Origin of the sequence: Pseudomonas sp. DR208 (assembly GCF_019823005.1) — a bacterium.
In the GTDB taxonomy this organism is placed as follows: domain Bacteria; phylum Pseudomonadota; class Gammaproteobacteria; order Pseudomonadales; family Pseudomonadaceae; genus Aquipseudomonas; species Aquipseudomonas extremorientalis.
Genome location: NZ_CP081944.1, coordinates 5810001 through 5866154, shown reverse-complemented (window position 1 = coordinate 5866154; position 56154 = coordinate 5810001). Strand labels below are relative to the sequence as shown.

Annotated in this window: 53 protein-coding genes and 1 tRNA gene (2 of these 54 running past the window's edge); 26 read left to right on the top strand and 28 right to left on the bottom strand. The window is 60.7% G+C overall.

The features are described 5' to 3' along the window. Positions 1-824 carry the 5' portion of a LysR family transcriptional regulator gene (locus tag K5K89_RS26600; protein WP_222540532.1) on the bottom strand. 46 nt of this gene lie to the left of the window's left edge, so the window shows 824 of its 870 coding nt (coding positions 1-824); it begins with the start codon at positions 822-824; its stop codon lies beyond the left edge, outside the window. A gap of 112 nt (positions 825-936) precedes the next feature. Between K5K89_RS26600 and K5K89_RS26595 the strand changes: the two genes are divergently transcribed. Beyond that, a complete protein-coding gene (locus K5K89_RS26595) occupies positions 937-1362 on the top strand; it encodes a VOC family protein (protein ID WP_222540531.1) in 426 nt (141 codons plus the stop codon). A 45-nt stretch (positions 1363-1407) separates the two neighbouring features. On the opposite strand, the gene K5K89_RS26590 is transcribed toward K5K89_RS26595, so the two are convergent. From K5K89_RS26590 to rpsU, 5 genes are all read right to left on the bottom strand, one after another. Continuing rightward, positions 1408-1484 (bottom strand) — tRNA-Ile (locus K5K89_RS26590). Positions 1485-1500: 16 nt separating this feature from the next. After that, on the bottom strand, positions 1501-5244 hold the full coding sequence (locus K5K89_RS26585) for an EAL domain-containing protein (protein WP_222540530.1): 3744 nt from the start codon (positions 5242-5244) through the stop codon (positions 1501-1503). A 121-nt stretch (positions 5245-5365) separates the two neighbouring features. Continuing rightward, positions 5366-7216, bottom strand: a complete 1851-nt coding sequence (gene rpoD / locus K5K89_RS26580; protein WP_071490246.1) for an RNA polymerase sigma factor RpoD — start codon at positions 7214-7216, stop codon at positions 5366-5368. 67 nt (positions 7217-7283) lie between these two features. Further along, on the bottom strand, positions 7284-9257 hold the full coding sequence (gene dnaG / locus K5K89_RS26575) for a DNA primase (RefSeq protein WP_222540529.1): 1974 nt from the start codon (positions 9255-9257) through the stop codon (positions 7284-7286). A 445-nt stretch (positions 9258-9702) separates the two neighbouring features. Then, a complete protein-coding gene (rpsU, locus tag K5K89_RS26570) occupies positions 9703-9918 on the bottom strand; it encodes a 30S ribosomal protein S21 (protein WP_002551877.1) in 216 nt (71 codons plus the stop codon). A gap of 202 nt (positions 9919-10120) precedes the next feature. On the opposite strand from rpsU, the gene tsaD reads away from it, so the two are divergent. Further along, positions 10121-11146, top strand: coding sequence for a tRNA (adenosine(37)-N6)-threonylcarbamoyltransferase complex transferase subunit TsaD (gene tsaD, locus K5K89_RS26565; RefSeq protein ID WP_071490244.1), 1026 nt, complete (start codon positions 10121-10123; stop codon positions 11144-11146). 24 nt (positions 11147-11170) lie between these two features. Here the strand turns inward: tsaD and plsY are convergent, their stop codons facing one another. Then, the gene (gene plsY / locus K5K89_RS26560; RefSeq protein ID WP_038843023.1) at positions 11171-11740 is read right to left on the bottom strand and encodes a glycerol-3-phosphate 1-O-acyltransferase PlsY; all 570 of its coding nucleotides are present in this window, start codon (positions 11738-11740) and stop codon (positions 11171-11173) included. A gap of 74 nt (positions 11741-11814) precedes the next feature. On the opposite strand from plsY, the gene folB reads away from it, so the two are divergent. Both folB and folK read left to right on the top strand, forming a co-directional pair. After that, positions 11815-12168 carry a dihydroneopterin aldolase gene (gene folB, locus K5K89_RS26555; RefSeq protein WP_071490243.1) on the top strand — a complete coding sequence of 118 codons (354 nt, stop codon included), beginning with the start codon at positions 11815-11817 and terminating at the stop codon, positions 12166-12168. Then, complete coding sequence (folK, locus tag K5K89_RS26550; protein ID WP_222540528.1) at positions 12159-12677, top strand: 2-amino-4-hydroxy-6-hydroxymethyldihydropteridine diphosphokinase; 519 nt, start codon at positions 12159-12161, stop codon at positions 12675-12677. The genes folB and folK overlap by 10 nt, the downstream gene beginning before the upstream one ends. A gap of 72 nt (positions 12678-12749) precedes the next feature. Here the strand turns inward: folK and K5K89_RS26545 are convergent, their stop codons facing one another. From K5K89_RS26545 to K5K89_RS26495, 11 genes are all read right to left on the bottom strand, one after another. Then, positions 12750-13982 (bottom strand): multifunctional CCA addition/repair protein, encoded by a 1233-nt coding sequence (locus K5K89_RS26545; RefSeq protein WP_071490241.1) that lies wholly within the window; start codon positions 13980-13982, stop codon positions 12750-12752. A gap of 63 nt (positions 13983-14045) precedes the next feature. Further along, positions 14046-15611, bottom strand: coding sequence for a SpoVR family protein (locus K5K89_RS26540; protein ID WP_092242300.1), 1566 nt, complete (start codon positions 15609-15611; stop codon positions 14046-14048). Next, positions 15608-16879, bottom strand: coding sequence for a YeaH/YhbH family protein (locus K5K89_RS26535; RefSeq protein WP_065929390.1), 1272 nt, complete (start codon positions 16877-16879; stop codon positions 15608-15610). Before K5K89_RS26535 ends, K5K89_RS26540 begins: the two co-directional genes overlap by 4 nt. Before the next feature lie 113 nt (positions 16880-16992). Continuing rightward, positions 16993-18915 (bottom strand): PrkA family serine protein kinase, encoded by a 1923-nt coding sequence (locus K5K89_RS26530; RefSeq protein WP_222540527.1) that lies wholly within the window; start codon positions 18913-18915, stop codon positions 16993-16995. Between the two features lie 285 nt (positions 18916-19200). Beyond that, positions 19201-19530: a thiosulfate sulfurtransferase GlpE gene (gene glpE / locus K5K89_RS26525; protein WP_092242303.1), complete on the bottom strand. Its 330-nt coding sequence runs from the start codon at positions 19528-19530 to the stop codon at positions 19201-19203. A 9-nt stretch (positions 19531-19539) separates the two neighbouring features. Further along, positions 19540-20391: a symmetrical bis(5'-nucleosyl)-tetraphosphatase gene (locus K5K89_RS26520; RefSeq protein ID WP_222540526.1), complete on the bottom strand. Its 852-nt coding sequence runs from the start codon at positions 20389-20391 to the stop codon at positions 19540-19542. Continuing rightward, complete coding sequence (gene apaG / locus K5K89_RS26515) at positions 20391-20771, bottom strand: Co2+/Mg2+ efflux protein ApaG (protein WP_034109652.1); 381 nt, start codon at positions 20769-20771, stop codon at positions 20391-20393. Before apaG ends, K5K89_RS26520 begins: the two co-directional genes overlap by 1 nt. A gap of 100 nt (positions 20772-20871) precedes the next feature. After that, entirely contained in the window at positions 20872-21684 is an 813-nt protein-coding gene (rsmA, locus tag K5K89_RS26510) for a 16S rRNA (adenine(1518)-N(6)/adenine(1519)-N(6))-dimethyltransferase RsmA (RefSeq protein ID WP_222540525.1), read from the bottom strand. Further along, the gene (gene pdxA, locus K5K89_RS26505; protein WP_222540524.1) at positions 21681-22670 is read right to left on the bottom strand and encodes a 4-hydroxythreonine-4-phosphate dehydrogenase PdxA; all 990 of its coding nucleotides are present in this window, start codon (positions 22668-22670) and stop codon (positions 21681-21683) included. The genes rsmA and pdxA overlap by 4 nt, the downstream gene beginning before the upstream one ends. After that, positions 22667-24004 carry a peptidylprolyl isomerase gene (locus K5K89_RS26500; protein WP_222540523.1) on the bottom strand — a complete coding sequence of 446 codons (1338 nt, stop codon included), beginning with the start codon at positions 24002-24004 and terminating at the stop codon, positions 22667-22669. The genes pdxA and K5K89_RS26500 overlap by 4 nt, the downstream gene beginning before the upstream one ends. Next, positions 23979-26792 carry an LPS-assembly protein LptD gene (locus K5K89_RS26495; protein WP_222540522.1) on the bottom strand — a complete coding sequence of 938 codons (2814 nt, stop codon included), beginning with the start codon at positions 26790-26792 and terminating at the stop codon, positions 23979-23981. Before K5K89_RS26495 ends, K5K89_RS26500 begins: the two co-directional genes overlap by 26 nt. Before the next feature lie 130 nt (positions 26793-26922). Here K5K89_RS26495 and K5K89_RS26490 point away from each other — a divergent pair, with 130 nt between their 5' ends. Genes K5K89_RS26490 through K5K89_RS26480 form a run of 3 tightly spaced genes read left to right on the top strand, consistent with a single transcriptional unit; the run spans position 26923 to position 29388 of the window. Next, the gene (locus K5K89_RS26490; protein ID WP_071490232.1) at positions 26923-27948 is read left to right on the top strand and encodes an aminoglycoside phosphotransferase family protein; all 1026 of its coding nucleotides are present in this window, start codon (positions 26923-26925) and stop codon (positions 27946-27948) included. Beyond that, a complete protein-coding gene (gene murU, locus K5K89_RS26485; protein ID WP_222540521.1) occupies positions 27945-28619 on the top strand; it encodes an N-acetylmuramate alpha-1-phosphate uridylyltransferase MurU in 675 nt (224 codons plus the stop codon). Before K5K89_RS26490 ends, murU begins: the two co-directional genes overlap by 4 nt. 1 nt (position 28620) lies before the next feature. Then, on the top strand, positions 28621-29388 hold the full coding sequence (locus K5K89_RS26480; RefSeq protein ID WP_222540520.1) for a TerB family tellurite resistance protein: 768 nt from the start codon (positions 28621-28623) through the stop codon (positions 29386-29388). 3 nt (positions 29389-29391) lie between these two features. Here K5K89_RS26480 and K5K89_RS26475 read toward each other — a convergent pair whose 3' ends face one another. Continuing rightward, positions 29392-30366, bottom strand: a complete 975-nt coding sequence (locus tag K5K89_RS26475; protein ID WP_222540519.1) for an alpha/beta hydrolase family protein — start codon at positions 30364-30366, stop codon at positions 29392-29394. 77 nt (positions 30367-30443) lie between these two features. On the opposite strand from K5K89_RS26475, the gene K5K89_RS26470 reads away from it, so the two are divergent. The 16 genes from K5K89_RS26470 to K5K89_RS26400 all read left to right on the top strand — a co-directional run bounded on the left by K5K89_RS26470 (position 30444) and on the right by K5K89_RS26400 (position 46532). Next, the gene (locus K5K89_RS26470; protein WP_222540518.1) at positions 30444-32438 is read left to right on the top strand and encodes a histidine kinase; all 1995 of its coding nucleotides are present in this window, start codon (positions 30444-30446) and stop codon (positions 32436-32438) included. 18 nt (positions 32439-32456) lie between these two features. Continuing rightward, positions 32457-33086 (top strand): response regulator transcription factor, encoded by a 630-nt coding sequence (locus K5K89_RS26465; protein ID WP_071490227.1) that lies wholly within the window; start codon positions 32457-32459, stop codon positions 33084-33086. Between the two features lie 225 nt (positions 33087-33311). Next, positions 33312-34424 (top strand): ABC transporter ATP-binding protein, encoded by a 1113-nt coding sequence (locus tag K5K89_RS26460; protein ID WP_058424775.1) that lies wholly within the window; start codon positions 33312-33314, stop codon positions 34422-34424. Positions 34425-34468: 44 nt separating this feature from the next. Continuing rightward, entirely contained in the window at positions 34469-35509 is a 1041-nt protein-coding gene (locus K5K89_RS26455) for an ABC transporter substrate-binding protein (RefSeq protein WP_071490226.1), read from the top strand. Between the two features lie 89 nt (positions 35510-35598). Then, complete coding sequence (locus K5K89_RS29105) at positions 35599-35901, top strand: transposase (protein ID WP_014717988.1); 303 nt, start codon at positions 35599-35601, stop codon at positions 35899-35901. Continuing rightward, on the top strand, positions 35898-36734 hold the full coding sequence (locus K5K89_RS26450) for an IS3 family transposase (RefSeq protein ID WP_071489093.1): 837 nt from the start codon (positions 35898-35900) through the stop codon (positions 36732-36734). Before K5K89_RS29105 ends, K5K89_RS26450 begins: the two co-directional genes overlap by 4 nt. A 90-nt stretch (positions 36735-36824) precedes the next feature. After that, a complete protein-coding gene (locus K5K89_RS26445; RefSeq protein ID WP_071490225.1) occupies positions 36825-38072 on the top strand; it encodes an ABC transporter permease in 1248 nt (415 codons plus the stop codon). Positions 38073-38084: 12 nt separating this feature from the next. Continuing rightward, positions 38085-38909 carry an ABC transporter permease gene (locus K5K89_RS26440; protein WP_015886162.1) on the top strand — a complete coding sequence of 275 codons (825 nt, stop codon included), beginning with the start codon at positions 38085-38087 and terminating at the stop codon, positions 38907-38909. A gap of 155 nt (positions 38910-39064) precedes the next feature. Next, positions 39065-40213, top strand: coding sequence for an iron-containing alcohol dehydrogenase (locus K5K89_RS26435; RefSeq protein ID WP_071490224.1), 1149 nt, complete (start codon positions 39065-39067; stop codon positions 40211-40213). A gap of 84 nt (positions 40214-40297) precedes the next feature. Further along, positions 40298-40972 (top strand): ribulose-phosphate 3-epimerase, encoded by a 675-nt coding sequence (rpe, locus tag K5K89_RS26430; protein WP_071490223.1) that lies wholly within the window; start codon positions 40298-40300, stop codon positions 40970-40972. Beyond that, positions 40969-41787 carry a phosphoglycolate phosphatase gene (locus K5K89_RS26425; RefSeq protein ID WP_222540517.1) on the top strand — a complete coding sequence of 273 codons (819 nt, stop codon included), beginning with the start codon at positions 40969-40971 and terminating at the stop codon, positions 41785-41787. Before rpe ends, K5K89_RS26425 begins: the two co-directional genes overlap by 4 nt. A 70-nt stretch (positions 41788-41857) precedes the next feature. Beyond that, positions 41858-43339: an anthranilate synthase component I gene (gene trpE, locus K5K89_RS26420; RefSeq protein WP_222540516.1), complete on the top strand. Its 1482-nt coding sequence runs from the start codon at positions 41858-41860 to the stop codon at positions 43337-43339. 9 nt (positions 43340-43348) lie between these two features. Continuing rightward, positions 43349-43942, top strand: a complete 594-nt coding sequence (locus tag K5K89_RS26415) for an aminodeoxychorismate/anthranilate synthase component II (protein ID WP_071490220.1) — start codon at positions 43349-43351, stop codon at positions 43940-43942. 9 nt (positions 43943-43951) lie between these two features. Then, entirely contained in the window at positions 43952-45001 is a 1050-nt protein-coding gene (gene trpD, locus K5K89_RS26410; RefSeq protein ID WP_071490219.1) for an anthranilate phosphoribosyltransferase, read from the top strand. Then, positions 44998-45834, top strand: a complete 837-nt coding sequence (trpC, locus tag K5K89_RS26405) for an indole-3-glycerol phosphate synthase TrpC (RefSeq protein ID WP_071490218.1) — start codon at positions 44998-45000, stop codon at positions 45832-45834. The genes trpD and trpC overlap by 4 nt, the downstream gene beginning before the upstream one ends. Further along, positions 45834-46532, top strand: a complete 699-nt coding sequence (locus K5K89_RS26400) for a biotin/lipoate A/B protein ligase family protein (protein ID WP_222540515.1) — start codon at positions 45834-45836, stop codon at positions 46530-46532. The genes trpC and K5K89_RS26400 overlap by 1 nt, the downstream gene beginning before the upstream one ends. Here the strand turns inward: K5K89_RS26400 and crp are convergent. Beyond that, positions 46529-47173 carry a cAMP-activated global transcriptional regulator CRP gene (crp, locus tag K5K89_RS26395; RefSeq protein ID WP_071490216.1) on the bottom strand — a complete coding sequence of 215 codons (645 nt, stop codon included), beginning with the start codon at positions 47171-47173 and terminating at the stop codon, positions 46529-46531. The genes K5K89_RS26400 and crp overlap by 4 nt on opposite strands. Positions 47174-47421: 248 nt before the next feature. Here crp and K5K89_RS26390 point away from each other — a divergent pair, with 248 nt between their 5' ends. After that, complete coding sequence (locus K5K89_RS26390; protein ID WP_003210947.1) at positions 47422-47844, top strand: OsmC family protein; 423 nt, start codon at positions 47422-47424, stop codon at positions 47842-47844. A 55-nt stretch (positions 47845-47899) separates the two neighbouring features. Here K5K89_RS26390 and coq7 read toward each other — a convergent pair whose 3' ends face one another. The 6 genes from coq7 to hemJ form a co-directional block, all read right to left on the bottom strand. Beyond that, positions 47900-48547 (bottom strand): 2-polyprenyl-3-methyl-6-methoxy-1,4-benzoquinone monooxygenase, encoded by a 648-nt coding sequence (gene coq7 / locus K5K89_RS26385; protein WP_015886151.1) that lies wholly within the window; start codon positions 48545-48547, stop codon positions 47900-47902. Positions 48548-48663: 116 nt separating this feature from the next. Then, positions 48664-49002 carry a histidine triad nucleotide-binding protein gene (locus tag K5K89_RS26380; protein ID WP_071490214.1) on the bottom strand — a complete coding sequence of 113 codons (339 nt, stop codon included), beginning with the start codon at positions 49000-49002 and terminating at the stop codon, positions 48664-48666. 46 nt (positions 49003-49048) lie between these two features. After that, positions 49049-49837, bottom strand: a complete 789-nt coding sequence (locus K5K89_RS26375) for an SDR family NAD(P)-dependent oxidoreductase (RefSeq protein ID WP_092242344.1) — start codon at positions 49835-49837, stop codon at positions 49049-49051. A 63-nt stretch (positions 49838-49900) separates the two neighbouring features. After that, positions 49901-50863 carry a DUF805 domain-containing protein gene (locus K5K89_RS26370; RefSeq protein WP_092242347.1) on the bottom strand — a complete coding sequence of 321 codons (963 nt, stop codon included), beginning with the start codon at positions 50861-50863 and terminating at the stop codon, positions 49901-49903. Positions 50864-50932: 69 nt separating this feature from the next. After that, the gene (locus K5K89_RS26365; protein ID WP_222540514.1) at positions 50933-51895 is read right to left on the bottom strand and encodes an NAD(P)H-dependent flavin oxidoreductase; all 963 of its coding nucleotides are present in this window, start codon (positions 51893-51895) and stop codon (positions 50933-50935) included. Positions 51896-51919: 24 nt separating this feature from the next. Continuing rightward, on the bottom strand, positions 51920-52348 hold the full coding sequence (hemJ, locus tag K5K89_RS26360; protein WP_071490210.1) for a protoporphyrinogen oxidase HemJ: 429 nt from the start codon (positions 52346-52348) through the stop codon (positions 51920-51922). A gap of 136 nt (positions 52349-52484) precedes the next feature. Here hemJ and argC point away from each other — a divergent pair, with 136 nt between their 5' ends. Then, a complete protein-coding gene (gene argC / locus K5K89_RS26355; RefSeq protein WP_222540513.1) occupies positions 52485-53519 on the top strand; it encodes an N-acetyl-gamma-glutamyl-phosphate reductase in 1035 nt (344 codons plus the stop codon). A gap of 165 nt (positions 53520-53684) precedes the next feature. Then, positions 53685-54035, top strand: coding sequence for an iron-sulfur cluster insertion protein ErpA (erpA, locus tag K5K89_RS26350; RefSeq protein WP_003176443.1), 351 nt, complete (start codon positions 53685-53687; stop codon positions 54033-54035). A gap of 67 nt (positions 54036-54102) precedes the next feature. On the opposite strand, the gene K5K89_RS26345 is transcribed toward erpA, so the two are convergent. Continuing rightward, positions 54103-55194, bottom strand: coding sequence for an anhydro-N-acetylmuramic acid kinase (locus K5K89_RS26345; protein ID WP_222540512.1), 1092 nt, complete (start codon positions 55192-55194; stop codon positions 54103-54105). A 2-nt stretch (positions 55195-55196) separates the two neighbouring features. Continuing rightward, a protein-coding gene (locus K5K89_RS26340; RefSeq protein WP_222540511.1) for a peptidoglycan DD-metalloendopeptidase family protein crosses the window boundary here: on the bottom strand, positions 55197-56154 show its 3' portion. 461 nt of this gene lie beyond the right edge of the window; the window shows 958 of its 1419 coding nt (coding positions 462-1419); its start codon lies beyond the right edge, outside the window — the gene reads right to left on this strand; its stop codon occupies positions 55197-55199.

Here is a 56154-nt window from a genome sequence, read left to right as displayed (position 1 = left end):
ACGGGCAGCTGGCGTTGACTGTAGCGGCTCAGCAGGATGATTTCGCGGTAAAAGGTCCGGCTGCCCAATGGGATGACTCGCACGTTGGGCGAGCGTTCCAGCCACAACCCGGCCTGAGGAATCAGCGATACACCCAGGCCGCACTCGACCATCTTGACGATGGCCTCCAGCTCATCCAGCTCCAATGCTACCTGCACGTCAAGTTTATGTTCCTTCAGGAATCGGCTGACCAGGCGACCGCCAAATGAAGTGCGGTCATAGCGCACATGGGGCTGCGTTGCCAGCAACTGCAACGGGTCATCACCCGCCAACGTGTGAGGCACGATCAGCGCGAACGGCTCCTTGCGCAGCACCTGCACGTGCAGCTCCTTGGGCAGGTCGAAGGGCGGGCGGATGATGATCGCCGAGTCCAGTTCACCGGCGTCCACTTGGCTCAACAGCTCCAGGGACACACCAGGTATCAGCTTGCACTCCACCGTCGGCGCCGCCTGACGCAAACGCACCAGTGCCTGGGGCAACAAACCGGTTTGTGCAGTGGTGATGGCGCCCACCTTCAACTCACCCCGGTACTCATTGGCATCCACCGGCACCGCCATGCGGTTGAAGGTCTCCAGGATCTCTCTCGCCAGTGGCAAGGCGCGCAATCCCGCCGCATTCAACGTAGCCTGGCGCCCGGTACGGTCGAACAGCGGCACACCGAGCGCCTGCTCCAACTGACGAATCTGCGCACTCACCGCCGACTGCGTCAGCCCGATATGCATACCGGCCGCCGCGAATGTGCCGTGACGGGTTACTGCGATAAAGGTCTTCAGTTCACGCAGCATGGGCGTCTCGATTGATCGAAATAATTTGAGCTCGGCGCAAAAACTATCGTCTTTTCATCGTTGGCAGCAAGGCTAAAATCGAGGCACTTAACGCCCATAGAGGTTTGACCTGATGACACTTGCACCTTTCCACCTGGCAATCCCGGTATACGACCTCGCCGCTGCGCGGAACTTCTACGGTGACGTGTTTGGCCTCGAAGAAGGACGCTCAAGCGATCATTGGGTCGACTTCAACTTCTTCGGCCACCAACTGGTGATCCACGAACACCCCAAGACCGCCTCCCAGGAATCAGCCCACACCAACGCAGTCGACGGCCACAACGTACCCGTACCGCATTTTGGCGTGGTGCTGGGTTGGGAAGACTGGCATGCCTTGGCGGAACGCTTGCAGGCGCGGCAAACCCGCTTCGTGCTGGAGCCACATATTCGGTTCAAGGGGCAGGTGGGGGAGCAGGCGACGTTGTTTCTGTTTGATCCGTGTGGGAACGCGCTGGAGTTCAAGGCGTTCAAGGATATTGGGCAGTTGTTTGCGAAGTGAGGCGGCCAGACACACGAAAGCCGCGCATCGCGCGGCTTTCTTGTTTGGTGGGCCCACACGGACTTGAACCGTGGACCAAAGGATTATGAGTCCTCTGCTCTGACCAACTGAGCTATAGGCCCTGTAACAGGTCGCGGATTATAACGATGGTTTCCCCGCTGTGCCATCCGAAAAATCCTCAATGCTTATACGAAGAAACGTAGCAGCAAAAAGCTCCGGCGGTAGCGGCAGGCTGACGATGTAGCCTTGCATCTGTTCGCAGCCTTCCGCAGCGAGGAAGGCCTGCTGTGCGGGGTTCTCCACGCCTTCGGCGATGATGGTGAATTGCATGCTGTGGCCCAGGGCGATGATGGCGCGCACGATGGCGGCGTCGTGGGGGTCGTCGGGCAGGCCGCGGACGAAGGATTGGTCGATCTTCAGGTAATCCAAGGGCAGGCGCTTGAGGTAGCTGAGGGAGGAGTAGCCGGTGCCGAAGTCATCGATTGCCAGTTGTACGCCGAGGTCTTTGAGTTGGTGCAGCACCTCCAGCGCTTCTTCGGCCTGGCTCATGATGAAGTTTTCGGTGATCTCCAGTTGCAGGCAGCCCGGGTCGAGTCGGTAGTCGCGCAATAGCTGTTCGATGCGCGCCAGCAAGCCGGGGTGACGCAGTTGGGCGCCGGCCAGGTTCACCGACAGTGGGCCGAACTCGTCGAAGGTGCCTTGCCAGGCGTGCAGTTGTCGGCAGGCCTGTTCCAGCACCCAATCACCGATTTGCAGGATCATGCCGTTCTCTTCGGCGAGGGCGATGAAGTGTTCGGGCGGTACGTCGCCAAACGTGGGGTGATGCCAGCGGATCAATGCTTCGGCACCGATCAGTTCCAGGGTGATCAGGCTCCGTTTCGGCTGGTAGTACAGGGTCAGTTCGTTGCGCTCGATGGCGCGGCGCAGTTCATGTTCCAGCGCCACGCGCTCGTTGGCCTGGGCGGTGAGGTCGCGGGTGTAGCTTTCGACCCGGTTGCGCCCCTTGGCCTTGGAGCGATACATCGCGGCGTCGGCATTCTTGACCAGGGTGGCGACATCGGTGCCGTCCTGCGGGTACAGGCTGGTGCCGATGCTGGCGCTGATAAAGAACTCGTGCTCGCCGGCCTGGAACGGCGGTGTAAAGCAGGCCAACAGCTTATTCGCCAGGTATTCGGCGTCACTCGCGTGTTGCAGGCCTGGGAGCAGGATGATGAATTCGTCGCCGCCCAAGCGTGCCACGGTGTCGATGTCGCGCAGTTGTTCCTTGAGGCGGACGGCGATGTCTTTGAGCAGCAGGTCGCCGATCGGATGGCCGAGGCTGTCGTTGATGTGTTTGAAGCGGTCCAGGTCAAGAAACAGCACGGCGCCCTGTTTGCCGGTTTCCTGGTGACCGTTGAGGGCGGCCTGCAGTCGGCTTTCGAACAGCGTGCGGTTGGGCAGGCCGGTCAATGGGTCGTGATGCGCCTGGTAGTCGAGGCGAGCCTGGGCCAGTTTGAGGCTGGAGATGTCGGCGAACACCGCGACGAAGTGCGTGATCAACTGGTCGCGGTTGCGCACGGCACTGATGGTCAGCCAACTGGGGTACAACTCGCCGTTCTTGCGACGGTTGGAAATCTCGCCTTGCCAATGCCCCTGGGCGGTCAATTGATGCCACATCGCCGCATAAAACGCGCTGTCATGCAGCCCGGAAGCGAGTAGGCGCGGGGTATTGCCGAGGGCTTCGGCCTCGCTGTAGCCGGTGATTTCACTGAAGGCACGGTTGACGGCACTGATGTTCTGCCGGGTGTCGGTGATCAACACACCTTCGGCTGTGCTCTCGAACACGGTGGCAGCTTGTTGCAGTTTTTCCTGCATCAGTTGGCGTTCGGTGATGTCTCGGGCGATGGTCAGCATGCAGTCGTCATCGCCAATCGGCAGTGGGCGGCTGGATAGCTCGCACAAGCGAATCTGACCATCGCTGCGGCGTATGTGGCAGATGAAGTCGCGCACAAAGCCATCGCGCTGCATCAGTTCGAGCATGTGTTTGCGTTCGTTGAGGTCGACCCAGATGCCCAGGTCCAAGGTGGACTGATCGACGGAGGCGGCGCTGTTGAAACCTGTGATCCGGCTGAAACCATCGTTCACTTCTATCAGCAGGCCATCGCGCTGGCGGCTCAACAGCAAGCCGTCGGGGGAGGCGTGGAAGGCCTTGGCGAATTTCTCCTCGGAGGTTTGCAACTGTTGCTGGGTTTCCTTGAGTTGGGTGATGTCGCGCACCACCACCACGATGGCCTCTGTGGTGTCGAGTTGAAACGGTTCGGCGGAAATCAGACCGGTGAAGGCCTGGCCATTGCTGCGCAGGAAGGGCATTTCCAGGTTGCGGATGCTGGTGGTCTGCAACCGCTGCAGCAGATCGGGGCCTGCGCCCTGGATGCCCCAGATGTTCAGCTCGGTAGCGGTTTTACCCACGACCTGTTCGGCTGTTAGCCCGACCTGGTCCTCGAACGCTTTGTTCACCTCCAGCAGGCAGCCGTCGGACAGCCGTGCAATCACCAGGATGTCCGGGCATTGCTGGAACACCGAGGCGAACTTCTGCTCAGACAGTTGCAGGGCCTCTTCGGTGCGCTTTGCCTCACTGATGTCGATCATCAAGCCGCGCAGCACGGGCTCATGGCCGTGCTCGATGAGGCTGACGATATCACGCACCCACAAGCAACGGTTGTCAGCGGTGATGACCCGGTAATCCACGCTGTGGTCACGGTTGGCGCGGGTTTCGCGTTGGCAGTAGGATTCGGTGCGAATCAGGTCGGCGGGGTGAATGATGTTGCGCCAGAAGCCCGGAATCAGCCAGTGGGCCCGTGGGTAACCCAACAGTTCCTCAGCGTGGGGTGATACATAGCTGTAGGTGAAGTCGGTGACGCTGGCTTCCCAGGCAATCGCGGACAAGCTCTCCACCAGGCCGCGATAGTGGTACTCGCTGCTGCGCAGTTCCTGTTCGAGGGCTACGCGGCGGGAGATTTCCGAACTGAGCCGGCGATTGATCCGGATTACCACGGCCAGTACGGTGCTCAGCAGCAACACGGCGGGCAGGCCGTAAGTCAGCAAGTCGGTCCAGAAGGTGCGATGGTCGGTAAAGCTGCCGACCCAATGTTGCTGGATCGCGTCGGTTTCCTGCGGGCCAAGGTCGGCCAGTACCTTGTCGAGGATGCCCACCAGCATTTTGTTGTCGCGTGGTACGCCCATCGCCAACTGATAGCGGTAGGGCGTTTCGCCGCTGACGTACAAACCGTCGAGCTTGAGTTGGCGCAGGCTCCAGACGCTTGAGGCGAGGTCGCCGACGACCGCATCCACTTCGTCCGTGGCCAAGGCTTGCAGCGTCGAACTCACATTCGGCATGGCCACCAGGTTGAGGTCGGGATGGTGCGTGCGCAGCAGTTCATGGGGCGCGTAGTTTTCTACCACGGCAATCTTCAGCCCGTAGAGATCCTTCAGGTTGCGCGGTTTGGCCCCGCCTTCGTGGGCCAGGATGACGATGGGGAAGTCCAGGTACGGGCGAGTGAACGCCATGTAGCCTTGGCGTTCGGGTGTGGACATGATGCCGGGCAGCAGGTCGAGCTGGTTGTTGCGGGCCAGCTCCAGCACCGCGCTCCAGTTCACCGGTTCGATCAGCTTGACCCGTATGCCCAGGCGATCCTGGATCAGGCGCACGTAATCCGCCGCCAAACCTTGGTAGCGACCTTCTTCGTCACGGTACTCAAAGGGTGGCCATGACGCGTCCACCCCCAGGCGCAGCTCCTGATGGTCCGCCAACCAGCCACGCTCATCATCAGTGAGAGTCAACGCGCCAGCCGTTGCGGTCCAGGTCAGCAGCGACAGCAGTAACACAGTCGGCAATCTGGGCATAACGGTCTCGTTATGGCACGGGGAATGTTTCGAGTGTAGACGGGCATTGCGGGGGAGGGGCGTTGCGAGGGATTTTATCTATACAAAACAAAACCCCCGGCCTGGGCCGGGGGTTCTGGTGTCACTCGTCGAGGAAGGAGCGCAGATGCTCGCTTCGCGTCGGGTGGCGCAACTTGCGCAGCGCCTTGGCTTCGATCTGACGGATCCGCTCGCGGGTCACGTCAAACTGCTTACCGACTTCCTCAAGGGTGTGGTCGGTATTCATGTCGATGCCGAAACGCATGCGCAGTACCTTGGCTTCACGGGCAGTGAGGCCGGACAGTACGTCGCGAGTCGCTTCTTTAAGACTCTCAACGGTGGCGACATCGATTGGCGACTGCATGGTCGAGTCTTCGATGAAGTCACCCAAGTGGGAGTCTTCGTCATCACCGATCGGGGTTTCCATGGAGATCGGCTCTTTAGCGATCTTCAATACCTTACGGATTTTATCCTCAGGCATTTCCATGCGTTCGCCCAGCTCTTCCGGGGTCGGTTCGCGACCCATTTCCTGCAACATCTGCCGGGAAATACGGTTGAGCTTGTTGATCGTCTCGATCATGTGCACCGGAATACGGATGGTGCGGGCCTGGTCGGCGATCGAGCGAGTGATCGCCTGACGGATCCACCAGGTGGCATAAGTCGAGAACTTGTAGCCGCGACGGTATTCGAACTTGTCCACAGCCTTCATCAAGCCGATGTTGCCTTCCTGGATCAGGTCGAGGAATTGCAGGCCACGGTTGGTGTACTTCTTCGCGATGGAGATCACCAGACGCAGGTTGGCTTCAACCATCTCTTTCTTCGCGCGGCGGGCCTTGGCCTCGCCGATCGACATGCGACGGTTGATGTCCTTGATCTCGGCTATCGTCAGACCGGTTTCGGTCTCAAGTGCAGTCAGCTTCTGCTGGCAACGGATGATGTCCGGCTGCAGGCGACCGATGGCTTCAGCGTATTTCGCCTTGCCTTTGGCCAGTGCGTCGGTCCAGCTTTCGTCTACTTCGTTGCCCGGGAACTGGCGCAGGAAGTCGGCACGCGGCATGCGGGCATCACGCACGCACAGTTGCATGATTGCGCGCTCTTGGGCACGCAGACGCTCCAGGGCACTTCGAACACGCTCAACCAGGCCTTCGAATTGCTTCGGCACCAGCTTGATCGGCATGAACAGCTCTGCCAGGGCCACCAGCTCGGCAATTGCCTGCTTGTTGGCGCGACCGTGCTTTTTCAGGGCCTTGCGGGTGATTTCCATTTGATCGGAAACCGCACCGAAACGCTGGGCAGCGATGATCGGGTCCGGACCGCTTTCGACTTCGTCTTCATCGTCGCCGCTGGCTTCAGCGTCGTCGTCTTCGGAATCGTCGTCCGCTTTCGCAGCCTTGGCATCGACAGGCGGCGGTACTTCGGCGGCAGGCGGCGCAATGCCGTCATCCGGGTCGATATAACCGCTCAGGACGTCGGACAGGCGACCACCTTCGGTGGTGACGCGGGTGTACTCGGAGAGAATGTGGTCAACCGTGCCTGGGAAGTGCGCGATTGCGCCCATCACTTCACGGATACCCTCTTCGATACGCTTGGCGATTTCGATTTCGCCTTCGCGTGTCAGCAGCTCGACGGTACCCATTTCACGCATATACATGCGCACAGGGTCGGTGGTACGACCGATATCGGTCTCCACAGCAGCCAGCGCGGCAGCCGCTTCTTCTGCGGCTGCCTCGTCGGTATCGGCGTCCGCCAGCATAAGGGAATCCTTATCTGGCGCAGCTTCGAATACGTTGATCCCCATGTCGTTAATCATGCGGATGATGTCTTCCACCTGCTCTGGATCTGAAATATCCTCAGGCAGGTGGTCGTTGACCTCCGCGTAAGTCAGGTAACCCTGCTCACGACCGAGAACGATCAACTCTTTGATACGTGACTGCTGTTGCGCTTTTCCGGACATAACACCCTATCCACTGAAGGTCTTGGCGGGCAAAAAACAAGCCGAGGATTATACCCGAGCTATGACCTCACACGCCAGCTGAGGTCGGGTTTGATGCGGAAACATTCTGTTTTAAGAGGTCGCGCATCTGTTTTGCTATCTGAATTTGCTCTTCAGCCGACAATCCCGGCTGCCTTGCTCTCTTGATGAGTTCATCGAGGGTCTGCGTGTGCTGACCCGCAGATAACCTAGTAATGGTGTCTAAAAACTGTTGTTCAAGGTTGTCACCGTCAATTAGCCACTCCTTTTCCGCGAGCGCTTTGAGCAAGCGGCCTTGTTCGGTGCCATGCCAGCGAGCCATCAATTGAATTGAGTTTAGCTTAGGATTTTTCTGTACCGCCTCGATCAGGGCGATCAGTACCTGGGCGTAGGTGTTGCTCTCGTTGGCAAAGTGATCGGCGCTCTCGACCTTCTCCGCCAGATGCGGGTGGTGGATGAGCGTGCGCAGGGCAATCAACGTCGGCGCTTCCACGGCAACCGGGGTGCGCGGGGCGTAGGCCCCATCGCCGTCACCGCGCTTGCCGTTCTTGCTCCAGGGTTTCTTGTCCCATTTCTTGCCGCCGGCACCGGGTTTCTTCGGCGTCCATTCCTGTTGGGGCGCGTAGGCCTCCTGGGGTTGGTGGAAGTCGGAGTAGTCCGGCATGGCGTCGTAATCCATGCCTGGGTCGTAGGCCGGTGGCGCTGCGTCATGCGGTGCGTTATGCACCAGCTGGCTGACGGCTTCGCCACTGAGCCCAGTGATTTCCAGCAGGCGCATGCGCATCAGGGACTTCAGGTTGGCGCCTGGGACCTTATCAATCAACGGTGCCGCGAGGGTAGCCATGTGGGCCTTGCCTTCGAGGGAGCGTGGATCTGCTTCTTCGGTCAGTTGCTGGAAGAAGTAGTCGGCCAACGGCTGCGCATGTTGATTGATGCGCGCGCGAAATGCGTCGGTGCCTTCGGAGCGCACCAGGGTGTCCGGGTCTTCGCCTTCGGGCAGGAACAGGAAGCGCGCACGGCGTCCATCCTGCAGGCTCGACAGCGTGGCTTCGAGCGCGCGCCATGCGGCATTGCGGCCAGCCTGGTCGCCGTCGAAGCAGAACAGCACGCTGGGCACCACGCGAAACAGGCGTTTCATGTGTTCTTCGCTGGTGGCGGTGCCCAGGGTGGCGACCGCGTTGCGCAAGCCTTGTTGGGCGAGCGCAATCACGTCCATATAGCCTTCAACCACGATGATCTCGTCGAGGTTGCGGTTGTTCTTGCGCGCCTCGAACAGGCCGTAGAGTTCCTGGCCTTTGTGGAACACCGGGGTTTCCGGGGAGTTCAGGTACTTGGGCTTGTCGTCTCCCAGCACCCGGCCACCAAAGGCGATGATGCGGCCGCGGCTGTCGCGGATCGGGAACATCACGCGGTCGCGGAAGCGGTCATAGCGTTTGCCGGTCTCGGCGTTCTCCACCAGCAGGCCGGCGTCGATCATGGCTTTTTGCTGGAGGGTGTCACTGCTCAGGTGCTTGTACAGGTTGTCCCAGCCGGGCGGGGCGAACCCCAGGCCGAAGTCGCGGGCGATTTCGCCGGTGAGGCCGCGTCCCTTGAGGTAGTCGACGGCGGCCTTGCGCTGCGGATGGCTTTTAAGCGCCTGACGGTAGAAGTCGGCAGCGGCGGTCAGCAGCGGGTACAGCGGCGAATCGGTGGGTTGCCGCGGTTTGTGCGGGCGGCCGCTTTCTTCGCGAGGGATTTCCATGCCGGCGGCTTTTGCCAGTTCCTCGACGGCCTGGGGGAAGTCCAGGTTGTCGTGGTCCATGATGAAGCCGAGGGCATTGCCGCCCGCGCCGCAGCCAAAGCAGTAGTAGAACTGCTTGTCCGGGCTGACGCTGAACGACGGAGTCTTTTCCTTATGGAACGGGCAGCAAGCGGTGTAGTTCTTGCCGGCCTTCTTCATTTGCACGCGCGAGCTGACCACATCGACGATGTCGGTGCGGTTCAGAAGGTCGTCAATAAAGCTCTGGGGAATCAGCCCGGCCATGGCGTTCTCGTCATCACTGCGTGTAAATGAGGGCCCGTGAGGTGTTCAAGCGCACGTATCGAGTGCTCGAGCATCCAGCGACTGCATGGGGTGTACGGAAGTGTATCTGCCGAATATTCACTGACGTTAGTTTCTGATCAGTCTTCGGTGTGGAAATGTTGCCCCGGCGCCCGGTCTTGGCCGGTGACGGGCCTCGGAAACGCCTCGTTGGGCGCAGTCGACACGGTTGGTCGGCTGTTTACAGAATGAGTGTGCTCGTCAGTAGCCTTGATAGGCTCGTCAGAAGAGACGTGCACCGCTGGCAAAAGAGCCAGTCCTGACGTGTGAAGCAGTTGTCTCGGTCGCATGTGCGGCGTCAACGGTGAAGCATCAAGCGATATCCGCAAATGCCATTAGCCCGGCTGAGGGCCGGGCTTGGCAGAAGCTTGCTACGAACGTCTGTGTATTAGTACAGACGAACGGCGCGGCGCTGTTCGCGCTGAACTTTCTTGGCGTGACGCTTAACAGCGGCTGCTGCTTTACGCTTACGCTCAGAAGTTGGCTTCTCGTAAAATTCGCGGCTACGAACTTCAGCCAGTACACCGGCTTTTTCGCAGGAGCGCTTGAAACGACGCAGAGCTACGTCGAAGGGTTCGTTCTCTTTAACTTTGACGGCTGGCATCCAGAGCTACCTTCTTTCATTACCGGGATCAACGTTCTCGTCGCAAAAAATTCGCGGCTGAGGTCGTCGGTTTTTAAGGGTTGCGGATGTTAACCCCTCATTGCCCGGAATGCAAAGCCTCTGATCGAAAACCGCTAGTCGGGAGGGGGAGTGGCGACTATTATGCGCGCCTTCGAATTCAGCCTCTACAAGGCGCAAACCCATGCTAGTACTGGGACTTGAAACCTCCTGCGACGAAACCGGTGTCGCACTTTACGACAGTGAACGCGGGCTCCTGGCCGATGCGCTGTTCAGCCAGATCGACCTGCACCGTGCCTATGGCGGCGTGGTGCCGGAGCTGGCCAGCCGTGATCACGTCAAGCGCATGCTGCCCCTGATCCGCCAGGTGCTGGACGAGGCCGGCTGCGTGCCGACCGAGATCGACGCTATCGCCTACACGGCCGGCCCCGGATTGGTCGGGGCCCTGCTGGTTGGGGCCTCTTGCGCCCAGGCGCTGGCGTTTGCCTGGGGCATTCCGGCGCTCGGCGTGCACCATATGGAAGGCCATTTGTTGGCTCCGATGCTGGAGAAAACCCCGCCACAGTTCCCGTTCGTCGCTTTGTTGGTTTCGGGCGGCCATACGCAGTTGGTTCAGGTGGATGGCATTGGCCAATACACCCTTTTGGGTGAATCCCTGGATGACGCCGCCGGTGAGGCGTTCGACAAGACCGCGAAGATGATGGGCCTCAATTATCCGGGTGGCCCGGAAATCGCACGCCTCGCTGAAAAAGGCGTGGCCGGCCGTTACACCTTCCCGCGCCCGATGTGTGATCGCCCAGGCCTGATGTTCAGCTTCAGCGGCTTGAAAACCTCCGCGCTGAACACCTGGCAGCAGAGCGTCAGCGCCGGGGACGACAGTGAGCAAGCCCGTTGCGACATCGCGCTGGCGTTCCAGCAGGCCGTGGTGGAGACTTTGACCATCAAGTGCAAGCGCGCCCTGAAACAGGCGGGCATGAAGCGCCTGGTGATCGCCGGCGGCGTCAGTGCCAACAAGGCTTTGCGCACTTCGCTGGAAAAAATGCTCAGCGATATGAAGGGCGATGTGTTCTACGCACGTCCGGAGTTCTGCACCGACAACGGCGCGATGATCGCCTACGCCGGTTGCCAGCGCCTGCAGGCCGGGCAGCATGAAAACCTGGCGATCAGTGTGCAGGCGCGTTGGCCGATGGAGCAGTTGTCGCCGCTGTAACACCGCAACCTGAATTGACGGTATTTAAAAATGCCGTTCGCGCCCGGCAAACAGGTCGCGTAAATTGCCACGGTGGCGCCAGACGATCAGCAGTGTCAGCACGCTCATCGGCAGCAGCGCCGCCGGTTCTTGCCAGGCCAGTAGCGGCAGGGTGAGCGGGGTGGCGATCAATGCGGCGAGTGAGCTGGTGCGGGTCAGGTAGAACGTCAACAGCCAGGCAAGTACAGCCAGTAATGCTGCCGGTGGGTAGATGCCCAGCAACATGCCGGCCGCCGTGGCGACGCCTTTGCCGCCACGAAAGCGGAAGTACAGGGGAAACAGATGGCCCAGGACCGCGCAGACGCCGATCCAGGCCTGTTGTTGCAGGGGCAGGCCGGCGAGGCTGGCGATCAGCACGGGCAACAAGCCCTTGCACAGATCGCCCAGTAGCGTCAGTACGGCGAGTTTCTTGCCGGCCAGGCGCAACATATTGGTGGCGCCGGCATTGCCTGAGCCACTCATTCGCGGATCGGGATTTCCCGTCAGGCGGCTGAGCAAAATGGCGAAGGACAGCGAGCCGAGCAGGTAGGCGAAGATCGCCAGTGACCAAAACATGCTAACTATTCCGGGCGAGGACGCCCTGATTCTAACGGGGCATCGCGCCCTTGTCGTGCTGCGGAGAAGAGTGCTTGGACAGAGTGTTTATCGAAGGCCTGGAAGTCGACACCGTCATCGGGGCCTACGACTGGGAGCGCGGAATCCGCCAATGCCTGCGCCTGGACCTGAGCTTTGCCTGGGACAACCGCCCGGCTGCGGCCGGTGACGACCTGACCCTTGCGCTGGATTACGCCAGCGTGTCCGCGCGCATCCAGGCCTTTGCCGAGCAATCCCAGTACCAACTGGTGGAAACCTTTGCCGAACGCCTCGCGCAAGTGTTGATGAATGAATTCCAGATTCCCTGGCTGCACCTCAAGCTGACCAAGCCTGGTGCCGTGCCGGCTGCCAAAGGCGTGGGCGTGGAGATCGAGCGCGGATGTCGCTAACTCAGGTTTACCTTGGCCTAGGCAGCAATATCGAGCGCGAGTCTCACCTGTGCGCCGGCTTGGATGCGCTGGCGAGTTTCTTGACCGATATGCGTTGCTCGGCGGTGTTCGAAAGCCAGCCGGTGGGCATCAAGAGTGGGCCGTTCTTCAATCTGGTGGTGTCGGCGTATACCGATCTGCCGTTGATGGAACTGGACCGCCGGTTGAAATTCATCGAGGCCGACAACGGTCGTTATGCGCCGGACCGCAAAGGGCTGCCGTTGGATATCGACGTGTTGTTGTATGGCGATCTGGTGGGCAATTTCGATGGTTTGGTTTTGCCGCGTGCGGAAATCCTGAAAAACGCCTTTGTGTTGTGGCCGCTGTCGCTGATGGCGCCGGAACGCGTGCATCCTGAGGTGGGCAAGACGCTGGCCGATTTGTGGCGCGATGCGCAGATCGACCAAGTGCTGGCGCCTGTCGCGTTTGAATGGCAGGGCCGACAACTGACGCCGGGCGCTCTCCTGTAGGAGCCGGGCTTGCTCGCGAAAAACCGGAGAGCGCTGCGTTATCGTTGACGTTCTTCGCGAACAAGCTCGCTCCTAAATGAGGGCGTGTTGTTCCTTGTAGGTTTTTAGTGCCTTGAGCCGTTCGCGCTTGAGCGCCTCACCCAGCTCCGGGCCTTTGAAGCCTTTCTCCAGCAAGGGGGCCACCGCAACCTCGCGAGCTGCTTTTGCCGCTCCGCGCAAATAATCCGCCTGTGGATAACTTCTTTGCTCCAGACCCTTGCGGCCTCGGGCGTCCATCTCGCAGGCGACCACGAACTCTTCAAAGCGCTGTGGCCGCCGGTACACGTCGAAGCTTTGCAGCAACTCCAGCAATGTCGAGGCCTTCAGCTCCAGAGCGCGATGGCCGTGGGTGTGATATTGGCCCACCAGCAGTGCTAATTCCTGGCAATCCCTCGGCACCTTGAAGCGTTCGTTGACCGCCTTGATCAGCTTCAAGCCCCGGTGTTCGTGGGCGATGTGCTGCGGCAACTTATCCACAGGCGTCGTACCCTTGCCCAAGTCGTGGAGCAGGCAGGCCCAGCGCACAGTCAGTGGCTGTTGATGCAAGGCGGCTTGTTCTAGCACGCTGAGGGTGTGCACGCCGGTGTCGATTTCCGGGTGATGGGCTTCGGGTTGTGGCACGCCGAACAGTGCATCGACTTCGGGCATCAAGGTTTTCAGGGCCTGGCAGTCACGCAGTACCTGAATAAACACCTGAGGTTGATCTTCCATCAGCGCCCGGCAGATTTCTTTCCAGCTGCGCTCCGGCGTCAGGGCTTCCAGTTCGCCGGATTCGCTGAGTTGGCGCATCAGCTCCAGTGTTTCCGGCGCGACGGTGAACCCCAGGGGCGCATAACGTGCAGCAAATCGTGCCACTCGCAGTACGCGCAGGGGATCTTCGGCGAACGCCGGGGAAACGTGACGCAGAATGCGCGCTTGAAGATCGCGTTGGCCGTGATAAGGGTCGATCAAGTTACCGTCATCGTCTTGCGCCATGGCGTTGATGGTCAGGTCGCGACGGATCAGGTCTTCTTCCAGCGTCACTTCGGGGCTCGCGTGAAACACAAAGCCGCCGTAACCCCGGCCACTCTTGCGTTCGGTGCGGGCGAGGGCGTACTCGTCGCCGTTCGTTGGATCGAGGAACACTGGGAAGTCTGCGCCCACCGGCTTATAGCCCTTGGCGAGCATCTCTTCGGCAGTCGCGCCCACCACGACGCGGTCAATATCGGTGACCGGGATGCCCAAGAGGCGATCCCGTACCGCACCGCCGACTTTATAGGTTTTCATGAAAAAGCCTCCGTTAGCGGCACAGGATACCGCCTGTGCCTGACCAATGGAGGCTTTGCTGTTTCAGAGATGAACGACAGCCAGGTCCAGGCGACCGTAGTCGTTGTCGTTGTGATCGCTGCGCGGTGGCACATGGTGGGTCTTCATCACCTGATCGCCTTGCAGGGTTTCCAGGTGAATATCGAAGCCCCACAGCCGATGCAGGTGCTTGAGTACTTCCTCGGTGGATTCTCCCAAAGGTTTGCGATCGTGCTGCTGGTGCCGCAGGGTCAGCGAGCGGTCGCCGCGCACGTCGATACTGTAGATCTGCACGTTGGGCTCGCGGTTGCCCAGGTTGTACTGCGCCGCCAGGGTTTCACGGATGGTGCGATAGCCAGGCTCGTCGTGGATGGCCGGCACCACCAGGTCATCCTTGAGGTCGTCGTCGAGGATGCTGAACAGCTTGAGGTCGCGGATCACCTGAGGTGACAGGTACTGGAGGATAAAACTCTCGTCCTTGAAGCTGCTCATGGCGAACTTGATGGTGGAGAGCCAGTCGCTGCCGGCGATTTCCGGGAACCAGCGGCGGTCTTCTTCGGTGGGGTGCTCGCACATGCGGCGGATATCGCGGTACATCGCAAAGCCCAGCGCATAAGGGTTGATGCCATTGTAGTAAGGGCTGTCGAAGCCGGGTTGGAAGACCACGCTGGTGTGGGAGGTGAGGAATTCCATCATGAAGCCGTCGGTGACCAGGCCTTCGTCGTACAGGTCATTCATCAGTGTGTAGTGCCAGAACGTTGCCCAGCCTTCGTTCATCACCTGGGTCTGGCGCTGTGGATAAAAATACTGCGCGATCTTGCGCACAATACGCACGATTTCCCGCTGCCAGGGCTCCAGCAACGGCGCGTGTTTTTCCAGGAAGTACAGGATGTTTTCCTGAGGTTCGGCGGGGAAGCGTACATTATCCTTGTCGCTGTTTTTTCCTGTCTTTTTGGGAATGGTGCGCCACAGGTCATTGATCTGCTTCTGCAGGTGTTCTTCGCGCTCCTTCTGGCGCAGGCGTTCTTCCTCGGCGGAAATCGGGTACGGGCGCTTGTAGCGGTCGACGCCGTAGTTCATCAGCGCGTGGCAGGAGTCGAGCAGGTCCTCCACCGCATCGATGCCGTGGCGCTCCTCGCACTGCATGATGTACTGCTTGGCAAACACCAGGTAATCGATGATCGAACTGGCGTCGGTCCAGGTACGGAACAGGTAATTGCCCTTGAAGAAGCTGTTATGCCCGTAGCAGGCGTGGGCCACCACCAGTGCCTGCATGCAGATGGTGTTTTCTTCCATCAGGTAGGCGATGCACGGGTCGGAGTTGATCACGATCTCGTAGGCCAGGCCCATCTGGCCGCGGGTGTAGGACTTTTCGGTGCTGAGGAAGTGCTTGCCGTAGGACCAGTGGTGATAGCCCAGCGGCATGCCCACCGAGGCGTAGGCATCCATCATCTGTTCGGCGGTAATCACTTCGATCTGGTTGGGGTAGGTGTCCAGGGCATACCCCGCGGCGATACGGCTGATTTCCCGGTCATAAGCCTGGATCAGTTCAAAGGTCCACTCTGACCCCGTGGAGATGGGTTGGCGTTTTTGCTCTTTTTTGGCGGTCATGTCACTAACCTGCGCTGGAAGAGTTCACGGAAGACCGGGTAGATATCGCCGGCCGAGACCAGTTGCTGCTGGGCGAACGTGTCGGCGAAGGCTTCGCCGATGCGCTCGTATTCGAACCACAGCGCCTGGTGCTCACGGGGGGTAATTTCGACATACGTGTAGTACTGCACGAACGGCATGATCTGGTTGATCAGGATGTCGCGGCAGATGGGCGAATCGTCGTTCCAGTTGTCACCGTCCGAGGCTTGCGCGGCGTAGATGTTCCACTCATTGGCCGGGTAGCGCTCGGCCATGATCTCCTGCATCAGCTTCAAGGCGCTGGAGACGATGGTGCCGCCGGTTTCCCGTGAATAAAAGAACTCCTCTTCGTCGACTTCCCGGGCGCTGGTGTGATGGCGGATAAATACCACGTCGATCTTGTCGTAGTTCCGCTTGAGGAACAGATACAGCAGGATGAAGAAGCGCTTGGCGATGTCCTTGGTGGCCTGGGTCATGGAGCCGGACACGTCCATCAGGCAGAACATCACGGCTTTGGAGCTGGGGTTGGGTTGCTTGACCAGCAGGTTGTATTTCAAGTCAAAGGTATCGAGGAACGGCACGCGGTGAATGCGCGCGCTGAGCTTCTCGATTTCTGCCTCTATTTGCTGGATATCGCCGAAGTTGTCCGGTTCTTCACGCTTCAAGCGCACCAACTCTTCCTTGGCCTCCTTCAGTTTGGCGCGGCTGCTGCCCGACAGTGCGATACGCCGGGCATGGGCCGAGCGCAGGGTACGGATGATGTTGATGCGCGAGGGGTTGCCCTCGTTGCTGATACCCGCGCGTACGGTCTTGAAGGTGTCGGTGCCGGTCAGGTTGCGCTTGACCAGGTTGGGCAGTTCCAGGTCCTCGAACATGAATTCGAGGAATTCTTCCTGGGTGATCTGGAACACGAACTCGTCCATGCCTTCGCCGGAGTTGCCCGCCTTGCCCGGACCTTTGCCGCCGCCACCCCCTTGGGGACGCTGGATATGCTCGCCGGTGGTGAACTCCTTGTTGCCGGGGTGCACGACGGTCTGTTTACCGCCCCGGCCGTGGTGCAGCACCGGTTCGTCAATGTCCCGTCCGGGAATGCTGATTTGTTCGCCATGCTCCATGTCCGTGATGGAGCGGCGACTGACGGCCTCTTCTACGGCCTTTTTGATGTGGTCACGGTAACGCCGCAGGAAACGCTGGCGGTTTACCGTGCTCTTGTTCTTGCCATTGAGGCGTCGGTCGATCACATAGCTCATGGGGAGCCCTCCGGGCAGCTTCACGTTACAAGCTTCAAGCGGCGAGCTGGAAGCTTAGAGACAAGCGGTCGGCTGCCAGGCCAGAAGCCCGGCAGCGCACGCCTGTCGCTGCCTTACTGCGATTTGCGCACCCGCAGGTACCACTCGGACAGCAGCCGTACCTGTTTGTCGGTGTAGCCGCGCTCGACCATTCGTGTGACGAAGTCGTTGTGTTTTTGCTGATCCTCCTTGCTGGCCTTGGCGTTGAAGCTGATGACCGGCAGCAAGTCCTCGGTGTTGGAGAACATTTTCTTCTCGATGACCACCCGCAGCTTCTCGTAGCTGAGCCAGGTCGGGTTCTTGCCATTGTTGTTGGCGCGGGCGCGCAGCACGAAGTTGACGATTTCGTTGCGGAAATCCTTCGGATTGCTGATGCCGGCGGGTTTTTCGATCTTTTCCAGTTCTTCGTTGAGGGCGACGCGGTTGAGGATCTCGCCGGTTTCCGGGTCGCGGTATTCCTGGTCCTGGATCCAGAAGTCGGCGTACAGCACGTAGCGGTCGAAGATGTTCTGGCCGTACTCGCTATAGGACTCCAGGTACGCAGTCTGGATTTCCTTGCCGATGAACTCGATGTAGCGCGGCGCCAGGTATTCCTTGAGGAACCGCAGATAGCGTTCGCGGGTTTCCGCCTGGAATTGCTCCTGTTCGATCTGCTGTTCCAGCACATAGAGCAAGTGCACTGGGTTGGCGGCAATTTCGTGGGGGTCGAAGTTGAAGACCTTGGACAGGATCTTGAACGCAAAGCGCGTCGACAGGCCGTTCATGCCCTCATCCACACCGGCCGTGTCGCGATACTCCTGTATCGACTTGGCCTTGGGGTCGGTGTCCTTGAGGTTTTCGCCGTCGTACACGCGCATCTTCGAGTAAATATTCGAGTTTTCTGGCTCCTTGAGTCGTGACAGCACGGTGAACTGGGCAAGCATCTTCAAGGTGTCGGGTGCGCAATGCGCCTTGGACAGGGAACTGTTGAACAGCAGCTTGTCGTAGATCTTGATTTCATCGCTGACCCGCAGGCAGTAAGGCACCTTGACGATATAGATCCGGTCGATGAAGGCTTCGTTGTTCTTGTTGTTGCGGAAGGTGTGCCACTCCGATTCGTTGGAGTGGGCCAGCAGGATCCCGGTAAACGGAATCGCCCCGAGGCCTTCGGTACTGTTGTAGTTGCCTTCCTGGGTGGCGGTAAGCAGTGGGTGCAGCACCTTGATCGGTGCCTTGAACATCTCCACGAACTCCATCAGGCCCTGGTTGGCCCGGCACAGTGCGCCAGAATAGCTGTAGGCATCGGCGTCGTTCTGCGGGAATTCCTCGAGTTTGCGGATATCGACCTTACCCACGAGGGCCGAGATGTCCTGGTTGTTCTCATCGCCCGGTTCGGTCTTGGCCACGCCGATCTGATTGAGGATGGACGGGTAGAGCTTGACCACGCGGAACTGGCTGATGTCACCGCCGAACTCGGCCAGGCGCTTGGTGGCCCAGGGCGACATGATGGTGTTGAGGTAGCGGCGCGGGATGCCGAAGTCTTCTTCGAGGATCGCGCCATCTTCCGTGGCGTTGAACAGGCCCAGGGGCGACTCGAAGACCGGCGAGCCCTTGATGGCGTAGAAGGGCACCTTCTCGATCAGTTGTTTGAGCTTCTCGGCCAGGGACGACTTGCCGCCGCCGACGGGGCCGAGCAAGTAGAGGATCTGTTTCTTCTCTTCCAGGCCTTGGGCGGCATGGCGGAAGTAGGAGACGATCTGGTCGATGCATTCTTCCATCCCATGGAAGTCTTCAAAGGCCGGGTAGCGACGGATCACCTTGTTGGAGAATATTCGCGACAGCCGCGAATTGTTCGAGGTGTCTATCAGTTGCGGATCGCCTATCGCCAGCAGCAAACGTTCGGCGGCAGACGCATAGGTGCTGCGATCCTGTTTGCACAGCTCGAGATACTCTTGCAGCGTGAGTTCTTCCTGCTGTGTGGATTCGAAGCGGTTTTTGAAGTGGCTAAAAATACTCATGACGTCGTCACCTCGCTCGATACGTGGAGCCGACGCCGGATCAATCAGTCGATGCTGGCAGACATTGGCAGACGCCAATGGCTGTTTTCCCCCCAGAACACCCTGAAACGCTACCGATGACCCGCACGCCGGTGTACCGGCTCTCCCCTGATTCGGATGGCCTGCGCTTAAGGATAGTTCGGAATCGGAGAGGTCAAGGCGCGATGCGCAATTAGTTTGGCTGCGCCGTTCGTCAGAAACGGCGCAAGCCCAAGCGTCACGCGGGGTAGCGGGGTGTGAAAAAAATTATTGCGAATCGCCCGAGGAAATTTCCGCAGGATAGGTCGTACGCCACAGCTCAAAGCCGCCGTCCAGGCTGTAGACGTCGGAGAAGCCCTGGCTGATCAGGTAGGCCGCCGCGCTCTGGCTGGAGTTGCCGTGGTAGCAGGCCACGATTACCGGTGCGTCAAGGTCGGCGGCGCGGATGAAGTCGGCGATGTTGACGTTGTCCAGGTGCCTGGCACCGGTGATGTGCGCGGCGTTGTAGGTCGGCTGGTCGCGGATATCGACCACCACGGCACCTTGCTCGCGCAGGGCCTGGGCTTGTTCGGGAGGGATACGTTTGAATTCGCTCATGGATGGCTCCTAGGGCCTGGCGGTAGCCGGCAATGTAACGGGCGGGGGGGATTCGCACTGGCAGCTATAACGCTCGCCGGTGTCGACGTTCATCAGCGTCATGGCGCCGCCCCACACGCAACCGGTGTCGAGGGCGAATACGCCAGGCTCATCGCACTTGCCTTCAAGTGCAGCCCAGTGACCGAAAATGATCCTGGTGTCACGGGTCTTGCGTTCTTTGTGGGCGAACCAAGGCTTATAGCCGGGAAGCGCGGTGTCGGCGCCTTCCTTGCTCTTGAGGTCCAGCTTGCCCTCGGCGGTGCAGAAGCGCATGCGCGTGAAGTAGTTGGTGATAACTCGCAGGCGTGCGACGCCGGTCAGGTCGTTGTCCCACTTCACCGGCTCGTTGCCGTACATCCCGTCGAGGTAGGCGGTGTACAGATTGTCATCGGCCAGGGCGCTCTCGACTTCAGCGGCGCACTTGAGTGCTTTCTTCAATGACCATTGGGGCGGGATGCCTGCATGGACCAGGGCTACGTTACGGCCTTCGTCGTAATGCATGATTTTCTGGCGGCGCAACCAGTCGAGCAACGCGGCGCGATCGGGCGCTTCGAGGATTTCCCGCAAGGTATCGCCCTTTTTCAGGCGCTCGATGTTGTTGCCGGCCGCCAGCAGGTGCAGGTCGTGGTTGCCCAATACGCACACCAGGGAATCGCGCAGGCTATATAAGTAGCGCAGCGTCTCCAGGGACTGCGGGCCGCGATTGACCAGGTCACCGACCAACCACAGGCGGTCACTTGCCGGATCGAAGGCTACGCGCTCAAGCAGGCACTTGAGCGGCTCCAGGCAACCTTGCAGGTCGCCGACCGCATACGTCGTCATCAGTGCAGGGCTCCCGGCACGGCAAGACGGAACGGCGCGATGATGGCGTCGAACAGTTGGCCGTCGGTGGCCTTCATTTGATACGAGCCTTGCATGGTGCCGACCTTGGAGGTCATCACCGTGCCGCTGCTGTAGGTGTGGCTGGCGCCGCTTTCGATCAGTGGCTGCTGGCCGACCACGCCTGCGCCGCGCACTTCTTCGACCTGGCCGTCACCGTCGGTGATCACCCAGTGGCGTGACAGCAACTTGGCAGGTACCAGCCCGTTGTTTTTCACCGTGATGGTGTAGGCAAAGGCGAAGCGGTTCTGTTCAGGTTGCGATTGGTCCGCCAGGAAGCGGGTTACGACGCTGACGTCGATCTGGTAGCGAGGATCGGACATGCAAGAGGCCTTAAAAGCAGAGGACAGCAGATGCGGGTCAGTCTAGGCCAAGAGGTGGGCACTAGGCCAGACATGCTGTCTGGCCTATCCCCGGGATGCTCTATTGCGCTGCGGGCGCAGGCTGGATGGCCAACTGGTCGGCCAGGCGTACGAACGCGGCCAGGTCCAGTTGCTCGGGACGCAGGCTGCCATCGACGCCGGCAGCTTCGATCTCGGCATTGCTCAGCAAGGCCTTGAGCGTGTTGCGCAGGGTCTTGCGGCGCTGGTTGAAGGCTTCGCGTACGACGCGTTCCAGCAGGCGATGGTCCTTGGCCGGGTGCGGCAGTACCGCGTGGGGCACCAGGCGCACAATCGCCGAATCGACCTTCGGCGGCGGGTTGAACGCCCCCGGACCGACGTTGAACAGGTGTTCGACGCGGCAGTGGTACTGAACCATGATCGACAGGCGACCCCAATCACCACCGCCAGGGCCTGCCGCGAGTCGTTCGACCACTTCCTTTTGCAGCATGAAGTGCATGTCGCGGATGATCCCGGCGTTGTTCAGCAGGTGGAAAATCAGCGGCGTGGAGATGTTGTACGGCAGGTTACCCACCACGCGCAGGCTGTTGGGCGCGGCATTGAGGGTGTTGAAGTCGAACTTCAGCGCATCACCCTGATGCAGGTTGAAGTTGGGCTTGCCGGCGAACTGTTGGTTGAGAATCGGGATCAGGTCCTTGTCCAGCTCCACCACATCCAGTTGGCTGCCGCTGGCCAGCAGGCCTTGGGTCAGCGCGCCCTGGCCCGGGCCGATTTCCAGCAGACGGTCTTCGGGCTTGGCATGGATGGAGCGCAGGATGCGGTCGATCACGCCAGCGTCGTGCAGGAAGTTTTGCCCGAAGCGCTTGCGCGCCCGGTGTTGGTAATGCTCAGTCATATACGGGTCTCGGCCATCTGATAGGCGGTTTCCAGGGCCACGTGCAGGCTACCGGTATCGATCCTGCCGCTGCCCGCCAGGTCCAGGGCGGTGCCATGGTCGACGGAGGTGCGGATGATCGGCAAGCCCAATGTCACGTTGACGGCGGCGCCGAAGCCTTTGTATTTAAGCACCGGCAGTCCCTGGTCGTGGTACATCGCCAGCACTGCATCGCAGTGCTCCAGATATTTGGGGGTAAACAGAGTGTCCGCAGGCAGCGGGCCGTGCAGGTCCATGCCTTCTTGGCGCAGACGCTCCAGAGTGGGTTCGATGATGTCGATTTCTTCGTGGCCCAAGTGACCGCCTTCACCGGCGTGGGGGTTAAGCCCACAGACCAGGATGCGCGGTTGGGCGATGCCGAACTTCTGTTGCAGGTCGGCGTGCAGGATGCGTGTCACGCGCTCCAGTCGCTCGACGGTGATGGCATCGGCAATGTCGCGCAGTGGCAGGTGCGTGGTCACCAGGGCGACCCGCAGGCCGCGCGTGGCCAGCATCATCACCACTTGCTCAGTGTGGGTCAGTTCGGCAAGGAATTCGGTGTGGCCGGAAAAGGCGATGCCGGATTCGTTGATCACGCCCTTGTGCACGGGGGCGGTGATCATGCCGGCGAAGTCGCCGTCGATGCAGCCTTGCCCGGCGCGGGTCAGGGTTTCGAGTACGAACACTGCGTTGGCCTTGTCCAGTTGCCCGGCGACGACTTTGGCCTGCAGTGGGGTGTCCCACACATACAGGCTGCCGGCGGGGGAGGGCAGGTCCGGCCAGTTGCCCGGTGCCACGTCAAGCAAAGTGACTGCCACACCCAGTTGCGCGGCCCGCTCAAGGAGCAGGTCACGGCTGGTAATGGCGATCAGGGGGTGTGGCTGGGGTTGCGAGGCGAGCAGCAGGCACAGGTCAGGACCAATGCCGGCCGGCTCGCCGGGTGTCACCGCGAAACGCTGGGGTTTCACTGCACTGCCTGGTCGGTGCCTGCCGGGGCGCCTGGTAGCTTGATTTCAACGTAGGCTTCGTCACGGATCTGACGCAGCCAGGTCTGCAGTTCTTCATCGTATTTGCGGTTACGCAGTACGTTCAGCGCTTGTTGCTCGCGGGCCTGGCTGGTGTTGTCGGTGGCGCGACGGCCAAGGACTTCCAGCACATGCCAGCCATATTGGGTCTTGAACGGCTTGGACAACACGCCCTGCGGCGTATCGGCCATCACCTGCTGGAACTCCGGCACCAGGGCTTTCGGGTCGATCCAGTTCAGGTCGCCGCCGTTGAGGGCTGAGCCCGGGTCTTCCGAGAAACTCTTGGCCAGGGTGGCGAAGTCTTCACCGCTTTCGATGCGGTCGTAGATCTTCTGGGCCAGTTCCTTGGTTTGCGCTTCGGTGCGGATTTCGCTTGGTTTGACCAGGATATGACGAACATGCACTTCGTCTTTAAGCGAGGTCTCGCCACCGCGACGCTCCAGCAACTTCAGGATGATGAAACCACCTGGGGTGCGGGCTGGTTTGGTGATATCACCCACGGCCATGGCGCTCAGTTCACGGTCGAACGGAGGTGGCAACTGAGCGGCTTTACGCCAGCCCATGTCACCGCCCTCGAGGGCGTTGTCGCTACCGGATTGGGCAATGGCCATCTGGGCGAAATCAGCACCGGCCTTGAGGCGATCATAGATAGCCTGGGTCTTGGCGGCGGCTGCGTTGAGCTGCTCGGAGTTGGCGCTGTCCGGTGTCGGGATCAGGATATTGGCCAAGTGCAGTTCTTCGGAGAGCTGCATCTTGCCAAGGTCCGACGCCAGGAAGTTCTTCACTTCCTGCTCGGACACCTGGACCCGCTCGGCAACACGGCGCTGACGCACACGGCTGATGATCATTTCACGACGGATCTGGTCACGGGCGTCTTCATACGAAAGGCCATCGTGGGCCAGCGCCGCGCGGAATTGATCGATACTCATGTTGTTGCGCTGGGCAATGGTGCCAACGGCCTGGTTCAGTTCTTCGTCCGAAATACGGATGCCGGAACGATCGCCGATCTGCAGTTGCAGGTTCTCGACGATCAGGCGTTCCAGTACCTGCTGGTCCAGGACACTGGTCGGCGGCACACCACCGCCACGCTTGGCGATGGTTTGCTGGACTTCCTTGACGCGCTGGTCCAGTTGGCTCTGCATGATCACGTCATTATCGACGATGGCCACGACCTTATCCAGTTCTTGAACCGCAGCGTGCACCGATGCGGCGCCCAGGAACAGCGCGCCCAGCACTAGCGGGCGCAGACAATCAGAAAGCTTGGTCTTCACGTTCACGATAACCTTCAATGCCTTTGTCGAGGAAGCTCTCTACCTTGGCGCCGGTCAGGCCGCCGAGTCCTTTGAGGACGATCTGGAAGAAGAGCCCGTGGTCACCCTTTTCGTTAAGCGGGGCGATCTGGCTGTATTCGTCGTTGGAAACCCAGTAACGGTTGATGACGCGCAGTTTCCAGCAGCAGTTGTCGTACTCGAAACCACCGAAGGCTTCCAGGGTACGGTTGCGGGCATAGTCGTACTGCCAGCGAGTGATCAGGTTCCATTGTGGAATGATCGGCCACATCATCGAGAAGTCGTGTTGCTGGATCTTGTAGTAATCCTTCACGAAGTTCGGATCACCTGGCTGCCCGTAGTCGCCACCGAACTGCCATTTGCCGGTCAGCTGGTTGTAGACGACCTGGTCATTGCGATAGCGATAACCGACGTTGATGATCTTGTTCGGGTTGTCTTCCGGCTGGTAGTGCAGCATCGCGCTACCGGAACGAGGGCTGTGTTCCTCGGTGTCCCAGTTGTAGTCGGCAGTGGCGCGCCAGTCACGGTTGAAGCGGAACTCGTAGTCCAGGGCAACCGGCGAAACGTCGGACTGTGCGTCGGCACGGTCCGCCGCCAGGATACCTGGAAGTTGAACTTCACGGTCCTTGAAGTACACGGCCTGGCCGATGGATACGCGCTGACGCTCGAAGCCGTTCTCTTCGATCCAGCGGCTGGTCAAGCCCAGGGACAGCTTGTTTTCGTCGCCGATGCGGTCGGTGCCGCTGAAGCGGTTATCGCGGAACAGCGACGCGTAGCTGAACGAGTACTCGCTGGTGTCGAAGACCGGGATATCAGCCTGGTCCTTGTTCGGTACGTACAGGTAGAACGCACGCGGCTCAAGGGTCTGGCGATACTCTTTGCCGAACCAGTTGGTGTTGCGGTCGAAATACAGGCCGCTGTCGACGCTGGCAATCGGAACCGCACGGTCCTGGGAGCTTTTGAACGTACCACCGGCGTACTGGGTACCGTTCCTGGCTGCTGCGGCCTGGTCGGCAATGATCTGGTTCTTGCCGATGTTGTCTAGGTCCAAGTCATACTTGGTGTACACGTACTTGAGCTTCGGCGTGATGAAGCCGTAGGTCCAGTTCATCGGGTATTCGACGGCTGGGGCTACGTTCAGGCGCGTGCCGTTGGCACGGGTCAGGCCGCGGACGTAGGTGTCCAGGCGGGCTTCTGAGTCACCGTTCTCATTGATAAAGTTGCCGTTCTCCAGATCGCGATCGAAACGCACGGCTTCGGTCTCGTAGCTGAAGTTAAGGCCACCTGGATGGTACGGCAGCGTGCCGTTGAAGGTGATCTGCGGCAGGCGGTCATACGGAGTGACCTGCGAAATCGTTGCCAACTGGTAGGCCTGCAGGTTCAAGCGAGCCTGGAAGCTGTCGCCGCGATATGTCACCGAACCCTGCTGGTTGATGTAGTCGCGGCTCTCAACGCCTTCCTGATAGGACTTGAGGTCCTGGAAGTAGTAAGGGTCGCTGATCTTGGTGTAGTCGACCTGGGTCAGTACACGCGAGTCCAGCCCGCCCTTGTGTTGCCAGTTGAGCATGTAGCGGGTTTTTTCGTAATCGGTCTGCTTTTTCCGCTCGTCGCTGTCGTCGTTCAGGTACGCCCCGCCGAACTGGCCTTCGCTGGACTTGGTGAGGTAGCGGAATTCGCCTTCCATCAACAGGCCACGCTTGGTCATGTACTGCGGGTACAACGTGGCGTCATAGTTCGGCGCCAGGTTGAAGTAGTACGGCGTAACTAGGGTAAAGCCAGTCTCGCTGCCAGTGCTGAAGCTTGGCGGCAGGAAGCCGGATTGACGACGATCGTCGATCGGGAAATAGATATAAGGGGTGTACAGGATCGGGATGTTCTTGATCCGCAACGTCGCGTTGGTGGCCGTACCGAAACCGGTGGCCGGGTTCAACGTGATGTTGTTGCCCTTGAGCTGCCAGGCGTTGCTGTCTGGCTCGCAGGTGGTGTACGTACCGTCCTTGAGACGGATGATCGCGTTCTCGGCACGCTTGGCGTACAGCGCGTTACCGCGGATACGCGATTTGTGCATCACATATTCGGCGTTGTCGATCTGGGCGGCGCCAGTGTCCAGCTGGACTTCGGCGTGATCGCCGACGATCAATGCGCCGTTGTCGCGTAAACGAACGTTGCCGTTCAGCTCGCCACGGTTCTCGGCCTGGTACAGGCTGGCTTCCTCGGATTCCAGTTGCATGCTGCCCTGGCGCATGACGACGTCACCGGCCAGTGTCGCCACCTGTTGTTCCTGCTCGTAACGAGAGGCCTTGGCACCGATGAAGGTGGGCGCATCGCTCTTGTTCGTCTTGTCGTTCATGCCAGGACGCGTCGGCTCGATGTACGCACCGCCGCAGTAAGGGCCGGTTTCGGCCAACTGTGCTGCGGTCAGCTTGTCGCGGGGCACCCAGTCCAGGTGGCTGTAGTCGGCGCTGCGCGAACGCAGGCCACGGCCCTTGGCCTCGGTGACCAGAGCGGTCTTGGGCTCGGCCTCAGCGTTGCCGCCAGCATCGGCCTGCGCCGTGCTGTTGGCGGAGCTGACGGCTGCACCGTCATGCACCGGGCGTGGTGGTAGTGGGGTTGCGGCGGTTTTTGGCGCGCAATCCCAGGCACCCGAAGCAGAGACTGAGCAGTCATACTGTTCCGCGGCGACCACGAATGAAGTGGCGAAGGGTTGCAGGGCCAGCAGACTGCCGGTTACCAGCAACGGAAATTTTCTACGAAACGCGGGGGATTTCAATGCCATCTTATTAGTCCGGGCTTCCTGCGTGCCATCTGCCCGCGGTTTGGGCCGCACGCCTCTCGATGGTCTGAAAAAGATGCGTGATAATAAAGCATGCCCCGCTTGACGGCTAGCGCCGTCGGAGACCCTTGTAATGCCCGAGCAAGATCTACGTTTACAACAGCTGGAAGCCTGGCTGGAAGAGCAGTTGCCGATCCTTTTCAACACTCAAGGCTGGGGCGCCGTCCCCCCGGCCACATTGACCGCGGCCAGCAGCGACGCGAGTTTCAGGCGCTACTTCCGTTGGGAAGGGGGGGGCCGGACCTTTGTCGTAATGGACGCTCCACCCCCCCAGGAAAACTGCAAACCTTTCGTCGATATCGCTCATTTGCTGGCGAAGTCGGGCATAAATGTTCCAAAAATTTATGCAGAAGATTTGCCCCGAGGCTTTCTTTTGCTCAATGACCTGGGCAAAAAAACCTACCTGGACGTGATTGACGACAAAAATGCCGATCACTTGTTTGCCGATGCCATCGACGCCTTGCTGGCTTTCCAGCAGTTGCCGATGGACGCGCCGCTGCCCAGCTATGACGTCGCCTTGCTGCGCCGCGAGCTTGAATTGTTTCCCGAGTGGTACGTCCGCCGGCACCTGGGTATCGAGTTGGATACACAGCAACAAGCGCTTTGGCAGCGCGTCAGTGACCACCTGATCGACAGCGCCCTGGCGCAGCCGAACGTGCTGGTGCACCGCGACTACATGCCGCGCAACCTGATGATCAGCGAGCCGAACCCGGGCGTGCTGGATTTCCAGGATGCGGTCTACGGGCCGGTCACCTATGACATCACGTGCCTGTTCAAGGACGCGTTCCTCAGTTGGCCCAAGGCCCGCGTGCGGGACTGGCAGCGCGGCTATTGGGAGCGTGCCGCGAAACTGGGCATCCCGGTGCAGGCGGACTTCGAAGACTTCCTGCGTGCCAGCGACCTGATGGGCGTGCAGCGCCACCTCAAGGTCATCGGCATCTTCGCGCGGATCTGCCATCGCGATGGCAAGCCACGTTACCTGGCCGATGTGCCGCGCTTCTTTGCGTATATAGAAGCGGTGCTCGCCGACCGCCCGGAGCTGAGCGAACTGGGTGAATTGCTCGCCAGCCTGCGCCAGCCCGCCGAGGCAAGCGTATGAAGGCGATGATCCTGGCGGCCGGCAAAGGTGAGCGGATGCGGCCGCTCACCTTGCATACGCCCAAGCCGCTGGTGCAGGCCGGTGGCAAGCGCCTGATCGAGTATCACCTGGAGGCTCTGGCCAAGGCGGGCTTCACCGATATCGTGATCAATCACGCCTGGCTCGGCCAACAGATCGAGAGTTACCTTGGGGACGGTGCACAGTTTGGCGTGCGCATCCGTTACTCAGCCGAAGGCGAACCGCTGGAAACCGGCGGCGGTATTTTCCAGGCGCTGCCGTTGCTGGGCGACGAACCGTTCCTGGTGGTCAACGGCGACATCTGGACCGATTACGACTTCACCCGGCTCAAGCAACCGCTCAAGGGCCTGGCCCATTTGGTGATGGTCGATAACCCGGCGCATCACCCTTCGGGTGGCGATTTCTACCTGGATCAGGGTTTGCTTCATGATGCGGCGGCCGGTGCCGATAACCTGACCTTCAGTGGCATTTCCGTGCTCGACCCCAAGCTGTTCGCGGGGTGCAGCGCGGGTGCCTTCAAGCTGGCGCCGCTGTTGCGGGCAGCCATGGCCAAAGGTCTGGTAACGGGGGAACACATGGCGGGACGCTGGATTGATGTCGGCACGCTGGAGCGCCTGGCGCAGGTCGAAACCCTGCTGGCAGCGGGGCAGTAGCATGCTGTGGCCAGGGACGCTGATCGGCGCGGGGGCTGGCTTTGCCATTGCCAGTATTCCGGGGGCCATGTTGGGTGCACTGTTGGGGCAGGCGCTGGACCGCCGCCTGCAACTGCACAGTTGGGCCCAATTGCGCGAGCGCCTGGGCGGGCGCCCGGCGTTGCGCAATGACGAGTTGTTGTTTGTGTTGCTGGGGCGCCTGGCCAAGAGCAATGGGCGCGTGGTGGATGGACATATCCAGCAGGCGCGCCAGGAGATGCGTTCGCTGGACATGACCGAGTCGGCCCAGCGCCGTGCGATAGCGGCGTTCAATCGCGGCAAGTCCGGCGCTGACCGGATGCGCAGCTACCTGCGTGTGCTCAAGGCCCAGCCCCACGCCGCCGAAGGTGTCTTGCGCGCGTGCTGGCGTATGGCGTGGGCCGATGGCAAGGCGGATGACGCCGAACGCGACCTGATCGACCTGTGGGGCAAATGGCTGGGCTGGACGCCACAACAGCTCCAGGCATTGGCCGCTGACTTCAAGCCTGAGCACAGGCCATTGGTCAGTCGCGGCGTCACTTATCAGGAGGCGTTGCGCTTGCTGGGGGTGACGGCCACCACCGAGCCATCGGCAATCAAGCGTGCTTATCGCCGCCTGCTCAGTCGCCATCACCCGGACAAGATTGCCGGCACGGGTGCCAGCCCCGCGCAGGTGCGTGAGGCGACCGAGCGTACCCGTGAATTGCACAACGCCTATACGTTGATTCGCGAGCGCCGGGATTTCCGCTAGGTTTCAGTCGACACTGGCCTGCGGGCTCAACCAGCCGCGAACCCTGCGATACAACTGCTCCTGCCCGGCATCACTGTTGCCGGGCAGGGCTTTCAACGACACCTGTTTATAGCCATCATTCTTCAAACGCTTGGCCGCCTGGGCACGGGCCAGTGCGTTTTTGCGTGATTGAGCGCTGTCTTGATAGAACACATCGGCGGTCGGCAACTTCAGGCCCGGGGCCAGTTGTTGCACATCCGGGTGACGACCGGTGGGCGTCTGCGCTGCGACCATGACGAACTTCTGCACCTGGGACGGCTGCTTCTCGCTCAAATAACGTGCGGCCCACCAGGCGCCGGTGCCATGGCCGAGCAGCACCACGCTGCGTGCGCTCTGGGTCTGGGCGAAGGCCACGGCGGCGTCGATGCGCGCGAAAATGCGCGTAGCGTCGGTCTTGTCCTGTTCATCGGCGCCAGGCACCACGGCCGGGTCGGTGCCTTCGGCTTCGGCGCTGGCGGCTTGTTCGATAGGGTTGTCGGCGGTGCTCGCTTCCTTGCTGCTGGTGTCGACGGTAGCCTTGGGCGCTTCCATCACACGTGGTGGCAGCGTATCCACGCTCACATCCGGCAGCGACAGGCTGAGGGAGCCCCAATTGGCATCCGGCAATTTGTGCCGCAACGGGCTGATTGCTTGCGGCCAGTCAGCACTTTCGCCGGCGCCCGGTACGATAATCACCACACCTTCGGGCTCGGCGCTGTTGGCCGGTTTCCACAGGGCCAGGAATGAATCGCTGCCGGCCTGCAATTGTTGCTGTTCCTGTTGCGGGATTTTGCGCTCCAGTGCACTGGCTTCCTCCTGGCTACGCTCGGGTAAAGGCTGGCGCTCGACCGGTTTTTCGGCGGCAGGTGCGGGTGCGTCAGCGGCCTGCACGGAAAAGGCACTGGTAATAAGTAGCGACAGGCACAATGCTGGCAGTGCCGAACGGTGAACAAAGGGCATCGTAAATTCCCGGCCAGAAGTGATTCCGGCAGCCTAATGGGTTGGTCAGTATTTGTCAGTGATGTGAGACGTCAATCATGGTTTTTCGCTGTCTGCTGGTTATCGGCTGTTGCTGCCTTGCCTTGATCGCAAATGCCGCCCCTGCGCCCGCCACTCCCCAGGCGCAGCTCAATGTGCAGCAACGCGAGTGGCTGGCCCAGCACCCGGAACTGCGGGTGGGCCTGGTATTGCAGGCACCGTACGCGCAATACGACCGGCGTTTGCAGCGATTGTCCGGGGCGAATGTCGACTTGATGCAGTGGTTGGCCAAGGCGCTGAACATCGAGCTGACCTGGCGCAACTTCCCCAACCAGGAGCAACTGGAAGCCGCTGTGCGCGAGGGCGAGGTGGACATCGCCCCCGGCCTGCAACAAACCCCGGCCGGTTTACGCCTGTGGTTGTTCACCGACCCTTACATGCGTGTGCCGCAGCACATTGTCGGCATCCGCGAGGGCGGCGGCGCGGTGGAGTTGGAGAAACTCGATGAGCAATCCCGCGTTGCCGTGCGCATGCCCAGCGCCGTGGCGGATTACCTGCGCAGTACCTACCCCGGCCTCAACCTGCAAGGCGTGCCAATGGAGCGCCAGGCCCTGCAGCTACTGGTGAGCCAGCAGGCACGCTATGCGGTGGTGGACGAGGCGCAATTGAGTCGCTTGTCCGGCGAGGCGGAGTTCGCCGGGCTGGCGGTAGTGGGGGATATTGGCCTGCCACAGTTGTTGCGGGTGGCCACGCGCCGGGAGTGGCCGGAGCTGGCCGGCATCATGGAAAGCGCCTTGCGCGCCATCCCCGCCCGCGACCTGGACCAATTGCATAGCCACTGGCTGCAACCCAAGTATCCACGCCTGACGGAAACCCCAGGCCTGTGGCAAAACCTCAGCCTGTTGCTGGGCCTGTTTCTGCTCGCCAGCCTGGTTGTCGTGTTCTGGCAGCGCCGCCAGCAACGGGTGCTCGAGCATGGGTTATTGGCCGCCCGCGAAGAAAGCGCCGCCCGCGCTGCGGGGGCCGAAGCCTTGCGGCTGACGCAGTTTTCCATTGATCAGAGCACCGTGGGCATCTTGTGGGTCAACTGGGACAGCCATGTGCGCTACGCCAACCGTGCCGCCGAAAGCATGCTCGGCTATAGCCCCGGTGCACTGATCGAGCGGCCATTGGCTGACCTGGATCCAAGCCTGGATATGGACCGCTGGCTCAACCTGTGGAAACGCGCGCGGGCCAGCGAAGACGGCCCGCAGAACTTTGCCACCGATTGCCGACGTGCCGATGGCAGCATCCTGCCGACCAACGTGTCCTTGAGTTTTCTGCGGTTTGCCGAGGCCGAGTACCTGGTGGTCTACCTCAACGACGTCACCGAGCTGCGCCGGACGTTGGCCGCGTTGCTGCAAAGTGAAGCGCAGTTGCGCGAACTCTCTGCCCACCTGGAAACCGTGCGCGAGGAAGAAAAGGCCCGTATCGCCCGTGAAGTGCACGACGAACTCGGGCAGATGCTCACAGTGCTCAAGCTTGAAACCTCGATGTGCGAGCTGGCTTATGCGCAACTCGACCCCGGTTTGCACGAGCGCTTGAACAGCATGAAGCGCCTGATCGCCCAGTTATTCCAATTGGTACGCGATGTGGCGACCGCGCTGCGCCCGCCGATTCTGGATGCCGGCATTGCCTCGGCCATCGAATGGCAGGCGCGGCGTTTTGAGGCGCGCACGCACATCCCTTGCCTGGTCCAGGTGCCGGATAACCTGCCGACCTTGAGCGATGCCAAGGCCATCGGCCTGTTCCGCATCCTGCAGGAGGCGCTGACCAATGTGATGCGCCATGCCCAGGCGCATACTGTCGAACTGACCCTGGCAGTGGAAGGCACGCATCTGCGGCTGACCATCAGTGATGACGGCGTCGGTTTCGTCCAGGCCCAGGGCCGTCCGGTATCGTTCGGTCTGGTAGGCATGCGCGAGCGAGTGCTGATCATGGGCGGGCAATTGAGTCTGGACAGCGAGTTGGGGGAGGGCACCACCCTGAGCGTCACGGTGCCGTTGGATGCATAACACCAAGAGGAAGCCCCTGTGATCCGTGTACTGGTAGCCGAAGACCACACCATTGTTCGTGAAGGCATCAAGCAGTTGATCGGCCTGGCCAAGGACCTGCTGGTGGTGGGTGAGGCCGGCAATGGCGAGCAGTTGCTGGAGACCTTGCGTCACGTGCCTTGCGAGGTGGTGTTGCTGGACATCTCGATGCCCGGCGTCAATGGCCTGGAAGCGATTGCGCGCATCCGTGCGCTGAACAATCCGCCGGCGATCCTGGTGTTGTCGATGCACGACGAAGCGCAAATGGCCGCCCGCGCCTTGAAGGTTGGCGCCGCCGGGTATGCCACCAAGGACAGTGACCCGGCGCTGTTGCTCACGGCGATCCGCAAGGTGGCGGCCGGTGGGCGCTACATCGACCCGGACCTGGCCGACCGCATGGTCTTCGAAGTCGGCCTCACCGATACCCGGCCGCTGCATTCGTTGCTTTCCGAGCGCGAATTCTCGGTGTTCGAACGCCTGGCCCAGGGTGCCAACGTCAACGACATCGCCCAGCAACTGGCGCTGAGCAGCAAGACCATCAGCACGCACAAGGCGCGGTTGATGCAAAAGCTCAACATCACCTCACTGGCTGAACTGGTGAAGTACGCCATGGAGCACAAGCTCCTCTAGCGACGTATCTAATAACGACACCCCCAAAACACCGTCAAACCCATTCTTGCCGCTTGCAGCTCGCCCCTTGCGGCTGTGCTGTCCCGTACGCGCCATCCCTGTAGGGCAATCCCTACCCCCAACCTTCCATCCGGCCGATGCAATTCTCTCCTGGCCCCCGATTTCCGGGGGCTGGCGCCTGGACTACGCTTGTTCCACAGCAGTCCAAAACAAAAAGGTGCGGGTATGAGCGAGGTGGATTCAAATGATGTGCTGGTCAGCTTTCGTGGCGTGCAGAAGAGCTACGACGGCGAGAACCTGATCGTCAAAGACCTCAACCTGGAGATTCGCAAGGGCGAGTTCCTCACCCTGCTCGGGCCTTCCGGTTCGGGCAAGACCACCAGCCTGATGATGCTCGCCGGCTTCGAGACGCCGACCGCCGGTGAAATCCAGCTGGCCGGGCGGTCCATCAACAACGTGCCACCGCACAAGCGCGATATCGGCATGGTGTTCCAGAACTACGCCTTGTTCCCGCACATGACCGTCGCCGAGAACCTGGCGTTCCCGCTGTCGGTGCGGGGCTTGAGCAAGACCGATATCAGCGAGCGGGTCAAACGCGTGTTGAGCATGGTCCAGCTCGATGCCTTCGCCCAACGTTACCCGGCACAACTCTCCGGCGGCCAGCAGCAGCGCGTAGCGCTGGCCCGGGCGCTGGTGTTCGAACCGCAATTAGTGCTGATGGACGAACCCCTCGGCGCCCTCGACAAGCAACTGCGCGAACACATGCAGATGGAGATCAAGCACCTGCACCAACGCCTCGGCGTGACTGTGGTGTACGTGACCCATGACCAGGGCGAAGCGCTGACCATGTCTGACCGCGTGGCGGTATTCCATCAAGGCGAGATCCAGCAGATCGCCGCGCCGCGCACCTTGTACGAAGAGCCGAAGAACACCTTTGTCGCCAACTTCATCGGTGAGAACAACCGCCTCAATGGTCGCCTGCACAGCCACACCGGCGAGCGCTGCGTGGTGGAGCTGGCACGGGGCGAGAAGGTCGAGGCACTGGCGGTGAATGTCGGCCAGGTCGGTGGCCCGGTGACCCTGTCGGTGCGCCCGGAGCGCGTCAGCCTCAACGGTTCCAGCGAGAGCTGCGTCAACCGTTTCTCGGGGCGGGTGGCGGAATTCATCTATCTGGGCGACCACGTGCGCGTGCGCCTGGAAGTCTGCGGCAAGACCGATTTTTTCGTGAAACAACCGATTGCCGAGCTGGACCCAGCCCTGGCGGTCGGCGACGTGGTACCGATTGGCTGGCAAGTCGAGCACGTTCGCGCACTCGACCCACTTCTAGAGGCGAATTGATCGCCCCCCTGGCTTCACCAACCCTGCACGTGGAGAGAACAACAATGTTGAGATCCCTTAAGTATTCGGCGCTGGCCATTGGCTTGATCGGCGCAACCCAGGCCATGGCAGGCCCGGACCTGACGGTCGTGTCCTTCGGTGGCGCGAACAAGGCGGCCCAGGTCAAGGCGTTCTACGCACCTTGGGAAAGCGCGGGCAATGGCAAGATCGTCGCCGGTGAGTACAACGGTGAAATGGCCAAGGTGAAAGCCATGGTCGACACCAAGAGCGTGTCCTGGGACCTGGTGGAAGTGGAATCGCCGGAACTCTCCCGTGGCTGTGACGAAGACATGTTCGAGCCGCTGGACCCGAAACTGTTCGGCAACACCGCCGACTACGTGAAGGGCGCGATCCAGCCATGTGGCGTGGGCTTCTTCGTGTGGTCGACCGTGCTCGCCTACAACGCCGACAAACTCACCTCCGCCCCCACCAGTTGGGCAGATTTCTGGGACACCAAGAAATTCCCGGGTAAGCGCGGCCTGCGTAAAGGCGCCAAGTACACCCTGGAGTTCGCCCTGATGGCCGACGGTGTGGCGCCGAAAGACGTGTACAAAGTGCTGGCCGGCAAAGATGGCCAGGACCGTGCATTCAAGAAACTCGATGAACTCAAGCCGTCGATCCAGTGGTGGGAAGCCGGCGCACAGCCGCCGCAGTACCTCGCTTCCGGTGACGTCGTGATGAGCTCGGCCTACAACGGCCGCATCGCCGCCGTACAGAAAGAAAGCAACCTCAAAGTGGTGTGGAACGGCGGCATCTACGACTTCGACGCCTGGGCCATCCCTAAAGGCCTGGCCAAGGACCGTGCCGAAGCGGCGAAGAAATTCATCGCTTTCTCAGTACAGCCTCAGCAGCAGAAGACCTACTCGGAAAACATCGCCTACGGCCCGGCCAACACCCAAGCTGTGCCATTGCTGGCCAAGGACATCCTCAAGGACATGCCGACCACCCCGGAAAACATCGCCAACCAGGTGCAGATCGATGTGAGCTTCTGGGCGGATAACGGCGAGCAACTGGAGCAACGCTTCAATTCCTGGGCGGCCAAGTAACTCATGTGGGAGGGGGCTTGAACTGGCCTAATGATTTTGGACACTTCAATCGGGCGCTATGATAGCGCCCAAATCTGAGGTGTTTGGATATGCGTAAATCTTATTCGAGTGAGTTCAAGCTCAAGGCTGCCAGCATGGTGCTGGATGAAGGTCAGCCGGTTACCGAGGTCTGTGCCAGCCTGGATATTGGTCCTACTGCTCTGCGCCGTTGGGTCGATCAAGTGCAAAAAGAACGCTTGGGCTCGACTCCGGTGGGAGCCAAGGCAATTACCGCTGATCAACGAGAGATCCAGAGACTCAAAGCCCTGCTCAGGGAGAAAGACCTGGACATTGAAATCTTAAAAAAGGCCAGTGCTCTCCTGCTTTTGGACGCCAAAGATCATTCACGCTGATCGATGAGCTGGACGAGCAGTACGGCGTTAAAAGGTGTTGCCGGGCGTTCGGGGTTAACCGCAGCAGCTTCTATGCCTGGCGCCAGCGCCAGGGCAGAGCAAATCCTGAGCGGGAAAAGCTCAAAGCCGCGCTGGTCAGGCACCACAAGGCGTCGAGAGAGTCGGCGGGCGCACGTACCTTGTCCAAGGAGCTGCAAGCCAAAGGACATCGTGTCGGACGTTACATGGCTCGCAATTTGATGCGCGAGGCTGGCATCGCTAGTCGTCAGCGCAGGCGCCATAAGTACAAGTCGCCGGGCGTGGAGGCCTTGGTGGCGCCGCATGTGCTCAAGCGGAAATTTGATGTGACGGCGGTTAATCAGGTGTGGTGTGGCGACGTAACGTACATCAAGGTCGGCAAGCGTTGGATGTACTTCGCCGCCGTTCTGGATCTGTACGCTCGCAGGATCGTAGGCTGGTCGTTCTCGATGATTTCGGATGCCAACCTGACCTGCGAGGCACTACGCATGGCAGTTGAGCTACGCGGCCATCCCGAGGATGTGTTGTTTCACTCTGACCAAGGTTGCCAGTACACCAGCCATAAATTCCGAAACGCGCTTGTGAAGCATGGGTTTAGGCAAAGTATGAGCCGTAAAGGCGAGTGCTGGGACAACGCCCCGATGGAGCGTTTCTTTGGTAGTTTGAAATCCGAGTGGGTTCCTGAAACGGGCTACAAACTGGAGCATGAGGCCCGGGCAGATGTGCAGCGCTATGTCTCGCGCTACAACATCAGCAGGCCTCACAGCTACAACGACTACCGGTCGCCGGTCGCGAAGGAAAGGTTGGCGGCATGAACCTTAATCGGTGTCCAAGATTACTTGACCAGTTCAGCTTGCCCCCTCCCACAGGGGGTCTGTATTTATCTTTAAGATTCGGAGTCAGCCATGGCCATCGCCGTTCCCTCGAACGAGGTCAACAGCCCCACCCTCAAGCAGCGCCTGGCGCGTGCCGAGCGGCTCAATCGCTGGAAGGCCCAGGCCTTGATTGCGCCGCTGGTGCTGTTCTTGTTGCTGGTGTTCCTGGTGCCGATCGTTGCTTTGCTGTTCAAGAGCGTCGGCAATCCGGAAGTGGTGGGCGGCTTGCCGCGTACCGTGGTCGCGGTGACGGCCTGGGATGGCCGTGGCTTGCCGGGTGAACCGGTGTACCAGGCCCTCAGCGAGGACCTGGGCGAAGCGCGCAAAAACCAGACCCTGGGCGATCTGTCCAAGCGCTTGAACATGGAACTGGCCGGCTACCGTAGCCTGCTGACCAAAACCGCGCGGGCGCTGCCGTTCAGTGAAGCGCCCGGCTCTTATAAAGAAGCGTTGGAAAACCTCGACGAACGCTGGGGCGACCCGGCGTACTGGCAGGCGATCCGGCGCAATACCAGCAGCCTGACACCGTTCTACCTCCTGGCGGCCGTCGATCATCGCATCGACGACCTCGGCGAAATCGCGCCGGCCACACCTGACCAGGCAATCTACCTGGACATCTTCGCCCGTACCTTCTGGATGGGCCTGGTAATCACTGCCATCTGCTTGCTGCTGGCCTATCCCCTGGCCTATCTGCTGGCCAACCTGCCGGCACGCAAGAGTAACTTGCTGATGATTCTGGTGTTGCTGCCGTTCTGGACCTCGATCCTGGTGCGGGTGGCGGCGTGGATCGTGTTGCTGCAGTCCGGCGGCCTGATCAACAGCGCCTTGATGGGCATGGGCTTGATCGATAAACCCTTGGAGCTGGTGTTCAACCGCACCGGGGTCTACATCTCGATGGTGCACATCCTGCTGCCATTCATGATCCTGCCGATCTACAGCGTGATGAAGGGCATTTCGCCCACCTACATGCGTGCGGCGATTTCCCTGGGTTGCCACCCGTTCACCAGCTTCTGGCGCGTGTACTTCCCGCAGACCTATGCCGGCGTCGGCGCCGGTTGCCTGCTGGTGTTCATCCTGGCGATTGGTTACTACATCACCCCGGCGCTGCTGGGCAGCCCGAACGACCAGATGGTCAGCTACTTCGTGGCGTTCTACACCAACACCAGTATCAACTGGGGCATGGCGACGGCACTGGGTGGCTTGCTGCTGCTGGCCACCGTGGTGCTGTACCTGATCTACAACCGGCTGGTGGGCGCCAGTCGCCTGCGCCTGAGCTGAGGAGACCTTGCGATGCTGAGCCCTTACATGTCGCCCGTTGAACGGGTCTGGTTCTACAGCTTGCGGATCCTCTGCGGCTTGATCCTGTTGTTCTTGATCCTGCCGGTGCTGGTGATCATTCCGCTGTCGTTCAACAGCGGCAGTTTCCTGGTGTACCCGCTGCAAGGCTTTTCGCTGCACTGGTACCAGGACTTCTTTGCCTCGGCCGAGTGGATGCGTGCACTCAAGAACAGCATCATCGTCGCCCCGGCGGCCACGGTGCTGGCGATGGTGTTCGGCACCCTGGCGGCCATCGGCCTGACCCGTGGCAACTTCCCCGGCAAGGCGCTGGTGATGGCACTGGTGATTTCACCGATGGTGGTGCCGGTGGTGATCATCGGTGTGGCCAGCTACCTGTTCTTTGCACCGCTGGGACTGGGTAACAGCTTCTTCTCGTTGATCGTGGTGCATGCGGTGCTGGGCGTGCCGTTTGTGATCATCACGGTGTCGGCCACGTTGCAGGGGTTTAACCATAACCTGGTGCGGGCGGCGGCGAGCCTCGGGGCTTCGCCGTTGACGGCGTTTCGCCGAGTGACCTTGCCGTTGATTGCGCCGGGGGTGATTTCCGGGGCGCTGTTTGCTTTCGCCACGTCGTTCGATGAAGTGGTGGTGACGCTGTTCCTCGCCGGCCCTGAGCAAGCGACGCTGCCGCGTCAGATGTTCAGCGGCATCCGCGAGAACCTCAGCCCGACGATTGCGGCGGCGGCAACCTTGTTGATTGCCTTCTCGGTATTGCTGTTGCTGACTCTGGAATGGCTGCGCGGGCGTAGCGAGAAACTGCGCACCGCGGCAGTCTAACGGCCTGCTGGAGATTCAAGTGTGGGAGGGGGCAAGCCCTCTCGCACATGGTTTTGTGTTGTGTTGGAAATCACCATTCAGCCTCTGAATGCTAGGCAACCCAGGTTTCCGAGCTACTCTTGTGCCAGCCCATCACTTAATAAGAGGCCGCGCACATGAGTACTTCCTCATTCAAGATCGCCCACAAACTGCTGACCGGCGCTGGCGCCATCGAACAACTGGCCTTTGAACTCACGCGCCTGGATGTGGACAACCCGCTGATCGTCACCGACGCCGCGCTGGTCAAGTCCGGCACCGTGGCGCTGGCCCTCGAACACTTGGGCGAGCGCACCTACGAGATTTTCGACCGCGTACTGCCCGACCCGGAAATCGCCATCGTCGAGGACTGTATGCGCGTTTACCGCGAGGGCGGGCATGACGGCCTGATCGGCCTGGGCGGCGGCAGCGCCATCGATATCGCCAAAAGCGTAGCCGCCTATGCCGGTTACCACGGTGCGCTGGCGGACCTCTTTGGCGTCGACCAGGTGCCGCGCAAGGGCCCGCCGTTGATCGCCATCCCGACCACGGCCGGCACCGGTTCGGAGGTGACCAATGTGGCGATCCTCTCCGACAAGGCCGCACAGCTGAAAAAAGGCATCGTCAGCGACTACCTGCTGCCGGATGTGGCCTTGATCAGCCCGCAAATGACCCTCACCTGCCCGCGCAGCGTTACCGCCGCCAGTGGTGTGGATGCGCTGGTGCACGCCATCGAGTCCTACTTGTCGCTGAATGCCTCGCCGATCACTGATGCGCTGGCCATCGGCGCGATCAAGTTGATTGCCAAGGCGCTGCCCAAGGCCTACGCCAACCCGGCCAACCTGCAGGCACGTGACGACATGGCCACCGCCAGCCTGATGGCCGGCATGGCGTTCGGTAACGCCGGGGTTGGCGCGGTGCATGCGTTGGCGTACCCGTTGGGTGGGCGTTTCAACATTGCCCATGGGGTGAGCAACGCGCTGTTGCTGCCCTATGTGATGCACTGGAACAAATTGGCCTGTGTGGAGCGCATGCAGGAGATTGCACAGGCCATGGGCGTGAATGTCACCGGCTTGAGCGTCAACGATGCGGCCGATCAGGCAGTGGACGCGATGACGCGACTGTGTGCCGCCGTCGAGATTCCGGCAGGCCTGCGCAGTTTCGGCGTGCCCGAGGACGCGATCCCGGCGATGGCGGTTGAGGCGGCAGGCATTGAGCGGCTGATGCGTAACAATCCGCGCAAGCTCAGCGCCGCCGATATCGAGAAAATCTACCGGGCGGCTTACTAGCCGTTGAGCCAGGTCACGGTGCGCGCGGCAAAGCATGAGGTATACAATGCGCGCCATCGTGATTTAGCTCAAAAAAGGTGCGTCATGCAGCCCTTCGTTATTGCTCCATCGATTCTCTCCGCCGATTTCGCCCGCCTGGGTGAGGAAGTGGACAAGGTGTTGGCCGCCGGTGCCGATTTCGTGCACTTCGACGTCATGGACAACCACTACGTGCCCAACCTGACCATCGGCCCGATGGTGTGTGCGGCGCTGCGCAAGTACGGCATCACCGCGCCGATCGATGCGCACCTGATGGTCAGCCCGGTGGATCGCATCATCGGCGACTTCGTGGAAGCCGGCGCGACCTACATCACCTTCCACCCGGAAGCCTCGCTGCACGTCGACCGCACCCTGCAACTGATCCGTGAAGGCGGCTGCAAGGCGGGCCTGGTGTTCAACCCGGCCACGCCGTTGAGTGTGCTTGAGTACGTGATGGACAAGGTCGACATGGTCCTGCTGATGAGCGTCAACCCAGGCTTCGGCGGCCAGAAGTTCATCCCGGGCACCCTGAACAAGCTGCGTGAAGCTCGCGCGCTGATCGATGCTTCCGGTCGCGACATCCGCCTGGAGATCGACGGCGGGGTCAACGTCAACAACATCCGCGAAATCGCCGCAGCGGGCGCCGACACCTTCGTGGCCGGCTCGGCGATCTTCAACGCGCCGGACTATCAGGAAGTCATCGACAAGATGCGTGCCGAACTGGCGCTGGCACGTCCATGAGCGGCTTTGAGCAGCTGTTCCCCGGCAAACTGCCACGGCTGGTGATGTTCGATCTGGACGGTACCTTGATCGACTCGGTGCCCGACCTGGCGGCGGCGGTGGACGAGATGCTGCTCAAGCTGGGGCGCAAACCGGCCGGGATCGAGTCGGTGCGTGAGTGGGTCGGCAACGGTGCGCAGATGCTGGTGCGCCGCGCCCTGGCTAATAATATCGACGCCGAAGGCGTGGATGACGTCGAGGCTGAACACGCCCTGGAGCTGTTCAACGCTGCCTATGAAGACGGCCATGAACTGACCGTGGTCTACCCCGGCGTACGTGACACCCTCAAATGGCTGAGCAAGCAGGGCGTGGAAATGGCCCTGATCACCAACAAGCCGGAACGCTTCGTCGCGCCGCTGCTGGACCAGATGAAAATCGGTCGGTATTTCCGCTGGATCATCGGTGGCGACACCCTGCCGCAGAAAAAACCCGACCCGGCGGCGCTGTTTTTCGTGATGAAAATGGCCAATATCCCGGCCTCCCAGTCGTTGTTTGTCGGCGATTCACGCAGTGATGTGCAGGCGGCGAAGGCCGCGGGCGTGCAGTGCGTGGCCCTCAGCTACGGCTATAACCATGGTCGGCCGATCGCCGAAGAGTCGCCGTCGATGGTGATTGATGACCTGCGCCTGTTAATCCCCGGTTGCTTGGGAGCGGGCGCTGAGATAACGTTGCTCGACACCGATCCGTCCCCTTCTGGAAATTCCATCGTGGTGGTCACTCGCAAACTCTGGATGAAAGTCATCAAGGCCCTGGCCCGCTGGCGTTGGCGCGCCTGACTGTTCCTGGCCGCGCCCTGCGGCACGTTTGCATACCTGACTGTTAGACCCTCAAGCCACGAGGCATATCATGACCCGCGAAGAATTCCTGCGTTTGGCCGCTGCCGGCTACAACCGCATTCCCCTGGCCTGCGAAACCCTGGCCGACTTCGACACGCCGCTGTCGATCTACCTGAAACTGGCCGATGAGCCTAACTCCTACCTGCTCGAGTCCGTACAGGGCGGCGAGAAGTGGGGGCGTTACTCGATCATCGGCCTGCCGTGCCGCACGGTGCTGCGGGTACATGACCATCATGTGAGCATTACCCATGATGGCGTCGAGATCGAAAACCATGATGTCGAAGACCCGTTGGCGTTCGTCGAAGCCTTCAAGGCGCGCTACAACGTGCCGACCATTGCCGGCCTGCCGCGCTTCAACGGCGGCCTGGTGGGTTACTTCGGTTATGACTGCGTGCGTTATGTGGAAAAACGTTTGGGCAAATGCCCGAACCCGGACCCGTTGGGCGTGCCGGACATTCTGCTGATGGTCTCCGATGCGGTCGTGGTGTTCGACAACCTCGCCGGCAAGATGCACGCGATCGTGCTGGCCGACCCGTCCCAGGCCGATGCGTTCGAGCAAGGCCGGGCCAGCCTCGAAGCCCTGCTGGAAAAACTGCGCCAGCCGATCACCCCGCGTCGCGGCCTGGACCTCAGCCGTCCGCCGGCGGCCGACCCGATCTTTCGTTCAAGCTTTACCCAGGATGACTACGAGCGGGCCGTCGATACCATCAAGGAATACATCCTCGCCGGCGACTGCATGCAGGTGGTGCCGTCGCAGCGTATGTCCATCGACTTCAAGGCCGCGCCGATCGATCTGTACCGGGCGCTGCGTTGCTTCAACCCGACGCCGTACATGTACTTCTTCAACTTTGGTGACTTCCACGTGGTGGGCAGTTCGCCGGAAGTGCTGGTGCGCGTCGAAGACAACCTGATCACCGTGCGCCCGATCGCCGGCACGCGCCCACGGGGTGCAACCGAAGAAGCTGACCTGGCGCTGGAAGAAGACCTGCTGAGCGACGACAAGGAAATCGCCGAGCACTTGATGCTCATCGACCTGGGTCGTAATGACACCGGGCGTGTCTCGGAAATCGGTTCGGTGAAGCTCACCGAGAAGATGGTGATCGAGCGTTATTCCAACGTGATGCATATCGTGTCCAACGTTACCGGCGAGCTGAAGGCTGGCTTGACGGCGATGGATGCGTTGCGCGCGATTCTGCCGGCGGGCACCTTGTCGGGTGCGCCGAAGATCCGCGCGATGGAAATCATCGACGAGCTGGAGCCGGTCAAGCGTGGAGTCTACGGCGGTGCCGTGGGTTATTTCGCCTGGAACGGCAACATGGACACGGCCATTGCGATCCGCACCGCCGTGATCAAGGACGGGGAGCTGCACGTGCAGGCCGGTGGCGGGATTGTCGCCGACTCGGTGCCGGCCCTCGAATGGGAAGAAACCCTGAACAAGCGCCGCGCGATGTTCCGCGCCGTTGCGCTGGCTGAACAGACCCCCAATTCCTGAGGTTCCCCCATGTTGCTGATGATTGATAACTACGATTCCTTTACCTACAACGTTGTGCAGTACCTGGGCGAGTTGGGTGCCGAGGTCAAGGTAGTGCGCAATGACGAACTGACCGTCGCCGAGATCGCCGCCCTGAACCCGGAGCGCATCGTGGTTTCGCCAGGCCCGTGCACGCCGACCGAGGCGGGTATTTCCCTGGAGGCGATCCAGTATTTCGCCGGCAAGCTGCCGATCCTGGGCGTATGCCTGGGCCACCAGTCCATCGGCCAGGCCTTTGGCGGTGACGTGGTGCGTGCACGCCAGGTGATGCACGGCAAGACCAGTCCGGTATTCCATCATGATCAGGGCGTGTTCCATGGGCTTAACTTGCCGGTGACCGTGACCCGCTACCATTCGTTGGTGGTCAAGCGCGAAACCCTTCCGGATTGCCTGGAACTGACCGCCTGGACCCAACTGGAGGACGGCTCGGTCGACGAGATCATGGGCCTGCGCCACAAGACACTGAATATCGAAGGGGTGCAATTTCACCCCGAATCGATCCTGACCGAGCAGGGCTACGAGCTGTTCGCCAATTTTCTCAAGCAGAGCGGCGGCACGCGCTAAGGACTTTCCATGGATATCAAGACTGCCCTGAGCCGTATCGTCGGCCACCTGGACCTGAGCACTGCTGAAATGAGCGATGTGATGCGCGAGATCATGACCGGTCAATGCACCGACGCGCAGATCGGCGCGTTCATGATGGCCATGCGCATGAAGAGCGAGAGCATCGACGAAATCGTCGGCGCCGTGTCGGTCATGCGCGAGCTGGCGGACAAGGTCGAGCTCAAGACCCTCGATGGTGTGGTCGACGTGGTCGGCACCGGCGGTGACGGTGCGAACATCTTCAACGTGTCGACGGCTTCTTCGTTTGTGGTGGCGGCGGCGGGTTGCACCGTGGCCAAGCACGGTAACCGCGCGGTCTCCGGCAAGAGTGGCAGCGCCGACTTGCTGGAAGCGGCGGGGATCTACCTGAACCTGACCCCGATCCAAGTGGCGCGCTGTATCGACAATGTCGGTATTGGGTTCATGTTTGCCCAATCCCACCACGGTGCGATGAAGCATGCCGCCGGCCCGCGCAAGGATCTCGGCCTTCGTACCCTGTTCAACATGCTCGGCCCGCTTACGAATCCGGCCGGTGTGAAACACCAGGTCGTGGGTGTGTTCAGCCAGGCGCTGTGCCGGCCATTGGCCGAAGTACTGCAACGCCTGGGCAGCAAGCATGTGCTGGTGGTGCATTCCAAGGACGGCCTGGACGAATTCAGCCTGGCGGCACCGACCTTCGTGGCGGAGCTGAAAAATGACCAGGTCACTGAGTATTGGGTCGAGCCGGAAGACCTGGGCATGAAGAGCCAGAGCCTGCACGGCCTGGCGGTGGAAAGCCCGGCGGCCTCCCTGGAACTGATTCGTGATGCCTTGGGCCGTCGCAAGACCGAGAACGGTCAGAAAGCCGCCGAGATGATTGTTTTGAATGCTGGCGCGGCACTTTATGCAGCCGACCACGCCTATAGTCTTAAGGAGGGTGTTGCCTTGGCCCACGATGCGCTGCACACCGGTCTGGCTCGTGAGAAGCTCGAAGAGCTGGGAGCATTCACCGCAGTATTCAAGATGGAGAATGAAGGATGAGTGTGCCGACCGTTCTGGAAAAAATCCTGGCCCGCAAGGCTGAAGAAGTTGCCGAGCGGCGCGCCCGCGTGAGCCTGGCCGAGCTGGAAGCCCAGGCAAAGATCGCCGATGCACCGCGTGGTTTCGCCAATGCACTGATCGCCCAGGCCAAGCAGAAGCAACCGGCCGTGATCGCCGAGGTCAAGAAAGCCTCGCCGAGCAAAGGCGTGATCCGCGAACACTTTGTGCCATCGGAAATCGCCGTCAGCTATGAGAAGGGAGGGGCGACTTGCCTGTCCGTGCTGACCGATATCGACTACTTCCAGGGTTCCGACCTGTTCCTGCAGCAGGCCCGCGCCGCGTGCAAGTTGCCGGTGATCCGCAAGGACTTCATGGTCGACCCGTATCAGATCGTCGAAGCCCGTGCCCTGGGCGCCGACTGCGTGCTGCTGATCGTTTCCGCGCTGGATGACGTGAAGATGGCCGAGTTGGCTGCCGTCGCCAAAAGCGTCGGCCTCGACGTGCTGGTGGAAGTGCATGACGGCGATGAGCTGGAACGCGCCTTGAAAACCCTCGACACACCGCTGGTGGGGGTCAACAACCGTAACCTGCACACCTTCGAAGTCAGCCTGGAAAACACCCTCGACCTGTTGCCGCGGATTCCGCGTGACCGTCTGGTGATCACCGAGAGTGGCATCGTCAACCGTGCCGATGTGGAGTTGATGGAGATCAGTGGCGTGTACTCGTTCCTGGTGGGCGAGACCTTCATGCGTGCCGAGAACCCGGGGGCTGAATTGCAGCGCCTGTTCTTCCCGGAGCGGGGCATGGCGGTCAGCGGTTCGACGCTGGATTGATGATGACGCAGCCGGTGGCGATGACCGTCGAAGCAGGACTTGCCGCCGAGCAAGACCTGCTGGCGGCTGTTTGCGCAGGTGAGCGGGAGTATGGGTTGTTGTTCTGGCAACCCAGCGATCAGGCTTTGGTCATGCCGCGTCGGTTGAGCCGCTTGCCGGCCTTTGAAACCGCCAGCCAGGTTTCAGCCGATGCGGGTTGGCCGGTGCTGCTGCGTGAAACCGGCGGTGAGCCGGTGCCGCAGTCGAGTGCCACAGTCAACATCGCCCTGGTCTACGCCCCGCCGCGCAGTGAGGGCGACCAGAATCGTATCGAAACCGGTTACCTGCGTTTATGTCAGCCGATCTGCGACTTGCTGATCGAGTTGGGCGGCGATGCGTCTGTCGGCGAGGTCGACGGCGCATTTTGCGACGGTCGCTACAACGTCAATCTCAATGGCCGGAAAATGGTTGGCACTGCCCAGCGCTGGCGTCAAAGCGGGGGGCGCCCGGTGGGCCTGGTGCACGGTGCACTGTTGCTGGAAAACGATCGCGAAGACCTGATCGCGGCGGTCAACCGCTTCAATGAAGCCTGCGGTCTTGAACAGCGGGTGCGTGCCGACAGCCATATCGCCCTGCACGAAGCCTTCCCGGCGCCCGATGCGATCAGCCGGCTGGACACCTTGTACCGCCAGATGTTGGCCAGCTTCCTGCCGGTTTAACGGGTACCGAACACCACCATCGTCTTGCCTTTGACGTGCACCAGGTTGCGTTCTTCCAGGTCTTTGAGCACGCGTCCGACCATCTCCCGTGAACAGCCGACAATGCGCCCGATTTCCTGGCGCGTGACCTTGATCTGCATGCCATCGGGGTGGGTCATGGCGTCCGGTTGCTTGCACAGGTCAAGCAGGCAGCGCGCAACACGGCCGGTGACGTCGAAGAATGCCAGGTCGCCGACTTTGCGCGTGGTGTCCCGCAGGCGTTGCGCAATCTGGCCGCTGAGGACATAAAGGATGTCGGGATCTTGTTGGGCCAGTTCGCGGAATTTGGCGTAGCTGATCTCGGCCACTTCGCACTCGACCTTGGCACGCACCCAGGCGCTGCGTTCCTGTTCCTTGCCGGCTTGTTCGAACAACCCCAACTCCCCAAAAAAATCCCCGGTGTTCAGGTAGGCGATGATCATTTCGCGGCCGTCTTCATCCTCGATCAGGATGGTGACCGAGCCTTTGATAATGAAGAACAGGGTTTCGGAGCGTTCGCCGGCGCAGATGATGTTGTGCTTGGCCGGGTAGCGGCGGCGCTGGCAATGCATCAACAGTTTGTCGAGATTCTTGATTTTGGGTATGGGAGTAAGGGCAACCATGGTTGTATCCCGAAAAGACTGCGCTAAATAGTTGGAGTTGTTGTATTCATCGGGTATCGGCATTGATACGCGCTGTATAAAAGGGTGGCATTACGCCATCGATTTGGCGTCAGCTTAACAGACACATTCTGACTCGATTAGCCAATTTTCCGCGCAAAGCCTGCTTTTGATCGCTTTTGTTGCAAACGCTGACGCAGGTGGGCCCTGTGCTAAGCTGGCGACCCTTTTTTAGCAGTGGAGTCTGGGCGATGAAGGCACGCATCCAATGGGCGGGCGAAGCCATGTTCCTCGGTGAGTCGGGCAGTGGCCATGTGGTGGTCATGGATGGCCCGCCGGAAGCCGGTGGCCGTAACCTGGGCGTACGCCCGATGGAAATGCTCCTGCTGGGCGTAGGCGGTTGCAGCAATTTCGACGTGGTCAGCATCCTGAAGAAATCCCGCCAGGCCGTGGAAAGCTGCGAAGCTTTCCTGGAGGCCGAGCGTGCCACTGAAGACCCCAAGGTATTCACCAGGATCCACATGCATTTCGTGGTGAAGGGCCGGGCGCTGAAAGAGGCGCAGGTGAAGCGCGCTATCGAACTGTCGGCGGAGAAGTATTGCTCGGCGTCGATCATGCTGGGCGCGGCCGGGGTGGCCATTACCCATGATTACGAGATAATTGAGTTGGGTTGATCGCTCAATCGGCGGGCAAAAAGAAAGGGCGCTGTGATAGCGCCCTTCTTTTGGCTCAGATTCGGTACGTGCTTTTAGTCATGACCTTGGCCAATAGGCTCATGCCAAACCGCACTGGCGCCGGGAAGCGAAAACCACCGGCATCCAGCGCGCTTTCTGCGTGATGTTCTTCATCAATGCGCATCTGCTCAAGAATGGCACGGGACTTTTCGTCTTCGGCCGGCAGTTGTTCCAGATGTTCGTCCAGGTGTTTGCACACCTGATGTTCAGTCGCTGCGACAAAACCCAGGCTGACCTTGTCGCTGATCAGGCCGGCCGCGGCGCCGATCCCAAACGATAAACCGTAAAACAGCGGGTTCAACACGCTCGGGTGACTGCCCAGCTGGCGGATGCGTTGCTCGCACCAGGCCAGGTGATCGATTTCTTCCTCGGCCGCATGCTCCATGGCTGCGCGCACCTGCGGCAGCTTGGCGGTCAGCGCCTGGCCCTGGTACAGCGCCTGGGCGCAGACTTCGCCGGTATGGTTGATGCGCATCAAGCCGGCGACATGGCGGGTCTCGGTCTCGCTCATCTGCGCGTCGGGCTGCACGATGGCGGGCGAGGGGCGATACGGCTGGCCGCTGAAGGGCAGCAGCGTACGCATGGCCATGTCGGCTTGCAGCAACAGACGGTCAATCGGCGAGTAGTGACGTTGGGTAGTCATGCTGACCTCCGGGAAGAATCTCGGCGGCCAGTTTACCGCAAGAGAGGGGCAAGCGTTTGCGTTGCGTCAAGGGCATGGGGTCGCAGGCTGGGCTGCGACCTTTGCTGAAAGGCTGATCAGCCCGGCGGCCAGTTCATCTGGCGCTGACCCAGCACGTGCATATGGATGTGATAAACGGTCTGCCCGCCTTTCGGGTTGCAGTTCATCACCACCCGGAAACCTTCTTCACACCCTTGTTCTACAGCCAGGCGCTGGGCGGTGAACAGGATATGACCGGCCAGGGCTTTATCTTCTTCAGTCAGGTCATTGAGCGTGGGGATGTGTTTCTTGGGAATGACCAGGAAATGCACGGGCGCCGCCGGATAGATGTCCTTGAACGCCAGGACTTGATCATCTTCGTAGATGATATCCGCGGGTATTTCTCTGTTGATGATCTTGGTGAACAGAGTATCCACAGCTGTTTCTCCATTATGAAAGTGCAGGATGAGTGTACCCAGCCCGTCAGCGTGGGCAATAGGCCTTGTTGATGGCGCCGGCGATCTTGCGGGTCAGCCAGCGTGGGCTGAAACGCGGGCTGAAGGCGATCCAGCGGTTGCGACGGCCGGGGATGATGATGGCTTTGTTCTTTTCCAGTGCGCGTACGGTGTAGAGCGCCACTTCTTCGGGGCTCATCAGCTGTTGGCTGCGGTCGAGCCTGGCGGTGTCCATCTGCGCGGTGCCGAAGAACGCGGTGCGTGTCGGGCCGGGGCAGAGCACCGAGACCTTGATGCCGCAGGTTTTCAGTTCTTCGCGCAAGCCTTCGGAGAAATGCAGCACATAGGCCTTGCTGGCGTAATAAGTGCTCATCCACGGGCCGGGCTGGAACGCCGCGATGGACGCCACATTGAGAATCTGACCGCCGCCGTGCAGCGCCATGGCATTGCCGAGTGCGTGGCACATTCGGGTCAGGGCCAGGATGTTGACCTCCATCAGGTCCTGTTCGGTCATCCAGTCCTGGGCCAGGAACGGCCCGCTGGTGCCGATGCCGGCGCAGTTCACCAGCAGGTCGATCTGCCGCTCGCCTTCTTCAAGCTCCAGCAGGAACCCGGACAAGCGCAGTGGCTCGCCCAGGTCGCAGGCCCGGAACAGCACTTCGACGCCAAAGCGTTGGGTCAATTCGATTGCAATGCTTTCCAACTGATCACGCTGGCGGGCCACCAGAATCAAGCTGCGGCCGCGACGGGCGAGTGCTTCGGCCAGGGCCAGGCCGATGCCGCTGGAGGCGCCGGTGATCAGAGCGTAACGGGTCATGCCTTTCTCCATCGCAACGCCGCCGCGCCTGTGACAGAGGCATCACAGGCCGGGGGCGTTTCTTCACTGTTCTGGAGAGTCTACAGGTTCGCCCGCTTCGTCAGCACTCTGCGCTTCGTCTTCTTCGACGGTTGCCGCCTGGTCGGCGTCTTCGTCGGAGGTGATGGAGCTGCTTTCGTAGCTGCTGTCCACGTTGGCTTCGAGCTGGTCCAGGTAACCGTTCATGCCCAAGGTCACCACGATGGCAAGCATGACTGGAATAAACGCCAACCACAGCGTGGCCAGGACTTTTACAGCGGTGGAGTTACGTGGCGGTGGCGCACCATACTGGTTGGCGCCTGCATTGCCCGGCAGTACCAGCAACAGGATCGGGAAGACACTGTTCACCAATGGCACCAGGTTGAGTAGGTACAACCAGCCCGACCAGCCCAGGTCATGCAGGCGCTGCACGCCGATTTGTACACTGACCCATACCAGCGCCACAAACAGCGCGAGACCCAGCAGTACTCCGATGATGGTGCCCGCAATCGGCGAGGCGGTAGCCACGGCAAAGCTGACGGTGCTGATGATGCCACCTGCAACCAGCATCGCCAGGGTCAACACCAGGGTCCATGCCAGGTAGCGCAGGCGGCCGATCCGCCCATGGATAGTGAAGACTTTGAGGGTGGCGTACTCGGGCAAGTCATCACCCACCGCCGCGCGCGGAGGCGCATAAGGCGAGGCATCCGGACGCGCGAAACCAGAAGGGCCGGAATCCGTCTCGTGAGTTTCAGCCAGGCTGAAGGCCACAGGCTGTTCGGGCTCAATGCGCGCGTCGACACCGGCGTTTTTCAGCGCGGTGAGGTAGGTTTCCGCATCCGGGCGAGACAGGTCGCGCTTGAGCGCAACCGGGCGGCCGGTAAAGAGCTTTTCGATGGCTTCGACTTCACTTTTGAACAGCTCGGCCAGGTTCAGTTTGGCCGTGGTGCTTTCGACACCCGGGAGCAAGGCTCCATCAAACACAATCTTGAAACGGTTGTCGCTCATGCGGGCTTCCTTGTCACTTGTTCAGGGAGGTAGTGCAGGCCCGTCTAATCAGCAGGCCTGGCAGTTGGGTCAACGTGGCCAGCGCAGTTGTGCCGCCTGTTCGCGTGCCTTGCGGTATTCGGCATCCAGGCGCGCAACGAGTTCATCGACGCTGGGCAAATCATCAATCTCACCGACGCCTTGGCCAGCAGACCATACAGTCTTCCAGGCTTTGACCTCGTCGCTCAACGGCTTGAGCTTGGAGCCGAAGTTGACCTCGCCTTTGCCTTGCAGGGCGGCGAGGTCGAAACCGGCGTTTTCCAGGCTCTGGCGCATAAAGCTGGCGGGCACGCCGGAGACAGCGGGAGTGTGCACGATGTCGGCGGCGCGCGATGTGAGCAGCATCTCTTTATACGCATCCGGTGCCTGGCTTTCGGTAGTGCCGATAAAGCGCGTGCCGAAATAGGCCAGGTCTGCACCGAGCAGTTGGGCGGCGAGAATCTCGTGCCCGTGATTGAGGCAGCCGGCTAGCAGCAGGGTTTTGTCGAAGAACTGGCGGATCTCGGCAATCAGTGAGAATGGGCTCCAGGTGCCGGCATGGCCACCGGCGCCGGCGGCTACGGCGATCAGGCCGTCCACACCGGCCTCGGCAGCCTTCTCGGCATGGCGGCGGGTGGTGACATCGTGGAACACCAGGCCACCGTAGCTGTGCACCGCGTCCACCAGCTCTTTGACGGCACCCAGGCTGGTAATGACGATGGGCACGTTATGCTCAACGCAAATCGCCAGGTCTGCCTCCAGGCGGGGATTGCTGTTGTGCACGATCAGGTTGACGGCATAGGGCGCGGGGTTGTCCAGCAGCGCCAGGCCCGCTTCGATTTCCTCCAGCCAGGCCTTGAACCCGCTGCTTTCGCGTTGGTTAAGCGCCGGGAAACTCCCGACCACCCCATTGCGGCAGCACGCCAGGACCAGTTGCGGGTTGGAAATCAGGAACATCGGCGCCGCCACGACGGGCAGGCGCAGACGTTGTTCAAGCAGAGCGGGCAGCGACATTGGAGGTACCCCAAGTAATTGAAGTTAGAACGGTTTGACCACGACCAAAATTACGATAGCCAGCAATATCAGAACGGGCACTTCATTGAACCAGCGATAAAAGACATGGCTGCGGGTGTTTTCGCCACGGGCAAAGCGTTTTACCTGCGCGCCGCACATATGGTGGTAGCCAATGAGCAGTACGACGAGGGTCAGCTTGGCGTGAATCCACCCGCCCGAATGAAAGATGCCTGGGTTCAGATAGATCAGCCAGCCGCCGAAAATCAACGTGGCGATCATCGCCGGCCCCATGATGCCGCGATACAACTTGCGCTCCATGACGCTGAAACGCTCTTTGCTGACGGTGTCCTCGCTTTGGGCGTGGTAGACGAACAGGCGTGGCAGGTAGAACAGCCCGGCAAACCAGCAGACGACGCTGACGATGTGGAAGGCTTTGATCCATAGATAGAGCATTTCTAGTTATTCCCAGGTTCACGGTAACTGAGGATAGTAGTGGCTCATGCGCCCATACGTCACGTTGGCGGTTGTCGCAGGACGATACGACCCCTATTATCGACGGCTTTCCAGTGGGTTCGTTGAGGGCAGGTTTATGGTCAAGGTCGGTATCGTCGGCGGCACGGGTTACACCGGTGTCGAATTGCTGCGTCTGTTGGCTCAGCATCCGCAAGCTGAGGTGGTGGTCATCACTTCCCGATCCGAGGCCGGGCTGGCCGTGGCCGATATGTACCCGAACCTGCGCGGTCATTACGACGGCCTGGCGTTCAGTGTTCCGGACATCAAGACCCTGGGCGGCTGCGACGTGGTGTTCTTCGCCACCCCGCACGGTGTTGCCCACGCCCTGGCAGGCGAGTTGTTGGCCGTCGGCACCAAGGTGATCGACTTGTCGGCGGACTTCCGTCTGCAGGACGCTGATGAGTGGGCCAAGTGGTATGGCCAGCCGCACGGCGCGCCGCAGCTGTTGGAAGAGGCGGTGTACGGCCTGCCGGAAGTGAATCGTGAACAGATCAAGCAAGCGCGCCTGATTGCTGTACCGGGCTGCTATCCGACGGCTACACAGTTGGGCTTCCTGCCCTTGCTGGAAGCGGGGCTGGCGGACGCTTCGCGCTTGATCGCGGACTGCAAATCAGGCGTCAGCGGTGCCGGTCGTGGTGCGGCGGTTGGTTCGCTGTACTCCGAGACGTCGGAAAGCATGAAGGCCTATGCGGTGAAAGGTCACCGTCACTTGCCAGAAATTCGCCAGGGGCTGCGTCGCGCGGCTGGGAAGGACGTGGGCCTGACCTTCGTCCCACACTTGACCCCAATGATCCGCGGTATTCACTCCACGTTGTACGCCACCGTGGTCGATCGCTCGGTCGACCTGCAGGCGCTGTTCGAAAAGCGCTATGCCAACGAACCGTTCGTCGATGTGATGCCGGCCGGCAGCCACCCGGAAACCCGCAGCGTGCGCGGTGCCAATGTGTGCCGGATTGCTGTGCATCGCCCGCAGGACGGTGACCTGGTCGTGGTGTTGTCGGTGATCGATAACCTGGTCAAGGGCGCGTCCGGCCAGGCGGTGCAGAACATGAACATCCTGTTTGGCCTGGATGAGAAGTTGGGGCTGTCCCACGCGGGCATGCTGCCTTAAGGCGGTTGAGTCGCTAAGCAAAAGGCCCGTTGATCGGGCCTTTTGTGTTTTTAATGGCGACAGCGCAGATTGATATACCGTAACAATAGTTGACCGCTTTTCTAGGAGAAGCGGATAATGCCGACCATTACGCATATGGCGGCGCTACGCCGGGAGATTATCAGCATGAGCGTTGAATCCTTCACCCCCACGGCTTTGCAATTCACCCACGGTGCTGCGCACAAGGTGAAGAGCCTGGTCGATGAAGAGGGTAATGATCGCTTGAAGCTGCGCGTATTCGTTACGGGCGGCGGTTGTTCAGGGTTTCAGTACGGTTTTACCTTCGATGAAGATGTAGCCGATGATGACACCATCGTTGAACGCGAAGGCGTAAGCCTGGTTGTGGACCCGATGAGCTTCCAATACCTGGCCGGTGCCGAGGTGGATTACCAGGAAGGTCTGGAGGGTTCACGCTTTGTGATCAAGAACCCTAACGCTACCACCACCTGTGGTTGCGGGTCTTCGTTCTCGATCTGATCGGCAACGGATGCAAAAACGCCGCTTGGCTGTGATAGGCCAAGCGGCGTTTTGCTGTGCGGAGATTTTAGGTCGGGTAGATGGCGCCCAGTACCCGAAGTCCTCGTGCCCCGGTGACGCTTGGGCGGTTGGCGGCGATACCTTCGAGACAGCAATGGGCCAGCCATGCGAAGGCCATGGCCTCGACCCAGTCGGGGTCTACTCCGTAGGTGGCGGTGCTGCTGACTTGAGTCGATGGTAGCAGGGCGGCCAGGCGGTTCATCAGCGTGGTGTTGCGGGCGCCTCCGCCACACACCAGCAGTGTTTCGGTCTGGGGCTGGGCGGCTTGCAGGGATTCGATGATGGTCAGGGCGGTCAGCTCAAGTAGCGTGGCCTGAACATCCTGAGGCTCGAATGTTGGTAAGCGACCCAGGTGTTGGTGCAGCCATTCCAGATTGAACACTTCGCGGCCGGTGCTCTTGGGGCCCGTGGTCACGAAGAAAGGGTCGCTGAGCAGGGCGTTGAGTAGAGCTGGCTCGACCTTGCCGCTGGCCGCCCACTGGCCATCACGATCAAAGTGTTCACCGCGTTGCTGGTGAATCCACGCATCCAGCAGGACATTGCCTGGGCCGCAGTCGAAGCCGGCTACAGGTTTGCCGGTCTCAATCAGGCTGAGGTTGCTGAAACCTCCCACATTCAATACGGCACGGTTACCGCTGTGCTCGCCAAATAGCGCTTCATGGAACGCAGGGACCAGTGGGGCGCCCTGACCGCCGGCGGCGACGTCGCGGCTACGGAAATCGCTGACCACGGTGATGCCTGTAAGCTCGGTGAGCAAGGCCGGGTTGCCGATCTGTACGGTAAAGCCCCGTGCGGGTTCATGGCGGATGGTCTGGCCATGGCTGCCAATTGCGCGAATGTCCTGGGGCTTGAGGTTTTGTTGGTCGAGTAAAGCGTGAATACCTTGAGCGGCAAGCTTCACCCAGTTCTGCTGGGCGATGGCTGAGCGAGCGATCTCATCTGCCCCGCTGGCGCAAAGAGCAAGCAGCTCAGTGCGCAAGGTATCGGGCATGGGAATGTAGTGTGTAGCGATCAGCTTGATCGCCGGGGACTGCTCGATCAAGGCGATGTCCAGGCCATCAAGGCTGGTCCCGGACATCACACCAATATAGAGCGCCATACTTAACGCTTCGCCGAAGCCAGCAGGGTGGAGCGTTCTTGGTCCATGCGCGCCATCAACGGCTGGCTCTGTTGCATGAAGCGGGCACGCTCGGCCTTGGCGATCGGGTCGGCCATAGGCAGCTTCTGGCCCAGTGGGTCGACGTGAACGCCATTGACCTGGAACTCATAGTGCAAGTGTGGGCCGGTGGACAGGCCGGTAGTACCGATATAGCCGATCACCTGGCCTTGTTTCACGGTGCCGCCGGTTTGCACGCCCTTGGCAAAGCCTTGCATGTGGCCATACAGGGTGCGGTAGGTATTGCCGTGCTGGATGATCACGGTATTGCCATAGCCGCCACGACGTCCTGCCAGCAGGACTTTACCGTCGCCGGCTGCCTTGATCGGCGTGCCGCGCGGGGCGGCGTAGTCGACGCCTTTATGGGCGCGGATTTTGTTCAGAATTGGATGCTTGCGACCCATGGAGAAACGCGAGCTAATACGAGCGAAGTCCACTGGGGTGCGGATGAAGGCCTTGCGCATGCTATTGCCATCGGCAGTGTAGTAGCTGCTGTTGCCTTGTTTGTTGGTGTAGCGCACGGCGGTGTAGGTCTTGCCGCGGTTGGTGAAGCGTGCGGAGAGAATGTTGCCGGTGCCCACGACTTTGCCGTTGGCGACTTTCTGCTCGTAGATCACGTCGAATTCGTCGCCCTGGCGGATGTCCTGGGCGAAGTCGATGTCGTAGCCGAACACGCTGGCCATGTCCATGGTCATGCTGTGGGACAGGCCTGCCCGGGCCGCCGACTGTGACAGGGAGCTGTTGATCACCCCGTGTACATAGGCCGAGCGCATGACCGGCTTGGTAGTGATCCGATTGAAGGCAAAGCCTTTGGCGCCCTTTGTCAGGGTAATGCTTTCGAGGTCGCTGACATTGCTGTGCAGGTTGTTCAGTTGTCCATCGGGGGTGAACTCGAATTCGAGC

Excerpts from the sequence above, each read along its gene's own strand:
- K5K89_RS26425 (WP_222540517.1), top strand. The coding sequence starts at position 40,969 with ATGAGCGGCTTTGAGCAGCTGTTCCCCGGCAAACTGCCACGGCTGGTG.
- rpoD (WP_071490246.1), bottom strand. The coding sequence starts at position 7,216 with ATGTCCGGAAAAGCGCAACAGCAGTCACGTATCAAAGAGTTGATCGTT.
- tsaD (WP_071490244.1), top strand. The coding sequence starts at position 10,121 with ATGCTAGTACTGGGACTTGAAACCTCCTGCGACGAAACCGGTGTCGCA.
- K5K89_RS26545 (WP_071490241.1), bottom strand. The coding sequence starts at position 13,982 with ATGAAAACCTATAAAGTCGGCGGTGCGGTACGGGATCGCCTCTTGGGC.
- K5K89_RS26585 (WP_222540530.1), bottom strand. The coding sequence starts at position 5,244 with ATGCCCAGATTGCCGACTGTGTTACTGCTGTCGCTGCTGACCTGGACC.
- K5K89_RS26415 (WP_071490220.1), top strand. The coding sequence starts at position 43,349 with ATGTTGCTGATGATTGATAACTACGATTCCTTTACCTACAACGTTGTG.
- K5K89_RS26455 (WP_071490226.1), top strand. The coding sequence starts at position 34,469 with ATGTTGAGATCCCTTAAGTATTCGGCGCTGGCCATTGGCTTGATCGGC.
- dnaG (WP_222540529.1), bottom strand. The coding sequence starts at position 9,257 with ATGGCCGGGCTGATTCCCCAGAGCTTTATTGACGACCTTCTGAACCGC.
- K5K89_RS26495 (WP_222540522.1), bottom strand. The coding sequence starts at position 26,792 with ATGGCATTGAAATCCCCCGCGTTTCGTAGAAAATTTCCGTTGCTGGTA.
- trpD (WP_071490219.1), top strand. The coding sequence starts at position 43,952 with ATGGATATCAAGACTGCCCTGAGCCGTATCGTCGGCCACCTGGACCTG.
- K5K89_RS26595 (WP_222540531.1), top strand. The coding sequence starts at position 937 with ATGACACTTGCACCTTTCCACCTGGCAATCCCGGTATACGACCTCGCC.
- K5K89_RS26540 (WP_092242300.1), bottom strand. The coding sequence starts at position 15,611 with ATGACCGCCAAAAAAGAGCAAAAACGCCAACCCATCTCCACGGGGTCA.
- trpC (WP_071490218.1), top strand. The coding sequence starts at position 44,998 with ATGAGTGTGCCGACCGTTCTGGAAAAAATCCTGGCCCGCAAGGCTGAA.
- K5K89_RS26535 (WP_065929390.1), bottom strand. The coding sequence starts at position 16,879 with ATGAGCTATGTGATCGACCGACGCCTCAATGGCAAGAACAAGAGCACG.
- rpsU (WP_002551877.1), bottom strand. The coding sequence starts at position 9,918 with ATGCCAGCCGTCAAAGTTAAAGAGAACGAACCCTTCGACGTAGCTCTG.
- crp (WP_071490216.1), bottom strand. The coding sequence starts at position 47,173 with ATGGTTGCCCTTACTCCCATACCCAAAATCAAGAATCTCGACAAACTG.
- K5K89_RS26490 (WP_071490232.1), top strand. The coding sequence starts at position 26,923 with ATGCCCGAGCAAGATCTACGTTTACAACAGCTGGAAGCCTGGCTGGAA.
- folK (WP_222540528.1), top strand. The coding sequence starts at position 12,159 with ATGTCGCTAACTCAGGTTTACCTTGGCCTAGGCAGCAATATCGAGCGC.
- coq7 (WP_015886151.1), bottom strand. The coding sequence starts at position 48,547 with ATGACTACCCAACGTCACTACTCGCCGATTGACCGTCTGTTGCTGCAA.
- glpE (WP_092242303.1), bottom strand. The coding sequence starts at position 19,530 with ATGAGCGAATTCAAACGTATCCCTCCCGAACAAGCCCAGGCCCTGCGC.
- K5K89_RS26460 (WP_058424775.1), top strand. The coding sequence starts at position 33,312 with ATGAGCGAGGTGGATTCAAATGATGTGCTGGTCAGCTTTCGTGGCGTG.
- apaG (WP_034109652.1), bottom strand. The coding sequence starts at position 20,771 with ATGTCCGATCCTCGCTACCAGATCGACGTCAGCGTCGTAACCCGCTTC.
- K5K89_RS26435 (WP_071490224.1), top strand. The coding sequence starts at position 39,065 with ATGAGTACTTCCTCATTCAAGATCGCCCACAAACTGCTGACCGGCGCT.
- hemJ (WP_071490210.1), bottom strand. The coding sequence starts at position 52,348 with ATGCTCTATCTATGGATCAAAGCCTTCCACATCGTCAGCGTCGTCTGC.
- K5K89_RS26390 (WP_003210947.1), top strand. The coding sequence starts at position 47,422 with ATGAAGGCACGCATCCAATGGGCGGGCGAAGCCATGTTCCTCGGTGAG.
- K5K89_RS26375 (WP_092242344.1), bottom strand. The coding sequence starts at position 49,837 with ATGACCCGTTACGCTCTGATCACCGGCGCCTCCAGCGGCATCGGCCTG.
- plsY (WP_038843023.1), bottom strand. The coding sequence starts at position 11,740 with ATGTTTTGGTCACTGGCGATCTTCGCCTACCTGCTCGGCTCGCTGTCC.
- K5K89_RS29105 (WP_014717988.1), top strand. The coding sequence starts at position 35,599 with ATGCGTAAATCTTATTCGAGTGAGTTCAAGCTCAAGGCTGCCAGCATG.
- K5K89_RS26440 (WP_015886162.1), top strand. The coding sequence starts at position 38,085 with ATGCTGAGCCCTTACATGTCGCCCGTTGAACGGGTCTGGTTCTACAGC.
- K5K89_RS26370 (WP_092242347.1), bottom strand. The coding sequence starts at position 50,863 with ATGAGCGACAACCGTTTCAAGATTGTGTTTGATGGAGCCTTGCTCCCG.
- K5K89_RS26520 (WP_222540526.1), bottom strand. The coding sequence starts at position 20,391 with ATGACGACGTATGCGGTCGGCGACCTGCAAGGTTGCCTGGAGCCGCTC.
- K5K89_RS26470 (WP_222540518.1), top strand. The coding sequence starts at position 30,444 with ATGGTTTTTCGCTGTCTGCTGGTTATCGGCTGTTGCTGCCTTGCCTTG.
- argC (WP_222540513.1), top strand. The coding sequence starts at position 52,485 with ATGGTCAAGGTCGGTATCGTCGGCGGCACGGGTTACACCGGTGTCGAA.
- K5K89_RS26400 (WP_222540515.1), top strand. The coding sequence starts at position 45,834 with ATGATGACGCAGCCGGTGGCGATGACCGTCGAAGCAGGACTTGCCGCC.
- erpA (WP_003176443.1), top strand. The coding sequence starts at position 53,685 with ATGAGCGTTGAATCCTTCACCCCCACGGCTTTGCAATTCACCCACGGT.
- trpE (WP_222540516.1), top strand. The coding sequence starts at position 41,858 with ATGACCCGCGAAGAATTCCTGCGTTTGGCCGCTGCCGGCTACAACCGC.
- K5K89_RS26530 (WP_222540527.1), bottom strand. The coding sequence starts at position 18,915 with ATGAGTATTTTTAGCCACTTCAAAAACCGCTTCGAATCCACACAGCAG.
- rsmA (WP_222540525.1), bottom strand. The coding sequence starts at position 21,684 with ATGACTGAGCATTACCAACACCGGGCGCGCAAGCGCTTCGGGCAAAAC.
- K5K89_RS26480 (WP_222540520.1), top strand. The coding sequence starts at position 28,621 with ATGCTGTGGCCAGGGACGCTGATCGGCGCGGGGGCTGGCTTTGCCATT.
- murU (WP_222540521.1), top strand. The coding sequence starts at position 27,945 with ATGAAGGCGATGATCCTGGCGGCCGGCAAAGGTGAGCGGATGCGGCCG.
- rpe (WP_071490223.1), top strand. The coding sequence starts at position 40,298 with ATGCAGCCCTTCGTTATTGCTCCATCGATTCTCTCCGCCGATTTCGCC.
- K5K89_RS26365 (WP_222540514.1), bottom strand. The coding sequence starts at position 51,895 with ATGTCGCTGCCCGCTCTGCTTGAACAACGTCTGCGCCTGCCCGTCGTG.
- K5K89_RS26475 (WP_222540519.1), bottom strand. The coding sequence starts at position 30,366 with ATGCCCTTTGTTCACCGTTCGGCACTGCCAGCATTGTGCCTGTCGCTA.
- K5K89_RS26345 (WP_222540512.1), bottom strand. The coding sequence starts at position 55,194 with ATGGCGCTCTATATTGGTGTGATGTCCGGGACCAGCCTTGATGGCCTG.
- K5K89_RS26445 (WP_071490225.1), top strand. The coding sequence starts at position 36,825 with ATGGCCATCGCCGTTCCCTCGAACGAGGTCAACAGCCCCACCCTCAAG.